The sequence below is a fragment of the Streptomyces sp. NPDC001401 genome, assembly GCF_042895385.1.
In the GTDB taxonomy this organism is placed as follows: Bacteria; Actinomycetota; Actinomycetes; order Streptomycetales; family Streptomycetaceae; genus Streptomyces.
In genome coordinates, this window is the sequence record NZ_JBIAWI010000001.1 from 1,349,275 (window position 1) to 1,406,779 (window position 57,505).

The 57,505-nt window shown below is 70.1% G+C and carries 48 protein-coding genes (2 of these 48 running past the window's edge); 27 read left to right on the top strand and 21 right to left on the bottom strand.

From position 1 onward, the window contains the following. The 5 genes in view from ACFY10_RS06200 to ACFY10_RS06220 are tightly spaced (at most 55 nt apart) and all read right to left on the bottom strand, a layout consistent with a single transcriptional unit that may run on beyond the window. Nucleotides 1-110: the 5' portion of an MOSC domain-containing protein gene (locus ACFY10_RS06200; protein WP_390663845.1), read on the bottom strand. It extends 706 nt beyond the left edge of the window; 110 of the gene's 816 nt are visible here — the first part of the coding sequence; it begins with the start codon at nt 108-110; the stop codon falls past the left edge of the window. Then, nucleotides 107-658, bottom strand: a complete 552-nt coding sequence (locus tag ACFY10_RS06205) for a hypothetical protein (protein WP_390663846.1) — start codon at nt 656-658, stop codon at nt 107-109. Before ACFY10_RS06205 ends, ACFY10_RS06200 begins: the two co-directional genes overlap by 4 nt. A gap of 55 nt (nt 659-713) precedes the next feature. Further along, a complete protein-coding gene (locus ACFY10_RS06210; protein ID WP_390664146.1) occupies nt 714-1,511 on the bottom strand; it encodes a sugar phosphate isomerase/epimerase family protein in 798 nt (265 codons plus the stop codon). A 38-nt stretch (nt 1,512-1,549) separates the two neighbouring features. Next, a complete protein-coding gene (locus ACFY10_RS06215; protein WP_390663847.1) occupies nt 1,550-2,701 on the bottom strand; it encodes a dihydrodipicolinate synthase family protein in 1,152 nt (383 codons plus the stop codon). Beyond that, the gene (locus ACFY10_RS06220; protein ID WP_390663848.1) at nt 2,698-3,855 is read right to left on the bottom strand and encodes a Gfo/Idh/MocA family protein; all 1,158 of its coding nucleotides are present in this window, start codon (nt 3,853-3,855) and stop codon (nt 2,698-2,700) included. Before ACFY10_RS06220 ends, ACFY10_RS06215 begins: the two co-directional genes overlap by 4 nt. 315 nt (nt 3,856-4,170) lie before the next feature. Between ACFY10_RS06220 and ACFY10_RS06225 the strand changes: the two genes are divergently transcribed. The 6 genes from ACFY10_RS06225 to ACFY10_RS06250 all read left to right on the top strand — a co-directional run bounded on the left by ACFY10_RS06225 (nt 4,171) and on the right by ACFY10_RS06250 (nt 10,167). Next, nucleotides 4,171-5,217, top strand: a complete 1,047-nt coding sequence (locus ACFY10_RS06225; RefSeq protein ID WP_390663849.1) for a LacI family DNA-binding transcriptional regulator — start codon at nt 4,171-4,173, stop codon at nt 5,215-5,217. Nucleotides 5,218-5,298: 81 nt separating this feature from the next. Beyond that, nucleotides 5,299-6,087 (top strand): DUF4253 domain-containing protein, encoded by a 789-nt coding sequence (locus ACFY10_RS06230; RefSeq protein ID WP_390663850.1) that lies wholly within the window; start codon nt 5,299-5,301, stop codon nt 6,085-6,087. 183 nt (nt 6,088-6,270) lie between these two features. Beyond that, on the top strand, nt 6,271-6,867 hold the full coding sequence (locus ACFY10_RS06235; RefSeq protein ID WP_390663851.1) for a dihydrofolate reductase family protein: 597 nt from the start codon (nt 6,271-6,273) through the stop codon (nt 6,865-6,867). A 121-nt stretch (nt 6,868-6,988) separates the two neighbouring features. Then, nucleotides 6,989-7,921 (top strand): GNAT family N-acetyltransferase, encoded by a 933-nt coding sequence (locus ACFY10_RS06240; protein WP_390663852.1) that lies wholly within the window; start codon nt 6,989-6,991, stop codon nt 7,919-7,921. A gap of 11 nt (nt 7,922-7,932) precedes the next feature. Further along, nucleotides 7,933-8,733, top strand: coding sequence for a sugar phosphate isomerase/epimerase family protein (locus ACFY10_RS06245; protein ID WP_390663853.1), 801 nt, complete (start codon nt 7,933-7,935; stop codon nt 8,731-8,733). A gap of 186 nt (nt 8,734-8,919) precedes the next feature. Next, a complete protein-coding gene (locus ACFY10_RS06250; protein WP_390663854.1) occupies nt 8,920-10,167 on the top strand; it encodes an MFS transporter in 1,248 nt (415 codons plus the stop codon). Here the strand turns inward: ACFY10_RS06250 and ACFY10_RS06255 are convergent. The 3 genes from ACFY10_RS06255 to aroA all read right to left on the bottom strand — a co-directional run bounded on the left by ACFY10_RS06255 (nt 10,148) and on the right by aroA (nt 12,732). Then, nucleotides 10,148-10,732 carry an RBBP9/YdeN family alpha/beta hydrolase gene (locus tag ACFY10_RS06255; RefSeq protein WP_390663855.1) on the bottom strand — a complete coding sequence of 195 codons (585 nt, stop codon included), beginning with the start codon at nt 10,730-10,732 and terminating at the stop codon, nt 10,148-10,150. The two genes, ACFY10_RS06250 and ACFY10_RS06255, sit on opposite strands and share 20 nt — an antisense overlap. Before the next feature lie 97 nt (nt 10,733-10,829). Next, nucleotides 10,830-11,474 carry a GNAT family N-acetyltransferase gene (locus tag ACFY10_RS06260; protein ID WP_390663856.1) on the bottom strand — a complete coding sequence of 215 codons (645 nt, stop codon included), beginning with the start codon at nt 11,472-11,474 and terminating at the stop codon, nt 10,830-10,832. Nucleotides 11,475-11,487: 13 nt separating this feature from the next. Beyond that, the gene (aroA, locus tag ACFY10_RS06265) at nt 11,488-12,732 is read right to left on the bottom strand and encodes a 3-phosphoshikimate 1-carboxyvinyltransferase (RefSeq protein WP_390663857.1); all 1,245 of its coding nucleotides are present in this window, start codon (nt 12,730-12,732) and stop codon (nt 11,488-11,490) included. 596 nt (nt 12,733-13,328) lie between these two features. Between aroA and ACFY10_RS06270 the strand changes: the two genes are divergently transcribed. Continuing rightward, nucleotides 13,329-15,125, top strand: coding sequence for a glycoside hydrolase family 3 protein (locus tag ACFY10_RS06270; RefSeq protein ID WP_390663858.1), 1,797 nt, complete (start codon nt 13,329-13,331; stop codon nt 15,123-15,125). Between the two features lie 154 nt (nt 15,126-15,279). After that, a complete protein-coding gene (locus ACFY10_RS06275; protein ID WP_390663859.1) occupies nt 15,280-15,915 on the top strand; it encodes a hypothetical protein in 636 nt (211 codons plus the stop codon). A 33-nt stretch (nt 15,916-15,948) separates the two neighbouring features. Here the strand turns inward: ACFY10_RS06275 and ACFY10_RS06280 are convergent, their stop codons facing one another. The 5 genes from ACFY10_RS06280 to ACFY10_RS06300 form a co-directional block, all read right to left on the bottom strand. Then, nucleotides 15,949-17,361, bottom strand: coding sequence for a S28 family serine protease (locus ACFY10_RS06280; RefSeq protein ID WP_390663860.1), 1,413 nt, complete (start codon nt 17,359-17,361; stop codon nt 15,949-15,951). 98 nt (nt 17,362-17,459) lie between these two features. Further along, on the bottom strand, nt 17,460-17,855 hold the full coding sequence (locus ACFY10_RS06285; RefSeq protein ID WP_390663861.1) for a hypothetical protein: 396 nt from the start codon (nt 17,853-17,855) through the stop codon (nt 17,460-17,462). A gap of 363 nt (nt 17,856-18,218) precedes the next feature. After that, nucleotides 18,219-21,932 (bottom strand): ABC transporter ATP-binding protein, encoded by a 3,714-nt coding sequence (locus ACFY10_RS06290; protein WP_390663862.1) that lies wholly within the window; start codon nt 21,930-21,932, stop codon nt 18,219-18,221. A 95-nt stretch (nt 21,933-22,027) separates the two neighbouring features. Then, complete coding sequence (locus ACFY10_RS06295; RefSeq protein ID WP_390663863.1) at nt 22,028-23,050, bottom strand: esterase-like activity of phytase family protein; 1,023 nt, start codon at nt 23,048-23,050, stop codon at nt 22,028-22,030. Between the two features lie 48 nt (nt 23,051-23,098). After that, complete coding sequence (locus ACFY10_RS06300) at nt 23,099-23,953, bottom strand: serine hydrolase (RefSeq protein ID WP_390663864.1); 855 nt, start codon at nt 23,951-23,953, stop codon at nt 23,099-23,101. A gap of 216 nt (nt 23,954-24,169) precedes the next feature. Here ACFY10_RS06300 and ACFY10_RS06305 point away from each other — a divergent pair, with 216 nt between their 5' ends. The 4 genes from ACFY10_RS06305 (at nt 24,170) to ACFY10_RS06320 (ending at nt 28,485) form a co-directional block, all read left to right on the top strand. After that, a complete protein-coding gene (locus tag ACFY10_RS06305) occupies nt 24,170-24,799 on the top strand; it encodes a DUF3887 domain-containing protein (RefSeq protein WP_390663865.1) in 630 nt (209 codons plus the stop codon). 11 nt (nt 24,800-24,810) lie between these two features. Beyond that, the gene (locus ACFY10_RS06310) at nt 24,811-25,026 is read left to right on the top strand and encodes a hypothetical protein (protein ID WP_390663866.1); all 216 of its coding nucleotides are present in this window, start codon (nt 24,811-24,813) and stop codon (nt 25,024-25,026) included. A 112-nt stretch (nt 25,027-25,138) separates the two neighbouring features. After that, nucleotides 25,139-27,490: a glycosyltransferase family 39 protein gene (locus tag ACFY10_RS06315; RefSeq protein ID WP_390663867.1), complete on the top strand. Its 2,352-nt coding sequence runs from the start codon at nt 25,139-25,141 to the stop codon at nt 27,488-27,490. Between the two features lie 191 nt (nt 27,491-27,681). Continuing rightward, nucleotides 27,682-28,485 carry an endonuclease I family protein gene (locus ACFY10_RS06320; RefSeq protein ID WP_390663868.1) on the top strand — a complete coding sequence of 268 codons (804 nt, stop codon included), beginning with the start codon at nt 27,682-27,684 and terminating at the stop codon, nt 28,483-28,485. An 80-nt stretch (nt 28,486-28,565) separates the two neighbouring features. Here the strand turns inward: ACFY10_RS06320 and ACFY10_RS06325 are convergent, their stop codons facing one another. The 3 genes from ACFY10_RS06325 to ACFY10_RS06335 are packed head-to-tail and all read right to left on the bottom strand — an operon-like array spanning nt 28,566 to nt 32,697. Next, the gene (locus ACFY10_RS06325) at nt 28,566-30,251 is read right to left on the bottom strand and encodes a thiamine pyrophosphate-binding protein (protein ID WP_390663869.1); all 1,686 of its coding nucleotides are present in this window, start codon (nt 30,249-30,251) and stop codon (nt 28,566-28,568) included. Next, nucleotides 30,248-31,216 carry an agmatinase gene (speB, locus tag ACFY10_RS06330; protein WP_390663870.1) on the bottom strand — a complete coding sequence of 323 codons (969 nt, stop codon included), beginning with the start codon at nt 31,214-31,216 and terminating at the stop codon, nt 30,248-30,250. Before speB ends, ACFY10_RS06325 begins: the two co-directional genes overlap by 4 nt. Nucleotides 31,217-31,251: 35 nt before the next feature. Next, nucleotides 31,252-32,697: a sodium:solute symporter gene (locus tag ACFY10_RS06335; RefSeq protein WP_390663871.1), complete on the bottom strand. Its 1,446-nt coding sequence runs from the start codon at nt 32,695-32,697 to the stop codon at nt 31,252-31,254. Between the two features lie 122 nt (nt 32,698-32,819). Between ACFY10_RS06335 and ACFY10_RS06340 the strand changes: the two genes are divergently transcribed. Together ACFY10_RS06340 and ACFY10_RS06345 are read left to right on the top strand one after the other, a co-directional pair. After that, nucleotides 32,820-34,304, top strand: a complete 1,485-nt coding sequence (locus tag ACFY10_RS06340; RefSeq protein ID WP_390663872.1) for a PucR family transcriptional regulator ligand-binding domain-containing protein — start codon at nt 32,820-32,822, stop codon at nt 34,302-34,304. A 92-nt stretch (nt 34,305-34,396) separates the two neighbouring features. After that, entirely contained in the window at nt 34,397-35,188 is a 792-nt protein-coding gene (locus ACFY10_RS06345) for a phosphatase (RefSeq protein WP_390663873.1), read from the top strand. A gap of 7 nt (nt 35,189-35,195) precedes the next feature. On the opposite strand, the gene ACFY10_RS06350 is transcribed toward ACFY10_RS06345, so the two are convergent. From ACFY10_RS06350 to ACFY10_RS06360, 3 genes are all read right to left on the bottom strand, one after another. Next, nucleotides 35,196-36,062 carry an acyl-CoA thioesterase gene (locus tag ACFY10_RS06350; protein ID WP_390663874.1) on the bottom strand — a complete coding sequence of 289 codons (867 nt, stop codon included), beginning with the start codon at nt 36,060-36,062 and terminating at the stop codon, nt 35,196-35,198. Between the two features lie 46 nt (nt 36,063-36,108). Beyond that, complete coding sequence (locus tag ACFY10_RS06355) at nt 36,109-37,266, bottom strand: acyl-CoA dehydrogenase family protein (protein WP_381131784.1); 1,158 nt, start codon at nt 37,264-37,266, stop codon at nt 36,109-36,111. A 108-nt stretch (nt 37,267-37,374) separates the two neighbouring features. Further along, a complete protein-coding gene (locus ACFY10_RS06360) occupies nt 37,375-37,971 on the bottom strand; it encodes a TetR/AcrR family transcriptional regulator (RefSeq protein WP_390663875.1) in 597 nt (198 codons plus the stop codon). A 95-nt stretch (nt 37,972-38,066) separates the two neighbouring features. On the opposite strand from ACFY10_RS06360, the gene ACFY10_RS06365 reads away from it, so the two are divergent. From ACFY10_RS06365 to ACFY10_RS06410, 10 genes are all read left to right on the top strand, one after another. Further along, entirely contained in the window at nt 38,067-39,683 is a 1,617-nt protein-coding gene (locus ACFY10_RS06365; RefSeq protein WP_390663876.1) for a carboxyl transferase domain-containing protein, read from the top strand. Between the two features lie 11 nt (nt 39,684-39,694). Next, nucleotides 39,695-41,635, top strand: coding sequence for an acetyl/propionyl/methylcrotonyl-CoA carboxylase subunit alpha (locus tag ACFY10_RS06370; protein ID WP_390663877.1), 1,941 nt, complete (start codon nt 39,695-39,697; stop codon nt 41,633-41,635). After that, nucleotides 41,632-42,555 (top strand): hydroxymethylglutaryl-CoA lyase, encoded by a 924-nt coding sequence (locus ACFY10_RS06375; protein WP_390663878.1) that lies wholly within the window; start codon nt 41,632-41,634, stop codon nt 42,553-42,555. Before ACFY10_RS06370 ends, ACFY10_RS06375 begins: the two co-directional genes overlap by 4 nt. A gap of 8 nt (nt 42,556-42,563) precedes the next feature. Continuing rightward, on the top strand, nt 42,564-43,724 hold the full coding sequence (locus ACFY10_RS06380) for an acyl-CoA dehydrogenase family protein (protein WP_390663879.1): 1,161 nt from the start codon (nt 42,564-42,566) through the stop codon (nt 43,722-43,724). A gap of 119 nt (nt 43,725-43,843) precedes the next feature. Continuing rightward, nucleotides 43,844-44,890 carry an ABC transporter substrate-binding protein gene (locus tag ACFY10_RS06385; protein ID WP_390663880.1) on the top strand — a complete coding sequence of 349 codons (1,047 nt, stop codon included), beginning with the start codon at nt 43,844-43,846 and terminating at the stop codon, nt 44,888-44,890. Nucleotides 44,891-45,040: 150 nt separating this feature from the next. After that, nucleotides 45,041-45,883 (top strand): siderophore-interacting protein, encoded by an 843-nt coding sequence (locus ACFY10_RS06390; RefSeq protein WP_390663881.1) that lies wholly within the window; start codon nt 45,041-45,043, stop codon nt 45,881-45,883. Nucleotides 45,884-46,003: 120 nt separating this feature from the next. Beyond that, nucleotides 46,004-47,446: a lysine decarboxylase DesA gene (desA, locus tag ACFY10_RS06395; protein ID WP_390663882.1), complete on the top strand. Its 1,443-nt coding sequence runs from the start codon at nt 46,004-46,006 to the stop codon at nt 47,444-47,446. Continuing rightward, on the top strand, nt 47,430-48,707 hold the full coding sequence (locus ACFY10_RS06400; RefSeq protein ID WP_390663883.1) for a lysine N(6)-hydroxylase/L-ornithine N(5)-oxygenase family protein: 1,278 nt from the start codon (nt 47,430-47,432) through the stop codon (nt 48,705-48,707). The genes desA and ACFY10_RS06400 overlap by 17 nt, the downstream gene beginning before the upstream one ends. Continuing rightward, the gene (locus tag ACFY10_RS06405) at nt 48,704-49,240 is read left to right on the top strand and encodes a GNAT family N-acetyltransferase (protein ID WP_390663884.1); all 537 of its coding nucleotides are present in this window, start codon (nt 48,704-48,706) and stop codon (nt 49,238-49,240) included. Before ACFY10_RS06400 ends, ACFY10_RS06405 begins: the two co-directional genes overlap by 4 nt. Beyond that, nucleotides 49,237-51,006 carry an IucA/IucC family protein gene (locus ACFY10_RS06410; RefSeq protein WP_390663885.1) on the top strand — a complete coding sequence of 590 codons (1,770 nt, stop codon included), beginning with the start codon at nt 49,237-49,239 and terminating at the stop codon, nt 51,004-51,006. Before ACFY10_RS06405 ends, ACFY10_RS06410 begins: the two co-directional genes overlap by 4 nt. A 61-nt stretch (nt 51,007-51,067) precedes the next feature. Here the strand turns inward: ACFY10_RS06410 and ACFY10_RS06415 are convergent, their stop codons facing one another. Continuing rightward, nucleotides 51,068-52,666, bottom strand: coding sequence for a beta-N-acetylhexosaminidase (locus ACFY10_RS06415; protein WP_390663886.1), 1,599 nt, complete (start codon nt 52,664-52,666; stop codon nt 51,068-51,070). A gap of 82 nt (nt 52,667-52,748) precedes the next feature. Here ACFY10_RS06415 and ACFY10_RS06420 point away from each other — a divergent pair, with 82 nt between their 5' ends. After that, nucleotides 52,749-53,639 (top strand): DUF4429 domain-containing protein, encoded by an 891-nt coding sequence (locus ACFY10_RS06420; protein ID WP_390663887.1) that lies wholly within the window; start codon nt 52,749-52,751, stop codon nt 53,637-53,639. Between the two features lie 78 nt (nt 53,640-53,717). Here the strand turns inward: ACFY10_RS06420 and ACFY10_RS06425 are convergent, their stop codons facing one another. Continuing rightward, complete coding sequence (locus ACFY10_RS06425) at nt 53,718-55,283, bottom strand: purple acid phosphatase family protein (RefSeq protein WP_390663888.1); 1,566 nt, start codon at nt 55,281-55,283, stop codon at nt 53,718-53,720. 165 nt (nt 55,284-55,448) lie between these two features. Here ACFY10_RS06425 and ACFY10_RS06430 point away from each other — a divergent pair, with 165 nt between their 5' ends. Both ACFY10_RS06430 and glmS read left to right on the top strand, forming a co-directional pair. Next, nucleotides 55,449-55,706, top strand: coding sequence for a hypothetical protein (locus ACFY10_RS06430; RefSeq protein WP_099929091.1), 258 nt, complete (start codon nt 55,449-55,451; stop codon nt 55,704-55,706). Nucleotides 55,707-55,718: 12 nt separating this feature from the next. Next, on the top strand, nt 55,719-57,505 hold the 5' portion of the coding sequence (glmS, locus tag ACFY10_RS06435) for a glutamine--fructose-6-phosphate transaminase (isomerizing) (RefSeq protein ID WP_390663889.1). 31 nt of this gene lie beyond the right edge of the window; the window shows 1,787 of its 1,818 coding nt (coding positions 1-1,787); the start codon lies at nt 55,719-55,721; the stop codon falls past the right edge of the window.

Sequence of the window (57,505 nt, forward strand, 5' to 3'; positions counted from 1 at the left end):
CGCCGGTCGCCGCTCAGGCCGCGGTCCGTGACCTCGACGGCCTCGAGCGGCTCGCCGAGCATCGACTTCACCGGGTAGCGGTACAGCTCGGCGACCGTGGCCCGTCTCAACTCTGGCCCGCCCCGGGACTCGGAGGACCGGCCGCCTCCACCGCCTCCGCGGCAGCCCGCCGCAGCGCCCCGGTCGTCGCCCAGCCGCCGAACGTCGCCAGACAGTCGACCACGCGGGCCGTCCAGTCGGCGTCGCCGAGCCGGTGCACCTCGCCGTCCTCGACCAGCTGCGTCATCACGGCCTGCAGGGTCAGGACGTCCTTCGTCCGGTACCAGCGGGGATGGCGGTCGAAGAACAGCTGCTGGTCCTCGTACGGGTGGCGCACCGTCATGTGCAGATAGCCGCCGCCGCGCCCCTTGAAGGGACCGGGCAGGCCGCCCAGAACGCCCATCTGGGTGTAGACGTCGCGGTTCGGGTAGCGGCCGCCCAGGGTGATGCGGAAGCCCAGCATGATCCTGGACCAGGGAACGATCTCCACCCGGGAGTCCCGCGCAACGGCGTGCAGTCCGTCCGTCCGGAACTCCACCCACGCGCGGCCCGGCCGCCGGGCGTCCCCCAACGCCCAACGGCTGTCGACCCGTTCCAGTGGTCCCAGGCTCTCGCTCACGAGATCACATTCTGCACGAACCTCTGTGCGGTTCCAGCGAATTGTTCCCGTGCTGTCAGGCGGCGTGCTCCACGAACCGGGCGGCTGTCTCCGCCAGCACCTCCCGCCCGTCCCGCGCCCACAGGCCGTCGTTGAAGAGCTCGACCTCGATGGGTCCGGTGTAGCCGGCCGCCTCCACGTACCCCTTCCACTCCCGCATGTCGATCGAGCCGTCCCCGATCTGCCCGCGGCCGTTGAGCACGCCCTCCGGCAACGGCGTGGTCCAGTCGGCGAGTTGGAAGGTGTGGATACGGCCGCCCGCGCCCGCCCGGGCGATCTGCGCGGGCGCGTTGTCGTCCCACCAGATGTGGTACGTGTCGACGGTGACGCCGACCTGGTGGGCGGGGAAGCGTTCCGCGAGGTCCAGGGCCTGGGTGAGCGTCGAGACCACGCAGCGGTCGGCGGCGTACATCGGGTGGAGCGGCTCGATGGCCAGGCGGACGCCGTGCTGCTCGGCGTACGGGCCCAGCTCGCCCAGCGCGTCCGCGATCCGCTCACGTGCGCCGTGCAGGTCCTTGGAGCCGGCGGGCAGGCCGCCGGAGACCAGGACCAGGGTGTCGGTGCCGAGCGTCGCCGCCTCGTCGATCGCACGCCGGTTGTCGTCCAGGGCCTTGGCGCGCTCCCCCGGGTCGATGGCCGTGAAGAAGCCGCCGCGGCACAGGGTCGTGACCGTCAGGCCCGCGTCACGGATCAGTTTGGCGGTCGCGTCGAGGCCGTACGACTGGACGGGTTCGCGCCAGAGGCCGATGTTGCCGATGCCCAACTCGCGGCAGGCGTCGACCAGTTCGGGCATCGACAGCTGCTTCACGGTCATCTGGTTGATGGAGAAGCGGGAGAGGTCTCCGAGAGCGCTCACTGGGCCACTCCGTACAGCGACAGCAGGTTCTTCATGCGCTCCAGAGCCAGCTTCGGGTCCGGGAACAGGCCCAGGCCGTCGGCGAGTTCGTAGGCGCGGGCGAAGTGCGGGAGGGAGCGGGCCGACTGGAGGCCGCCGACCATCGTGAAGTGCGACTGGTGGCCCGCGAGCCAGGCGAGGAAGACGACGCCCGTCTTGTAGAAGCGGGTCGGGGTCTGGAAGAGGTGGCGGGACAACTCGACCGTGGGGTCGAGGAGTTCGCGGAAGCCGGTCACGTTCCCCGTATCCAGCACCCGTACCGCCTGGGCCGCCAGCGGGCCCAGCGGGTCGAAGATGCCGAGCAGGGCGTGGCTGAAGCCCTGCTCGTCGCCGGCGATCAGCTCGGGGTAGTTGAAGTCGTCGCCCGTGTAGCAGCGGACCCCGTCAGGGAGCCGGCGGCGGAGGTCGATCTCCCGCTGGGCGTCCAGCAGCGACACCTTGATGCCGTCCACCTTGTCGGGGTGGGCGGCGATGACGTCGAGGAAGGTGTCCGTGGCCGCGTCGAGGTCGCTCGACCCCCAGTAGCCCTTCAGCGCCGGGTCGAACATCGGGCCCAGCCAGTGCAGGACCACCGGCTCGGACGCCTGGCGGAGTAGGTGGCCGTAGACCTCCAGGTAGTCCTCGGGGCCGGACGCCGCCGCGGCCAGCGCGCGGGACGCCATGAGGATCGCCTGCGCGCCGGACTCCTCCACGAGGGCGAGCTGCTCCTCGTAGGCCGCCCGGACCTCCACGAGAGACCCGGCGGTGATCTGGTCGGTGCCGACGCCGCAGGCGATCCGGCCGCCGACCGACTTCGCCTCGGCCGCGCTGCGGCGGATCAGCTCGGCCGCGCCCGCCCAGTCCAGGCCCATGCCGCGCTGGGCGGTGTCCATCGCCTCCGCGACACCGAGGCCGTGGGACCACAGGTGGCGGCGGAAGGCGAGGGTGGCGTCCCAGTCGACGGCGGCGGGCGAGTCGGGCGACACGTCCGCGTACGGGTCGGCGACGACGTGGGCCGCCGAGAAGACCGTACGAGAGGTGAAGGGGGTGCCGGGGGTCACCACCAGGGGCTCGGGGCGGGGCTCGTATGCCCTCAACCCGCCCTTGAAGTCGGGGAGTTGGATGGTCACAGCGCAATCTCCGGTACGTCGATGCGGACGCCCTCCGCCGAGGACTTCAGGCCCAGCTCGGCGAGCTGGACGCCGCGGGCGCCGGCGAGGAGGTCCCAGTGGTAGGGGGCGTCGGCGTAGACGTGCCTGAGGAACAGCTCCCACTGGGCCTTGAAGCCGTTGTCGAAGTCGTCGTTGTCCGGGATCTCCTGCCACTGGTCGCGGAAGGAGTAGGTGGCCGGGATGTCGGGGTTCCAGACCGGCTTGGGGGTCATGCTGCGGTGCTGGACGCGGCAGTTGCGCAGGCCCGCGACCGCCGAGCCCTCCGTGCCGTCGACCTGGAACTCCACCAGCTCGTCGCGGTTGACGCGGACGGCCCAGCTGGAGTTGATCTGGGCGATGGCGCCGCCGTCGAGCTCGAAGATGCCGTAGGCGGCGTCGTCGGCCGTCGCGTCGTACGGCTTGTCGTTCTCGTCCCAGCGCTGCGGGATGTGGGTGGTGGCGATGGCCTGGACGGACCTCACGCGGCCGAACAGCTCGTGGAGCACGTACTCCCAGTGCGGGAACATGTCGACGACGATGCCGCCGCCGTCCTCGGCGCGGTAGTTCCAGGAGGGGCGCTGGGCGGTCTGCCAGTCGCCCTCGAAGACCCAGTAGCCGAACTCGCCGCGGATGGAGAGGATGCGGCCGAAGAAGCCGCCGTCGATGAGGCGCTTGAGCTTCAGCAGGCCCGGGAGGAAGAGCTTGTCCTGGACGACGCCGTGCTTGATGCCCTTCTCATGTGCGAGACGCGCCAGCTCCAGGGCCCCCTCCAGACCGGTCGCGGTCGGCTTCTCGGTGTAGATGTGCTTGCCCGCCGCGATCGCCTTCTTGATCGCTTCCTCGCGGGCCGAGGTCACCTGGGCGTCGAAGTAGATGTCGACACTCGGGTCGGCGAGGACCGCGTCGACGTCGGTCGAGATGCTCTCGGGGTCCAGACCGTGCTGCTCGGCGAGTGCCCTCAGGGCGTGCTCGCGGCGGCCGACCAGGATCGGCTCCGGCCACAGCACGGTGCCGTCGCCGAGGTCGAGGCCGCCCTGTTCGCGGATGGCCAGGATGGAGCGGACCAGGTGCTGGCGGTAGCCCATGCGCCCGGTCACGCCGTTCATGGCGATACGCACCGTCTTGCGTGTCACGTCATTCCCTTCGCAGGCGTCGTACACAGCCTTGTACGCGGGTGGTGTGCGCCGCGTCGGCCCTACTGATGAGCGTCACAGCAAGCGCTTTCTATACAAGGAGAAGCTAGCCTCTGAGCAGCGTCCGGACAAGACCGTGACCGCTTCGAGTTGTTCGAGGGGACGAACAGTGGGGGGTTCTGGCCGTAAGGTCTGCTCGACGTGCTCGGAACCGGGGGCCTGGGGCGGCCTGTCTACGAGGACGTACGACGAGGTACGGACGTACGACGAGGTACGAGAGATGCGCGACGAAATGCGCGACCGGAGGACGACGAGATGACGGTGACCCTGGCGGACGTGGCGGCCCGCGCGCAGGTCTCGCCCGCGACGGTGTCGCGCGTGCTGAACGGGAACTATCCCGTGGCCGCCTCCACCCGTGAGCGGGTGTTGAAGGCGGTCGACGAGCTGGACTACGTGCTGAACGGGCCGGCGAGCGCGCTGGCGGCGGCGACTTCCGATCTGGTCGGAATTCTCGTCAACGACATCGCCGACCCTTTCTTCGGGATCATGGCGAGCGCGATCCAGTCGGAGATCGGGGGGCCGGGCGGCCGGGCCGGCGGTGAGCGGCTGGCCGTCGTCTGCAACACGGGGGGTTCGCCGGAGCGTGAGCTGACGTACCTGACCCTGCTGCAGCGGCAGCGGGCGGCTGCGGTGGTGCTGACCGGCGGCGCGATGGAGAACGAGCCGCACGCGGCGGCGGTCGCGGCGAAGCTGCGGAAGCTGACGGACGCGGGGACGCGAGTGGTGCTGTGCGGGCGGCCGCCGTCGCCGGACACGGGGGCGATCGCGCTGGCCTTCGACAACCGCGGGGGCGGGCAGCGGCTGACCGAGCACCTGATCGGCCTTGGACACCGGCGGCTGGGCTACATCGCGGGGCCGGAGGAGCGGACGACGACGCGGCACCGCCTTGAGGGGCATCGGGCGGCGCTGGCCGCGGCGGGGATCGAGGAGGATCCCCGGTGGACGGTGTGGGGGCGCTACGACCGGACGTCCGGGTACGAGGCGACGCTGGAGCTGTTGCGGCGGGATCCCTCTCTCACGGCGGTCGTCGCGGCGAACGACTCCGTCGCGCTGGGTGCGTGTGCGGCGCTGCGGGAGTCCGGGCTGCGGATTCCGGAGGACGTCTCGGTCGCCGGCTTCGACGACCTGCCGTTCAGCGTCGATGCGGTGCCTGCACTTACGACGGTGCGGTTGCCGCTCGCGGAGGCGGGGGCCCGGGCGGGGCGGATCGCCATGGGGCGGGAGGAGCCGCCGCCGGGAGGTATTGCGACGGTTCGGGGGGAGCTGATGGTGCGGGGGTCGTCGGGGGTGCCGCGCGGCTGAGGTACGGCTGCCCGGCCGGGCGGGGAGTGCGGAGCACCCTGCCCGGCCCCGAATGTCAGTGGCAGTGTCTATCGTCCGGCCATGGTCTTTCCCTTGCCCGGTGGGCTGTCGAGTGGGCGGTTCGAGCGTCGTGGGGCCGCTGATGTGTGGGTGTCCGAGGAACTGCCCGACGACATCGTGGAGTTGTGGCCCCGGCTGATGCAGTCGGCCGCGGTGACGGGCGTGCACCCGTATCTCTGCTGGCCCGACGAGCCTTTCTCTCCCGAGGACTTGGGCGCGGTGGACGCCGTACGCCTGGAGTCCGTTCTCGCGGCGGACTTCGCCGAGTACCGGCGGCGACGGCTGCCGTTCTGGAGCGCGCCTGCTCAGGACGACAACGATCTGCCCGAGGGCATCGCGCCCTGGCCGCACGATCCCGGTCCGCCGTTCGAGAGCTGGCCCGGGTTGGCTGCCGGCGTGGAGAGCGGAACCGGCGGTCCGGGGCCGGAGGAGGCCGCGGCGCGGGTCGTCGAGGAGCTTCTGACCACCCATCCGTTCGCGCACGCGTGCCGCCTCGCTCTCGTCCCCGCCCCCCGCAGCGCCGACGTACCGGCCCTGATGGGGTGGTCCGCCGAGGCGCCGATACCCCTGCTCATCGCCCTGTTGCGCAGCTGGGAGGAGCGGTTCGGCGCCCGGGTCGTGGGAGCCTTCGGCAGCGAGTTGTTCGCCTCGGTCGCCCGGCCACCGCTCGAGCTTCCGCATGCCGAACGGCTCGCGCTGGAGCATGTCCTGTCCACCGCCGACAACATCGTCGACGACCCGCCCACGCCCTTTCCCGAGTACGCCGCCGAACTGGTCGGGCGGACCGAGTGGCGGTTCTGGTGGGACTGACGAGACTGGACCGAGGCGCCTCCACGGCCTCGGGCCGGTGGACGCGGGAACGGGCGACGACTCGCGGGCCGTCCCCCGCCTACGCTCGACCCCACCGATGATTTCCGCGCTGCGCCCTGGTCTTCATTGCCGTAATCGCCGTAATCGCCATGATCATCCGAGCGAACGACAGGAGAGAGTTCCATGCGCATCGTCATCAGCGAGTTCATCAGCCTCGACGGGGTCGTGCAGGCGCCCGGCGGCCCCGAGGAGGACACCGACGGCGGCTTCGCGCACGGCGGCTGGTCGCACCCGTACTTCGACCCGGAGGTGGTCGGCGGCGCCTTCGCCGCCGGGCTGGAGAGGGCCGAGGCTCTGCTGTACGGGCGGCGGACCTATCTGACCATGGCGGGGGCCTGGCCCGAGCGGGCCGGGGATCCGTTCGCCGACCGGCTCAACGCGCTGAAGAAGTACGTCGTGACCGACACCCTCAGCGACGACGAGCTGACCTGGAACAACACCGAGCGGATCGCGGGGAGCGAGGCCGTCGAGCGGATTCGGGCGCTGCGCGCCGCCCCCGGCGGCGACCTGGCGATGATGGGCAGCCCCACGCTCGTCCGGACGCTGATCAAGGAAGGGCTGGTCGACGAGCTGCAGCTCATCCAGATGCCGGTCATCCTCGGCGGCGGCAAGTCGATCTTCCCCGATGACGGGGCCAAGCGGCCGTTCGAGCTGGTCTCCACGGCGCAGGGCAAGACCGGTGTGCAGGTGAACGTCTACCGGCCGGCCACCGAGGGATAGCCGAAGGGATAGCCGAGGGGTAGTCGCGCGGGTGCGGGTGTCCTAGGCTCGGACCGACGGTATCTCTGACTGAGTCAACTATCGGGACAACCATCGAGTCAGCCACCGGGGGTCGACGATCATGACCGTCCAGGACATCCGCACCTTCAACCGCTTCTACACGAACGTCATCGGCGCCCTCGACTACAGCCGCCAGCTGTACGCCCCGTACACCCTGACCGAGTCCCGCGTCCTGTACGAACTCGCGCACTCCCCGCGTACGGACGCGGCCGACCTGCGGGCCGAACTCTCCCTGGACGCCGGGTACTTGAGCCGGATCCTGAACAAGTTCGAGGACGACGGGCTGATCGAGCGCACGCCGTCCGCCCGTGATCCCCGGCGCCGTCGCGTCTCGCTCACGCCGCGCGGCCGCGAGACCGCCGCCCTGCTCGCCGAGCGGGCGAACGAATCCGTCGGCGCGCTGCTGTCCACCGTGCCCTCCGCCGACCGGCCGCGCCTGGCCGAGGCGATGCGAGCCGTCCGCGAGATCCTCTCCGACGGCCGCCCGCCCCGCCGCGAGGACGTCGTCCTGCGCGAGCCCGGCCCGGGCGACCTGGGCTGGATCGTGCAGCGCAACGCCGCGCTGTATGCCGCCGAGTACGGGTGGAACGCGGACTACGAGGGACTGGTGGCGCGGATCGTCGCCGACTTCGCAGTGGATCACGATCCGCATCTGGAGCGGGTGTGGATCGCCGAGATCGACGGGCGGCCGGTGGGGTGTGTGATGTGCGTACGGGACGAGGCGCCCGCCACGGCCCGGCTGCGGCTGCTGCTGGTCGAGCCGGACGCACGCGGGCTCGGCATCGGCGACCGGCTCACCAAGGCCGTCATCGACTTCGCGCGCGGTGTCGGCTACCGCGAGCTCGTCCTGTGGACCAACGACGTCCTGGCCGCCGCCCGCCGCATCTACCAGCGCCACGGCTTCGTCCTCGTCGCCGAGAAACCGCACCGTTCTTTCGGAAAGGACCTGAACGGCCAGGACTGGCGGCTGGACCTGCACAGCACACAAGAGTGACAGTAGGGACCATGAGACTGGCCTTCTCCACCCTCGGCGTTCCCGGTCTGCCCATCCCGGACGTGGTCCGGCTCGCGGCGACCCACGGCTACCACGGTGTCGAACTGCGCGCGCACCCGGAGGAGCCGGTCCACCCCGGCATCGACCTCGCCGGGCGGGCCGACGTGGCCGCCGAGTTCAAGGCGGGCGGCATCGAGATCCTGGGCCTCGCGGGGTACGCCCGCGTGGCGGCGCCGGGGGACGACGGCCCGGTGATCGAGGAGATCCGCAGCCTCCTCGGCCTCGCCCACGACCTCGGCGCCCCGTACGTCCGGGTCTTCCCCGGCGGCGGCCACGAGCAGAGCACCGAGCGCGCCGACGCGACGGCCGCGCGACGGCTCGGCACGGCCGCGGAGCACGCCGCCGACCTCGGCGTACGCATCCTGCTGGAGACCCACGACTCGCACCGCAGGGCCGCCGACGCGATCCGCATCCTCGGCCGGGTCGGGCACCGCCATGTCGGCGCCCTCTGGGACGTCATGCACACATGGCTGGGCGGCGAGCAGCCCTCCGAGTCGTACGCGGCTCTCTCCCCGTACCTCGGCTACGTCCAGGTCAAGGACATCGCCTCGGCCGACGACACGACCCCGCTGCCGCTCGGCGCCGGAGTGCTGCCGCTCACCGACTGCGTGGAGGTCCTCTCCCGGCACGGCTGGGACGGCTGGCTGTGCTGGGAGTACGAGAAGCGCTGGTACGAGGAGGCCGCGCCGCTGCCGGAGCTGCTGGGGGCGGGGCGGGAGCATCTGGGGCGGCTGCTCAACGAGTGCGCGTAGCGCTCCGCGGGGTGCGCCGCGATGGGCCGTGGGCGTCTGCGGCGCCGTCGTGGCTGGTCGCGCAGTTCCCCGCGCCCCTTTAGGGGCGTTGCACCACCGTCGGTAAATCGGTCGCCGGGCGCGGGGGCCGCCGTATAGCGTCCCCGCCATGCCCGCGCAGACCGCTCCGTATCCCGTCATGCCCTCATGAGCTCCGGCCTCGGGCGTGCGCTCGTCGACGTCCGGCCGCTGCGCGCCTCGCCGCTGTTCCGGCGGCTGCTGATCGGGCGGACCGTGTCGCTGCTCGGCACGTTCATGACCGTGGTGGCCGTCATGTACCAGGTCTGGGACATGACGCACAGCACGGTGTGGACCGGTGCGGTGGGGCTGGCGGGTGCGCTGCCGACCGTCGTCGTGGGGCTGTTCGCCGGGGCGTGGGTGGACCGCGGGGATCGGCGCCGGATCTTCCTGTTCAACACCGTTGCCCAGGCGGTCTGTTCGCTGCTGCTCGCGGTCCAGGGGTTCACCGGTCATGTGCCGGTGGCCGTGGTGCTGGTGCTGATCGCGGCGCAGTCGGGCTTCGGTGCGGTGGGCGGTCCGGCAGCGGGAGTGTTCGTGCCGCGGCTGCTGCCCAAGGAGCAGGTGCCGGCCGGTCTTGCGCTGAACATGATGTCGTTCACGACGATGATGCTCGTCGGTCCGGCCCTGGGCGGTCTGCTGATCGGCTGGGCGGGCATCGGCTTCTGCTACCTGGCGGACGCCCTCACCTTCGTACTCGCCTTCTACGGCGCTTTCGGGCTGCCCGCGCTGCCACCCGAGGGCGAGCCGTCGCGGGCCGGGCTGCACGGCGTCCTGGACGGGCTGCGCTTTCTGTACGGGCACCCGGTGGTGCGCGGTGCCCTGGTCACCGACCTGGCGGCCACCGTCCTGTCGATGCCCGTCAGCCTGTTCCCGCTGGTCAACGCGGAGCGCTTCGGCGGCAATCCGCGCACGCTCGGCCTGTTCCTGTCCGCGATCTCCGTCGGCGGCATCGTGTCCTCGGTGTTCTCCGGGGCGGTGACGCGGCTCGGCCGCCCCGGTCTGGTGATGCTGTGCGGCGCCGGGACGTGGGGTGTCGCGCTGGCCGCGTTCGGCCTGATGAGCAGCCCCTGGGCGGGACTTGCCTGTCTGGTCGTCGCCGGTGCCGCCGACAACGCCTCCGTGGTCGCGCGCAGCACGATCGTGCAGACCCGCACCCCCGACTCCCTGCTGGGCCGGGTGACGTCGGCCGAGCAGATCGTCGGCCAGGCCGGGCCCAACATCGGCAATCTGCGCGGCGGTCTGGTCGCCGGCTGGACCTCGGGCGCGACGGCCCTCGTCACCGGGGGTGTGCTGTGTCTGCTGGCGGTGCTGTCCGTGAGCGCGAGCACGCCGGAACTGCGGACGGGGACGGCTCTCACTCCGGACGAGGCGTGAGCCTCACCGACCCGTCCAGGCACCAGTCCAGTACGGCGGGCCAGGAGCCGTAGCCGGCGTCGAGGTCGAGGTGCGCGGCGCCGGGGAGGATGTCGGTGGGGATGTCGAGGGGGTCGCCGTACTGGTCCCGCCCCCCTTCGGGGCAGTACGGGTCGTCGTCGCCGGCGACGAGACGGGTGGGCGAGGGGAGGGCGAAGTCGAGGGCGGGCGGGGCGAATCCGGCCACCTCGGGATGGCTTGCGAGGACGGAGGCGGACGGCGGGGCGACCAGCAGCGCCCGGTCCACGGCGCCCATCTTCACGAGCCCGCGCGACACGGCGTGCAGCCAGAGCAGGACGGAGGCGCTGTGGGCGATGACAACGCGCTCGGGGCCGGGGAGCTCGTCCAGGTGACGGGCGAGCTCGGTGAGCCAGACCTCCAGGCTCGGGTCGTCGGGGTCGGGCAGCTGGGGGTAGGTGACGTGGTGGCCGAGTCCGGTGAGACGGTCGGCGAGCCAGTGCTGCCAGTGAGCCTTGGGGCGGTGGTTCTGCCAGCCGTGCAGGATGAGGAAGTGCTTCGCGGTCATGGGTCGACGGTCTACGACCACCATGCCCCCGGTCCAGCCAGTCTTGCACGGTGGACCAGGAACAGGTGAGCAAGACCTTCGTGGTTGCGCCGGCCGGCTACCCGCCGGCCGCCACGAACCCCGCCACCCGCTCCTCCAGCCGCTCCCGGCACTCCGGCCACTCCGCCGCCGTGATGGAGAAGATCGCGGAGTCGCGCAACCGGCCCTCCTCCCCCGGCGCCCAGGACCGCGACCAGTTCCTGAGTACGCCCTCGAAGCGTGCCCCGGCGCTCTGAATCGCCGCCCTGGAACGGCTGTTGCGCGCGTCCGTCTTCAGGTCGATCCTCTGCACGCCCCACACCTCGAAGGCGTGCCGGAAGAGCAGCAGCTTGGCCTCGGCGTTGATGCCCGTGCCCTGCGCGGACGCACCGAGCCAGGTGAACCCGACCTCCACGGCGTCGAGCCGGTCGTCGGCGAGCCAGGCGCGCGGCTCCCAGTACGACGTCGTGCCCACCGCCCGCCCGGTCTCGACCGACACCTGCGCGTACGGCGCGAGCCGTCCCGTCGCCGCGCGGGCGAGCTGCGCGTCGATGTAGCCGCCCACCTCGTCGGCCCTCGGCACCCAGGTGAACTCGTATGTGCCGCGCTCCTCCTCCACGGCCACCGCCAGGTCGGCGGCATGCCGGTGCTCCAACGGCTCCAGGCGCACCAACTTGCCTTCCAGCAACGGCCCTTCGAGCCTGAAACCGCCGTCACCGGCCATCCCGGTCCACCCCCTACCCCGGCAACTGCCCCCGCAGCTGCGCGAACGCCTCATGGAAACCCGGGAAAGTCTTCCGTACGCAGCCGGGGTCGTCGAACGAAATACCCGGCACCCGCAGCCCGGCCACCGCGAAGGACATCACGATGCGGTGGTCGCCGTACGACTTGATCTCCGCACCGGCCCCGGACGGCACACCCGGGTGGATCTCGATCCAGTCCGGCCCCGTCGACACATCCGCCCCCAGCCGCCGAAGGTTCTCCGCGCAGGCCTCCAGCCGGTCGCACTCCTTCACGCGCGTGTTCGCCACGTCCTCGATCCGCACCGGCCCCGACGCGAACGGTGCGATCGCCGCCAGCGTCGGCATCGTGTCCGAGATGTCCCGCATATTGACGGTGAGGCCGCGCAGTTGTCCCGTGCCCCGGACCGTCGTGCCGTCCGGGCGCACCGACACCTCGGCGCCCATCCTCCGCAGTACGTCGACGAAGCCGAGGTCGCCCTGCAGCGCTCCTTCGCCCAGCCCCGGCACGGTCACCTCGGCGCCCGGTGTCACCGCGGCCGCCGCGAAGAAGTAGCTCGCCGTCGAAGCGTCCGGCTCGACGGCGTAGGTCGTGGCCCGGTAGCCGCCGGGCGGGACGACGAACACGTCGCCCTCCCGGGCCACCTCCACCCCGAACGCCCGCATCATCGCGATGGTGATCTCCACGTAGGGGACGGAGACCAGGTCCGTGACCCGGATACGGAGACCCTTGCGGGTCAGGGGCCCGAGCAGCAGCAAAGCTGTCAGGTACTGCGACGACTGCCCCGCGTCCAGGACCACCTCCCCGCCCTCGACACCCGCCGCCCGCACCGTCAGCGGGTGGTGCCCCTCAGCCTCCTCGTGCCGCAGGTCGACCCCCAGGTCACGCAGGGCGCGGGTCAGGGGCAGGAGGGGACGGCGGCGCATCTGGGGCGACGCGTCGAAGCGGTACGTCCCGTGTCCCGCCGCCGCCAGCGTCGGCAGGAAACGTGCCGTCGTGGCACCGTCCCGGCAGTACACGTCCGCCTCGCTCACCGCAGGGCCCTGCGGACGGCCGTCCACCTGCCATGCGTCCCGGGTACGGCCGACGCGATACCCGAGCCGCACCAGCCCCTCGGCGAAGCCCTCGGTGTCGTCCGAGCGGAGGGGGCGTACGAGGGTGGTGACTCCGTCGGCCGCCGCCGCCAGGAAGAGCGCGCGGGCGGTGATGGACTTGGAACCGGGGATGGTGACTACGGGCATGCCCTCATGATCGGCCGAGCGCGGGCTCGATCGCCGCCGCGTCCACGGGATGGACCACTTCCCGTCGCCCCCGCGTCACCGACACCGGCCCGACGCCGCCCGCCGGTCGCGCCCGTACGACGCCGGTACGCCCTGTGGCGCAAAGGAGCCGCATCTCGTCCGGCGATCGCAGGGACCGTACGCACTCTGCAGGAGCAGTGACCGAACAACACGTCCCACCCGTCCCGTTGAACCCTCGGGCACCAACTTCCGGGAATCGCGGGGAACGCGGGAACCCGCCCCGAATACGGTTCGTCCAACCCGCAAGCTGCCGGATGAGTCTCCGCTGTGCGGTGTCGGCCCTCGCTGCTGGCTGCGATCGCTGACCTACCCTCTCCGCCGTACTGCGGCCGGCAGCACGCCGCCATCGGCGCGCCCCCCTCCAACAGCGCCGATGGCGGCCCCTTTCTGGTTACTGTGCACTCCCTTGACTGGCAGAAACTTCCCGGTTATTGGTGACTTCTCGGAAGTTTCCTTCAGCCGATCCCCAGTGATCTCCAGTGATCTCCAGCGGATCACTCCTGATCTCCAAACGGATCACTCCGGAAGGAGCGCACGTGCCCTCCAGACGTACCGTCCTCGCCGCCACCGCAGGCGTCACCGCAGCTCTGGCCATCGGCACCACCGCAAGCGCAGTCACCACCCCCGGCGACAAGAAGCTCCGCTCCCTCATCTCCCGTATGACCTTGGAGGAGAAGGTCGGCCAGCTCTTCGTCATGCGCGTGTACGGCCACTCGGCCACCGCCCCCGACCAGGCCGACATCGACGCCAACCTCAAGGAGATCGGCGTCCGCACGGCCGCCGAGCTGATCGCCAAGTACCGCGTCGGCGGCATCATCTACTTCACCTGGGCACACAACACCCGGGACCCCCACCAGATCGCCGACCTCTCCAACGGCATCCAGCGCGCCTCCCTCACCGGGCCCCGCGGCCTGCCCGTCCTCATCACCACCGACCAGGAACACGGCATCGTCTGCCGCGTCGGCAAGCCCGCCACCCTATTCCCGGGCGCGATGGCCATGGGCGCCGGCGGCTCCCGCGACGACGCCCACGCCCTCGGCCGTATCTCCGGCGCCGAGCTGCGCGCGATGGGCATCAACCAGGACTACTCCCCCGACGCCGACGTAAACATCAACCCCGCCAACCCGGTCATCGGCGTACGTTCCTTCGGCGCCGACCCGGACGCGGTGGCCGGTCTGGTCGCCGCCGAGGTCGCCGGGTATCAGAGGTCGTCGGTCGCCGCGACCGCCAAGCACTTCCCCGGGCACGGGGACACCGCCGTCGACAGCCACTACGGCTTCCCGGTCATCACCCACAGCCGGGAACTGTGGGAGCAGCTGGACGCCGTGCCGTTCCGGGCGGCCGTCAAGGCGGGCATCGACTCGATCATGACCGCGCACATCCAGTTCCCGGCCCTCGACGACTCCGGCGACCCGGCCACCCTCTCCCACCCGATCCTCACCGGCATCCTGCGTGAGCAGTTGAACTACGACGGAGTGGTGGTGACGGACTCCCTGGGCATGCAGGGCGTACGGACCAAATACGGCGACGACCGCGTCCCCGTGCTCGCGCTGAAGGCCGGCGTCGACCAGCTCCTCAACCCGCCCGACCTCGCCACAGCCTGGAACGCCGTCCTCAAAGCCGTACAGGACGGGGAGCTGACCGAGGCGCGGCTGGACGAGTCGATCCTGCGCATCCTGAAGCTCAAGGCCAGGCTGCGGCTCTTCGACGACCCCTACGCCGGCCGGAGCGGCGTCGACCGCACCGTGGGCACGGACGCGCATCTGGCCGCCGCCGACCGCATCGCCGAGCGCACGACGACGCTGCTGGTCAACAAGGCGGGCCTGCTGCCGCTGTCCCGCCGTACGTACAGGAAACTCCTCGTCGTCGGCGCCGACCCGGCCTCCCCGTCCGGTACGACGGGACCGCCCACCGGCGTCCTCGCGACCGCCCTCGCCGAACTCGGCTTCACCGCCACCGCCCTGTCCACGGGCACGGCCCCCTCCGCGGCCACCATCGCCACGGCGGTCGCGGCGGCACAGGACGCGGACGCGGTGGTCGTGGGCACCTACAACCTCACCTCGGGCAGCTCGCAGCGCACGCTGGTCGAGCAGCTGGTGGCGACCGGGAGGCCGGTGGTGGCGATCGCGATCCGCAATCCCTACGACGTGGCTCAACTCCCTTCCGCGACCGCCCACTTGGCGTCGTACTCGTGGACCGACGTGGAGCTGAGAGCGGCCGCGCGGGTGATCGCGGGGAAGGCGGCACCGCGCGGGAAGCTGCCGGTGCCGGTGCAGCGGGCGGACGATCCGGCGACGGTGCTGTATCCCATCGGGTACGGACTCTCGTACTAGAACCCCTGCATCCGGCAGCCGGTGCACAGGGCGTAGGGCGCATACGTCACGCACCCGGCGTGCGACCCCAAACTGGCCCAAAGCCTCCCGCGCGTCTGGCGTGCGCCCGCTGCGGCGGGTCACGCTGGCTGAGGGGGCACCAGGGGGGATTGCGATGCGTGCGAGAAGTTCCGTGGGGGTGGTCTGTGCACTGCTGGTACTGGTCGCTGCCCTGCTGACCGGTTGCCAGGTCCTGAAGTCCGGGGCGGACAAGAGCGAGGGGCCCGCCACGACGCCGAAGGCGACCACGACCCAGCCCTCGGGCTACGGGGCCGTGTTCCTCGCCGTGGACGAGTGCAGTTCGTTCGGGTCGACGAGCTTCACCGAGGTGCCGTGTCCCAGCGAGCGGGCGGCGGCCCGGGTCGTGGCGCGCTACGACGGCAAGGTTGGCGACGGTCCGCTGTGCCCGGCGACCACGGACTTCGTCCTGCACATCAGCCGGCAGAGCCCGTCCTCCGACGAGGACGGCGACGGCTCGATCCCGCAGGGCTACGCCTGTATGCGCAATCTGGAGCCACCGCACCCCGGCGACCCGGGCGGCGGGGGCGGCCCCCGCACCATCGTCGGCGACTGCGTCTACGGCTCCGGGAACGGGCAGGTCCGCGAGACGGCATGCGACGGCAGCGGCAAGAGGAAACCGCAGTACAAGGTGGTGAAGGCGGTCGCCAGGCGCGCCCTGTGCCCCTCGGCGACGGCGCTGTATGTGCAACTGGACGGCCAGGAGCCGGTGGGCTGCGCCCGTCGCGTGTGAACAACGGCCGGGCGCAGCAGGAGAGTTGCAGCCCTACGGCCGCAGAGCCGGCTCTCGCTCCACGTCCCGGACGTCCAGCTTCCGGTCGAACTCGGCCAGCGGCTTCGCCTGGGCCGTGGACGGGGCGGGGACACCGGCCCAGTCCAGGATGCGGGCGGTGGCCAGCGCCTTCTGCTCGGCGACCAGACCGGCGACGTTCGCGCCGTGGTTCAGCCCCGGTGCCGTGAAGACGTACGAGTCCTTCGTGCCCTTGCCGACACGGAAGCGCTCGGCACCCCACGGGTCGTTCTGGCCGTAGACGAAGAGCATGTGGTGCGCGTTGTGCCGCACCCAGGAGTCGACGTCGCGCATCGCGTACGGCAGGAACTTCATCGGGATGTCACGCGGGACCAGGCTCCGCGGCGACTCGTAGCCGTACCGGATGTACTTCTTCTCGATGTACGGGAAGTGGATGTCCGGCGCGCCCAGCTGCGTGCCCGCCTGGTAGTAGTACGGCGTGTACGGCTCCAGGCCCTGGTCCGTGTAGAAGGAGAAGCCGGAGATGGTGTCCACGGAGTCCCAGATCGCCTGGTCGGTCGCGGTCTTCGCGTCCGCCGGGATCGTGGCGCAGTCGCGCAGCAGGCTGTACTGCCAGAAGCCCCAGACGTAGTCGAGGACGACGGCCTCGTACGCCCGGTCCAGGCTGCCGATGGTCTTGAAGGTGTAGCCGTTGTCGGCCGCGTAGGCCGCGTACTTCTTCTCCAGCGGCTCCCGGCGCACCAGCGCCTCGCGCTGCACGGCGTTCAGCCTGTCGCGGCACTCCTTGGTGCCGACCTGCGTGAAGAAGCGGTCGTAGGCGGAGTCCTCGTCGTTGACCACGTCGTTCGGCGCGACGTACGCGACGACCCCGTCCATGTCCTTGGGGTAGAAGCGCTCGTAGTAGGTGGCGGTCATGCCGCCCTTCGAGCCGCCCGTCGAGATCCACTTCTTGGTGTAGACGGACTTCAGCGCCTTGAAGATCCGGTGCTGGTCAGTGGCCGCCTGCCAGATGTCCAGCTTGCTCCAGTCGGCCGGGGCGGGCCGGGAGGGAGTGAAGAAGCGGTACTCCATGGAGACCTGGTTGCCGTCCACGATCTGGGTCGGCTCGCGGCGACTGGGGGTCGTGGAGACGTTGTAGCCGCCGGTGTAGAAGACCGTCGGGCGGCTGACGTCCTTGTGCAGCACGGTGATTCGCTGCTGGAAGGTGCCCTTGGACGGGTCGCGGTGGTCGACCGGCTGGGTGTAGTTCAGGACGAAGAAGCGGTAGCCGGTGTACGGCTTCTCCTCGATCAGGCTCATCCCCGGTATGGAGAGCAGCCGATCCTTGATGTCGGTGGCCTCCGGCTCGGCGGCGGTGGCCGCCCCCGCCGTGCTCAACGTGCCTATGAGCACCGTGAGCGCCAGCAGCCATCTGAGCGCCTTGCGCATGCACCCTCCCCTGTGAGTCAGATGTGCGAGCGGAAGCTATCGGAGCAACTCCGGTACGCACCAGGGGAGATGGGGAAATACCTCTGTGATTGGCGGGATCAGTAGCGCTTCCAGCCACCGGAGTCGTACGACCCCCGGCCCACCGAGCCCTTGATCCACACCGTGCGGTGTCCGACGTACGAGCGCACGGGTCCGGCGTGCTGCGTGAACTGCCCCTTGTCGACGACGGGCTCGAAGCCGCGCGCCTGCAGGCTGACCATCATCGGGCGCTTGCCGCCACCGCTCTTGGGGACGGTGACGGCACAGAGGTAGCTGCCGCTCTTGTAGAGCTTCACGGAGCCGGTGGAGAAGGAGAACGTCCTGATCTTGCGGCCCGAGCAGGACGAGGAGGTGGCGGCCTGCGCCTCCCCCGGCGCCGCGAGCGCGAGCAGCCCGGAAGCGGTCAGCACGGCAAGGAGCGCACCGAACCGCCGCCGTATCGCACCACTGTCCACTGTGATCCCTCCCGTACCCCGGCGATGAGCGTACGGGTGTACGGACGCGCGACGTATGTCGGATGGTTGCACGGGCGTCAGCGAGACGCGCCCACCGGCTCCTCCGGCTCGGCCTGCCCGATGAACGTCCGCCACAACCCGGCGTACCGGCCGTCCCGCGCAAGCAGCTCCTCGTGCGTGCCGTCCTCGACGACCCGGCCGTGGGCTGAACCTCCCGATGTCGCCCTCGCACCGCTCGGCCCTGGCGGGCCTCTCAGCCACGCCGCGGTAGCGGCATATCGGCACGGCGGACGACCGGCCGGACTCCGTCCGGCGCCCGGTGCGGCCGGCGCCGCCACGGCAAGAGCGGATCAGGCTCGCCGGTCAGGCCACCACAGGCTCGTCGGACCCCACGAACGTCCGCCACAACCCAGCGTATCTGCCGCCCAATTGCAGCAGCTCCTCGTGCGTGCCGTCCTCGACGACCCGGCCGTGGTCCATCACCACGACGCGGTCCGCTCGGGCTGCGGTGGTCAGGCGGTGGGCCACCACGAGAGTCGTACGGCGGCCTGCGAGGCGGTCGGTCGCCTGGTTGACCTGGGCCTCCGTGGCCAGGTCAAGGGCGGCCGTCGCCTCGTCGAGGAGGAGGATGTCGGGATCGACGAGTTCCGCGCGGGCCAGGGCGATCAGCTGGCGCTGGCCGGCCGAGAGGTTGCGGCCGCGTTCGGCGACCTCGTGGAGGTAGCCGCCGTCGAGCGTGGCGATCATCTCGTGGGCGCCGACCGCGCGGGCGGCCGCCTCGACCTCGGCGTCGGTGGCGTCCGGGCGGCCGTAGGCGATGGCGTCGCGGACGGTGCCCTGGAAGAGGTACGCCTCCTGCGGGACGACGCCGAGACGGTGCCGGTAGGAGGTGATGTCGAGGCTGCGCAGGTCCTGGCCGTCGACCGTGACCCGGCCGCCCGTGGGGTCGTAGAAGCGCGCCACGAGCTTGACGAGGGTCGACTTGCCGGCGCCGGTCTCGCCGACGAAGGCCACCGTCTGGCCCGCCGGGATGCTCAACTCGATACCGCCGAGCGCCGCGTCGTTCTCATCGGCCGCCCCGTACGCGAAGTGCACGTCCTCGAACGCGACCTCGCCCCGCAGGGAGAGCACCTCGAGCGGTTCGTCGGCGGCCTTGGTGGAGGTCGGCTCCTGGAGCAGTTCCTGGATGCGGCCGAGGGAGACGGTGGCCTGCTGGTAGCCGTCGAAGACCTGGGAGAGCTGCTGGACCGGGGCGAAGAACAGGTCGATGTACAACAAGTACGCAACCAGCGCGCCGGTCGTGAGCGTGGCGTCGGCGACCCTGCCCGCACCCGCGATCAGTACGGCCGCGGCGGCGACGGACGACAGGAGCTGCACGAAGGGGAAGTAGACCGAGATCAGCCACTGGCCCCGGATACGGGCCTGGCGGTAGCTGTCGCTGCGCTCCGCGAACCGCCGGCCGCCGTCGCCCTCGCGCCGGAAGGCCTGCACGATCCGCAGCCCGGACACCGACTCCTGCAGATCGGCGTTGACCAGCGACACACGCTCACGGGCGAGTTCGTACGCCTTCACGCTCGCCCGGCGGAAGAAGAACGTGGCGACGACGAGCGGCGGCAGGGTGGCGAAGACGACGAGCGCCAGCTGCACGTCGATCACCAGCAGGGCGACCATGATGCCGAAGAAGGTGACGACGGAGACGAAGGCGGTGACGAGACCCGTCTGCAGGAAGGTGGAGAGGGCGTCGACGTCGGTCGTCATCCGCGTCATGATCCGGCCGGTCAGCTCCCGCTCGTAGTAGTCGAGTCCGAGCCGCTGCAGCTGGGCGAAGATCTTCAGACGCAGGGAGTACAGGACCCGCTCGCCGGTGCGCCCGGTCATCCGGGTCTCGCCCCGCTGGGCCGCCCACTGCACGACTACGGCGAGCAGGGCCACCAGCGAGGCCGACCAGACCGCGCCGAGCGCGAGCTTGCTGACGCCCTGGTCGATGCCGTGCCTGATCATGATCGGGAGCAGCAGGCTCATGCCCGCGTCCACGGCGACGAGCGCCAGGCTGACCAGCAGCGGGAGCCCGAAGCCGCGCAGCAGCCGCTTCAGGCCGTACGACTCCTCCGGCCGCACCGCCCGTGCCTCGTCGATGTCCGGGGTGTCGGTCGCCGGGGGCAGCGCGTCGACCTGGCCGAGGAGTTCGGGGGTGGCCGGCATCCCGGCCAGCGCGGTGTCCTTGGGCTCACGGTCGCCGGTCCACAGGCGGGGCGTCACGCCGCGCTCGGCGTCGAACTCGGCATCCAGCTCGTCCCGTACCGAGGTGTCCTCGGCCGGTACGGCGGGCTGGGTGTGGCCGGGTGAGACGCCGCCGAGCTCGTCGGGGTCGGTGAGGAGACGGCGGTAGAGGGCGGATCGTTCCTGCAGCTCCTCGTGGGTGCCGATGTCGGCGAGGCGGCCGGCGTCGAGGACGGCGATGCGGTCGGCGAGGTTGAGGGTGGAGCGGCGGTGCGCGATGAGCAGGGTCGTGCGGCCCTCCATGACCTGCTTCAGCGCCTCGTGGATCTCGTGCTCGACCTGGGCGTCCACGGCGGACGTGGCGTCGTCGAGAACGAGGAGCCGGGGGTCGGTGAGGATCGCGCGGGCGAGGGCGACGCGCTGGCGCTGGCCTCCGGAGAGGGTCAGGCCGTGCTCGCCGACCTTGGTGTCGTAGCCGTCCGGGAGCTCTGCGATGAAACGGTCCGCCTGGGCGGCGCGGGCGGCTTTGCGGATCTCTTCCTCGGTCGCGTCGGGACGGCCGTAGGCGATGTTGCTCCGGACCGTGTCCGAGAAGAGGAAGGAGTCCTCGGGGACCAGGCCGATCGCGGCCCGCAGCGAGTCGTGGGTGAGCTCGCGGACGTCGTGGCCGCCGATGAGGACGGCGCCGTGGGTGACGTCGTAGAAACGCGGGAGGAGGAGGGAGACCGTGGACTTGCCCGAGCCGGAGGAGCCGACCACGGCGAGGGTCTCACCGGGGCGGATCTCAAAGCTGAGTCCGTCGAGAACGGGGCGCTCATGGTCGTACCCGAAGGACACGTCGTCGAACTCGACGGTGGCCGGCGCGTCGGCGGGAAGGGTCTTGGTGCCGTCGGTCATGGACGGCTCGGTGTCGATGAGCTCCAGGACACGCTCGGTGCCCGCCCGCGCCTGCTGCCCGACCGTGAGCACCATGGCGAGCATGCGGACCGGGCCGACCAGCTGGGCGAGGTAGGTGGAGAAGGCGACGAAGGTGCCGAGCGTGATGTGCCCGCGGACGGCCAGCCAGCCGCCGAGGGCGAGCATGGCGACCTGGCCGAGGGCGGGGACGGCCTGAAGGGCCGGGGTGTACGTGCTGTTCAGCCGGATCGTGCGGAGCCGGCCCGCGAAGAGGCGACGGCCCACTTCGCGCAGCTTGCCCGTCTCCTGGTCCTCCTGCCCGAAGCCCTTCACCACGCGTACGCCGCTGACGGCGCCGTCGACCACGCCCGCGACGGCGGCGGCCTGAGCCTGGGCGTACCAGGTGGCGGGATGGAGCCTGGAACGGCTGCGCTTGGCGATCCACCACAGGGCGGGGGCCACGGCGAGGGCGACCAGGGTCAGCGGCAGCGACAGCCAGGCCATGATCACGAGGGAGATGAGAAAGAGGAGAACATTCCCGATGGTCATCGGGAGCATGAACAGCAGGCCCTGGATCAGCTGGAGGTCGCTGGTGGCGCGGCCGACGACCTGTCCGGTGGACAGCTCGTCCTGGCGGCGCCCGTCGAGCCGGGTGATCGTCTGGAACATCTCGGTCCGCAGGTCGTGCTGGACGTCCAGGGCGAGACGGCCGCCGTAGTAGCGGCGTACGTAGGTGAGGACGTAGACGAGGACGGCGGCGCCCAGCAGCGCACCGGCCCAGGGGGCCATACCGCGGCTGTGGTCGCCGATGACGTCGTCGATGATCACCTTGGTGACCAGCGGAACCAGCGCCATGACGGCCATGCCGCCGAGAGAGGAGCCGAGGGCGAGGAGGACGTCCTTGGGGTAGCGCCAGGCGTATGCCGCCAGCCGTCGTGCCCATCCCCGTTGCGGTTCCACGCCGGTGCCCTCCGTCTGACGTCCTGATCTACCGGAAGGCACCAACGCATACGGGCTGCGATTTCATCCCGCTGCAACAAAACGCAGGGGGAGGGTCACACACGTACCCGCAAGTAATAGAACCGCGTCGTCTGCACCGCGTTCTGGTTGTCGTCGCTGACCAGGAGGACCTTCAGACGGCCCCGGGCGTCGTGGCCCGTGATCGTCATGCCCTCGATGTTGTCGAGGAGCGGGTTGGGCTGGGGCTGCTTGGCTGTGGCGCCGAGGGACGGGCAGTCGGCGATGTCGGTGAGCAGCGTCTTCTTTATCAGGCGTACGCCGGTCTGGCCCGTGAGGTTCTCGATGCCGCTGGTGTCCGTCGCGTGGCGCGGGTCGGCCAGGTAGAGGCGGACCGTGTTGCCGACGCCGGAGGTGAAGCCGCGCTCCAGGACGAGCAGGCGGCCGTCGGGGGTGGCCTGGACCTCGGGGACGCCGAGGCCGGAGTCGATGGGGTAGGCGTACTGGGCGGCGAGACGGAAGTGGTCGTCCTTGGTCCGGGTCCAGGTCTGGAAGCGGACGATGTTCTTGGAGTCGCCGGAGATCGCGTTCTCCATCGACGCCAGCAGGGTGTGGCCGCCGGGGAGGAGGGTCAGGCCCTCGAAGGTCTGGTTGGCGGTGGCGCGTCCGGCGGGGGCGACGAGGAGCGAGGACGGGACCGGGAGGCGGTCCAGGATCCTGCCGTCCACGCTGTAGCGGCGGATCGACGGCTCGGTCTCCGAAGTGATCAGACGGGTGCCGTCGCGGTCGATGACGAGGCCCTCGCTGTCGAGCGCGGCGCCCTTCTCGTCGGCGAGCTGGACGACGGACTTCGGCTGGAGGGTCTTCGCGTCCAGGCCGAAGAGGGAGGAACGGTCCTCCAGGGCGGCCGGCGACCCGTCCCGGTCCACGGCGAGCGCGGAGAAGTTGCCGACGAAGGTCCCGTCGTACGTCGTCTTGTCGAGCGCGTCGGAGAAACGGTCGATGGAGACGGACGGCGAACAGGCCTTGTTCTCATGGGCGTTGGCGGGCCCGGCGGCGGTCAGGCTGGTGGCCGCCGCCAGGGCCGCGGTGACGGTCGCGAGTACGGTTCTCAGGCGCATGGGCGCCACCGTAGGACGGGTGGGTGACGGGCGGGAGACCGCCAGGGGTCAACTCGCGGCAAGGTCCCTGTGAATCGCCTTGGCCACGCCCTGGATGGTCGTGATGCCGTAGTTCATGGTGCTGTTGCCCCAGGTGAGCACCGTGATCATGTAGTCGTGGCCGCCGCCGTTGAAGGTGCCGAGGCTGTGCACCCGCCAGCCGTGCGTGGAGCGCTGCAGCCAGCCGTTCTTGACGTGGACCGAGACCCCGGAGGGCGCTCCGTAGGGCGTGCCCCAGCGCTGCGAGGAGATGACCTGGCTCATCAACTTCAGGATGTACGCACGGGAGTTGTCGCTCAGGACCGTGTTCTGCGCGGTGATCAGTTTGAGCAGCTTCTGCTCGTCGGTGACGTTGATCTGGGTCAGGCCCCAGTAGCCGTTCGCGCCCGGCACGGTCTTCGTCATGCCGGCCGCGGTGAGGAAGCCCTTGATCTTGGTCAGGCCCAGCTGCTTCCAGAGCTTGCTGGTCGCGGTGTTGTCCGACTTGGTGATCATGGCCTTTGCAAGGGAGGCCTCGGTGTCGGTCAGGTAGCGGTTGTGCCTCTTCGCGTCCCAGAGGAGCGTGGCGAGGACGGTGACCTTCACGGCGCTGGCGGAGTCGTAGGAGGACGAAGCCCGCAGCGAGCAAGTGGTGTTCGTGGAGCGGTCGTAGAGACCGACCGCGATGGTGCCCGCGCGGTTCGCGACGGCGGCGGTGATGTCCTTCTGGAGCTTGGTGGCCAGAGCGGACTGCGAGGACGTACAGCTGACGGTCGGTGTCGTGGCGGCCGCGGCGGGCGAGGCGGCGGCCACGCAGGGTATGAGAACTCCGGCGGCGAGCCCGGCGCCGAGCACACGAACCGGTCTGAACGTACGGCGAGTCATGGAGGATCCCCCGTCTTTCTGGGCGTCGTTGAGCGCACTCAGGCGCTCTCGCCTCTCCTGACTCGCAACAACGGCCGAAAGTTGCACACGCGTTCAGAACGAACGGATCACGTCTGCGCATGAGGAGCCGCGATTGATCCGAATAGGACCGAGTTGTCGGGGCACAGCTGTAAAGGATTACTTGACATCGAGAACGTGTAAAGGCAGCCTTTACACGTGACCGATTCCCCCCAGACCCTCACCGCCCTGAGCGGCCTGCTGGCCGAGCGGACCTCGGTCCTGGCCGAGGCGGTCGGCAGCCCGCTGACCGCGCCTGCCTACCTCGACCTGGTCCGGCACGCCCAAGGCGTGGACGACCTGGCGGAACAGGTGCTCAAGCTGTGCGTGCAGCAGTGTCGGGACGCCGGCCACACCTGGCAGGAGGTCGGGGACCTGCTCGGAGTCACCCGCCAAGCCGCCTTCCAACGGTTCGGCAAGCCCATCGATCCCCGCACGGGAGAACCCATGGACAAGACAGTGCGCATGTCCGACGCCGCGGAACGCGCGCGCACGATCGTCACGGCCGTCCTCGAGGGACGCATGGACGAAGCCAGGCAGTCCTTCAACACACAGGTCCTGGAGGCTTTCACCGACGAAGTCCGGGGCAACGGGCTGGCCACGGTCACCGGCCTCGTCGGCGAGTTCGAGGGCTTCGGCGAGGGCGAGCCGTTCGTCCGACGCATCGGCGATCACACGGTCGTCGACATCCCCCTGCAGTACGAGGCCGGCGACATGAAGGCCCGGGTCGCGTTCGACACGGACGAGAAGGTCGCCGGAATCTTCATCCTCGCCCCCGAAACCCCGTAGGACGCCGCCCCGTGTTGGCCGACTCCCTCAGCTCACCGCCGCCCACCCCGTGGGTCGCGATCGTGCCGCTGATCGCGATCATCCCCGCCGTCCTCTGCATGATCGACATCTCACGGCACCCACGCACACGACAGTTCCCGCCGCAGGTCTGGCTCGCCATCTGCGCCTTCGGGAACATCTTCGGCCTCCTCGCCTACCTCGGACTCGGCCGAAGCGAAGACCGCTGACCGTGGCAACGCGGGCCGGCGACGGCCTCCTTTGCACGGCCCTTTGCCAATTCACAGGCAAGAGCCAGGTTCGCCACAGCGCGCACTCACCCGGTGTTTGCACGATGCCCGCGTGACATCTGCCACCGATCCACACCCCCACACCGAAACCGTGTCAGCCGACTGGCCGCCGCCGGCCCCACCCGCGGCGCCCCCGGACAAGGCACCGCGCTGGTCGCTGCCCGCCCTGATCGCGATCCTGGTCCTGGCGGCGGTCCTCTACGGCTGGAACCTGTCCGGCAACAGCCTCAACAGCTTCTACAGCGCGGCCATCTACAGCGGCACGAAGAGCTGGAAGGCGTGGTTCTTCGGCTCGCTCGACGCGGGCAACTTCATCACCGTCGACAAGCCGCCGTTCGCGCTCATGATCATGGGCCTGTCCTGCCGGGTCTTCGGCTTCGGCACCTGGCAGATGATGCTGCCCGAGATCGGGGCCGCGCTCGGCACGATCTGGATCCTGCACACCTCCGTGAAGCGGGTGTTCGGGCATGTGGCGGCCGCCATCGCGGCGCTGGTCCTCGCGCTGACGCCGATCACGGTCGCCATCAACCGCGACAACAACCCCGACACGATCCTGGTGTTGCTGATGGTCGCCGGTGCGGCCCTCGCGCTCCGGTCCGTGCGCAACGACAGGCTGCTGCCGCTGATCGGCTCCGCTGTCTGCTTCGGGCTCGCCTTCAACGCCAAGATGCTGCAGGGGTACATCGCCCTGCCGGCCGTCTTCGCCGTCTACGTGTACGCGTCGAAGCTGGGCTGGAAGAAGAAGGTCGTCAACCTGGCCCTGGCGGCCGTGGCGTTGGCGGTCTCCAGCTTCTGGTGGGCGACGGCGGTCTCCCTCGTCCCCGCCGACGACCGCCCGTACATCGGCGGTTCCACGGACGGCTCCGCCTGGAACCTGATCATGGGCTACAACGGCCTGGGCCGGGTCCTCGGCGGCGAGGGCAACGGCGGGGGCGGCGGGGGCGGGGGCGGCACCTTCGCCGGTACGGCGGGCATCGGCCGTATGTTCAACGACATCCTCGGCGGCCAGATCTCCTGGCTGATCCCCTTCGCGTTCATCGCCCTCGTCGCCGGCCTGGTGCGGTGCGGCCGCGCCCCGCGCACCGACGCCACGCGCGCCGCGCTCGTGATGTGGGGCGGCTGGCTCGTCCTCCACTACCTGACCTTCGCCATGGCCGAGGGCACGATGCACCCGTACTACACGACCGCGCTCGCCCCCGGCATCGCGGCACTGACCGGTGCGGGAGGCGTCATGCTGTGGCGCGCCTTCCGCAGCGGTGACGCACGCTGGTCCTGGGTCCTTCCGGCCGGTCTGGCCGTCACCGGCATCTGGGCGATCGTGCTGCTGCGCCGGGCGACCGGCTGGAACACGTGGCTGTGGCCGGTCGTCGGTGTGCTGATGGTCCTTGCGATCGTGGGCCTGTTCGTCTTCCGTTCCGCGGGCTCCGGTACGCGGGTCCGGCTGCTCGGCGTCTCTGTCGTCGCGGCGATCGTGGCGGCCCTCGCGGGTCCGACGGCATACGCGGCATCACCGGCCTTCGGTTCCTCCGGCGGCGGCATGATGGGCGGCACCAACCCGACTGCGGGCCCGTCCACCGGCGGCGGCATGGGCGGTCCCGGCGGCGGCCGGGGCGGCTTCGGCGGCGGCAACGGCGGTCCGGGCGGCGGCGAGATGCCGGGCGGTACGCAGCAGGGCGGCCAGGCGAACGGCGAAATGCCGGGCAGCGGCCAGGGTCAGATGACACCGGGCGGCGGCAACGGCGAACTCCCCCAGGGCGGAGGTGCTCCCAGCGGCGCACCCAACGGACAAGGCGGCCAACAGGGCGGCACGAACGGCGAGTTCCCCGGCGGCGGCAACGGGCAGACGATACCGGGCGGCGCCGAGAACGGCAGCGGTACGGCTCCCGGCGGGGACGGCACCAGCGGTCGCGGCGGCTTCGGCGGCGGTGGCATGGGAGGCGGCATGGGCGGCGCCGGCAGCCAGCTCATCTCCTACCTGGAGAAGCACCAGGACGGCGCCAAGTGGCTGCTCGCGGTGTCCAACTCGCAGAGCGCAGGCCAGCTGATCCTCAGCAGCGGCAAGCCCGTCATCTCCATGTGGGGCTTCACCAGCTCCGACAAGGCGATGACCCTTGCCAAGCTCAAGGAACTGGTGAAGAAGGGCGAGCTGCACTACATCCAGCTCGGCGGCGGTATGGGCGGTGGCATGGGCGGCAACAACAGCCTCAACCAGGAGATCACCACCTGGGTGCAGAAGCACGGCACGGCGGTGAAGGAGAGCGCGTACAGCAAGAACGCGACCTCGGAGTCGTCCTCGTCGTCCCCGTCGTCTTCGTCCTCCTCGTCCTCCTCGTCCTCCTCGTCCTCCTCGTCGCAGAGCAGCACCTCGACGATCTACCGCCTGGACCCGTCGGACGTCAGCTGACCGACACACCCCAAAACGGCCCCCGCCCACACGGTCGGGGGCCGTTTTGGTATGTCAACTCGCGTAGACACGGGGCGAATTGCCGGTTCCGGTCATCTGATTGACACGTTCAATTTATTTACAGGCCCGCATGTCCATGCCACGCTCCCCTCTGCCGCCTCCATTCAACCCGCGTAGATGGGAACCCCCACATGCTGGCGACACGCACCCGCCGCTGGAAGTCGGTGGCCTGGGCCACCGCGGCCGTCCTGGTCGGCCTCACCGCCCCGGCCCTGACCGCGGCTCCGGCCTCCGCCACGACGACCGACTACGACTCGACGTACTACAAGAACGCGATCGGCAAGACGGGCGCGAGCCTCAAGTCGTCCCTCCACACGATCATCAGCAGCCAGTCCAAGATCTCGTACTCCGCGGTCTGGGACGCGCTGAAGGTCACCGACCAGGATCCGAACAACAGCAACAACGTGATCCTGCTGTACAGCGGCGTCTCCCGCGCCAAGTCCCTCAACGGCGGTGACACGGGCGACTGGAACCGCGAGCACGTATGGGCCAAGTCCCACGGCGACTTCGGCACCGCGACCGGCCCCGGCACGGACCTCCACCACCTGCGCCCGGCGGACGTCACGGTCAACAGCATCCGCGGCGACAAGGACTTCGACAACGGCGGCAGCAGCGTCAGCAACGGCGGCGGCAGCCTCACCGACTCCGACTCCTTCGAGCCGCGCGACGCGGACAAGGGCGACGTGGCCCGCATGATCCTCTACATGGCGGTGCGCTACGACGGCGGCGACGGCTTCGCCGACCTGGAGCCCAACGAGAAGGTCGACAACGGCAGCGCCCCCTACATCGGCAAGCTCTCGGTCCTCAAGCAGTGGAACGACGAGGACCCGCCGAGCGCCTTCGAGGAGAACCGCAACCAGGTCATCTACGACGACTACCAGCACAACCGCAACCCGTTCATCGACCACCCGGAGTGGGTGGACTCGATCTGGTAGACCGGGCTGCATGACCTGTTGAACGGGTGAACTCCCCGCGCCCCAGGGGAGTTCACCCGTTCACGTGCGGGCCCGAGCCCTCAGCCCAGATGCGTAGCCGCAAACATCCGCAGCACCGCCGGCAGCACGACCACCGACGGGCCGGGCGCCGCCAGCGCCTTCGCCAGGTCCGCCTCCAGGGCCTCCGGCGACGTCCGCACCCCCGGCACCCCGAACGACTCCGCCAGTGCCACGTAGTCCGGCCGGGACAACTCCGTCGCCGTCGCCTCGCCGAACGCGTCCGTCATGTACTCGCGCAGGATGCCGTAGCCGCCGTCGTCGACGATCAGCCAGGTGACGTTCAGGTCGTACTGCTTCGCCGTCGCCAGCTCCGCGATCGAGTAGAGCGCCCCACCGTCGCCGGACACCGCCAGCACCGGGCGGGTCGGGTCCGCCGCCGCCGCGCCCAGGGCCGCCGGGAAGCCGTAGCCGAGGCCACCGGCGCCCTGGGCGGAGTGCAGGAGGTTGGGGCCCTTGGCGTCGAAGGCCGACCAGGCCCAGTAAGCCAGGATGGTCATGTCCCAGAAGGACGGGGAGTCGGCGGGGAGGGCCCCGCGGACGGACGCCAACACGTTCTGTTCCAGGGGGAGTTCCTGGGCGGCGATGCGCTCGGCGACCTTCGCCAGCACCTCCCGTACCCGCTCCGGGGCAGCGGGATCCGTGCGCTCCTCCACCGTCTCCAGCAGCGCCTGCAACGCCAGTCGCGCGTCCGCGTGGATGCCCAAGGCAGGGTGGTTGGACTCCAGCTTGCCTAGGTCGGCCTCGACCTGGATGACCCTGCCCCGCGGCTTGAACGTGTGGTAGTTCGAAGACAGTTCACCGAGTCCCGAGCCCACCACCAACAGCACGTCCGCGTCCTCCAGGAAGTCCGTGGTGTGCCGGTCCTCGATCCAGGACTGGAGCGAGAGCGGGTGCTTCCAGGGGAAGGCCCCCTTGCCACCGGGAGTCGTGACGACCGGTGCCTGCAGCCGCTCCGCCAGCTGCTTCAGCTTGCCCGACGCGTCCGCCCGTACCACTCCCCCGCCGGCGATGATCGCCGGACGTGCGGCCTTCGACAGCAAGTCGGCTGCTACGGCCGTGAGTTCGGGGCGCGGAGGCAGCTCCTCGGGAAACGCGTCGCCACCCGTCACCACCGGGATCGAGGTCTCAGCCAGCAGCACGTCCTGCGGGATCTCCACCCACACCGGCCCGTGCGGCGCCGTCAGGGCCGACTTCCACGCCTCCGCGATCGCCGACGGGATCTGGGACTGCGTACGGACCGTGTGAACCGACTTCACCACGCCCCTGAACGAGGCTGCCTGGTCCGGGAGTTCGTGCAGATAGCCGTGACGGCCGCCGCCCAGGCCCGCCGTCGGGATCTGGCTGCTGATCGCCAGTACGGGGGCGGAGGCCGCCCGCGCCTCCTGCAGTGCGGCGAGTGACGTCAGCGCGCCCGGGCCGGTCGACAGGAGTAGCGGGGCCGCCTCTCCGGTGATCCTGCCGTACGCGTCCGCCGCGAACCCCGCGTTGTTCTCCACCCGCAGGCCGATGTACCGCAGGTCGGACCGGCGCAATGCGTCGAACATGCCCAGCGCGTGCTGGCCGGGCAGGCCGAACACCGTCGTCGCGCCGAGTCCGGCGAGCGTCTCCACGACCAGGTCTCCGCCGTTGCGGCCGGGAGGAGGGTTCAGAGCAGCGGAAATCTGCGCCTGAGTCGGGCGGAGTTCCAGGTCGTGGTCGTGGGTCACTTCGCGCGGGCCTCGGCAATCTGGCGGGACATGATCGTGGTCAGTTCGTACGCCGTGTGGGACGCGGCCACCGACGTGATCTCCGCGTGATCGTACGCGGGCGCCACCTCGACGACGTCCGCCGAGACCAGGTTGCAGGACGCCAGGCCCCGCAGGATCTCCAGCAGCTCCCGCGAGGTCATGCCGCCCGCCTCGGGCGTTCCCGTGCCGGGCGCGTGCGCCGGGTCCAGGCAGTCGATGTCGATCGAGATGTACAGCGGGCGGTCGCCGATGCGCTGGCGCAGCTGGTCGGCCACCTCGTCGGCGCCCCGGCGGTAGATGTCCGCCGAGGTGACGATCCCGAAGCCCATCTTCTCGTCGTCGGTGAGGTCCTGCTTGCCGTAGAGCGGGCCGCGGGTGCCGACGTGGGACAGGGCCGAGGTGTCGAGGATCCCCTCCTCCACCGCCCGCCGGAACGGCGTCCCGTGCGTGTACTCCGCGCCGAAGTACGTGTCCCAGGTGTCGAGGTGCGCGTCGAAGTGCAGCAGCGCCACCGGGCCGTGCTTCTTCGCGACCGACCTCAGCAGCGGCAGCGCGATGGTGTGGTCGCCGCCGAGCGTCATCAGGCGCGCGCCCGTGCCCAGCAGGTCGTCCGCCGCCGCCTCGACGGTCTCCACGGCCTCGTTGATGTTGAACGGGTTCACCGCGATGTCGCCGCCGTCCGCCACCTGCGCCAGCGCGAACGGGGACGCGTCCTGCGCCGGGTTGTACGGCCGCAGCAGCCGGGACGCCTCACGGATCGCGTTGCCGCCGAAGCGGGCGCCCGGCCGGTACGAGACGCCCGAGTCGAACGGCACGCCCACGACCGCGACGTCGGCACGCCCGACCTCGTCGAGGCGGGGCAGCCGGGCGAAGGTCGCGGGTCCGGCGTACCGCGGGATACGGGAGGAGTCGACGGGGCCGCGGGGCGTCTCGTTGCTGGTCATGGTCGTATGCCTTCTTTCTGTCTTTACCGTTCGGTCTACCGGGATGCCGGAACCGGCTCGGGAACCTCGCGCCCGGCGAGTCGCTCCCGCCACGCCATGAGTACGGCGGTGTCGGTCGCCGGGGTCGCCAGGGATACGGCGACGTAGGCGACCAGAGATGACAGGAGGCCGTAGTAGACGGGCTCATTGGCCAGGATGCCGTAACCCGCCATGAGGCCGATGACGGCGAGACCACCGACGACCACGGAGGCCAGCGCGCCCTGGGCCGTGCCGCGCCGCCACAGCAGCCCGCCGAGGATGGGCACGAGGAGGCCGCCGACGAGGAGGTTGTAGGCGACGGTGAGGGCCTCGACGACGTTGTTGAGGGCGATCGCCGTGCAGATCACCCCGACACCCATGATGAGGATGAAGGCGCGATTGCCGCGCACTTCGTCATGGTCACCGGATACGGTCCGCCCCCGCAGCCGCGACCAGATGTCGTTGTTGGCCACGGTCGCGCAGGCGATCAGCGCGCCGGACGACGTCGACATCACGGCGGCGAGGGCCGCCGCGAGCACCAACCCCCTTACGCCGACCGGGAGTTCGTCCTTGACGATGGTCGCGAAGGCGTCGTCCGGGCTGCCGAGCTTCGGGTACAGCACCTTGGCCGCCGTACCGATGACGGCGCCGGCGAGGGCGTACGCGAGACAGTAGGTGCCCGCGACCGTGCCGCCCCACTTGGCCGTCCTGTCGCTGCGGGCCGTGAAGACGCGCTGCCAGATGTCCTGCCCGATGAGCATGCCGAACGTATAGATCAGGACATAGGTGAAGATCGTCTCGCCGCCGATGCCCAGCGGGTCGAAGTACGCGGTGGGCAGCTTGGCCTTCATCTCGGAGAAGCCGCCGGCCTTGACGACCGCGATGGGCAGGAGCAGGAGCAGCACGCCGATCGTCTTCACCACGAACTGCACCATGTCCGTGAGCGTGATCGACCACATGCCGCCGAGCGTCGAGTACGCGACGACGATCGAGCCGCCGAGGACGATCGCGACGGCGCGGTTCATGTCGAAGAGGACGTCGAAGATGGTGGCGTACGCGATGGTCGACGTCACCGCGAGCATCAGCGTGTACGCCCACATGACGACACCCGAGATCACGCCTGCCCGGCCGCCGTACCTGAGATCCAGCATCTCGGAGACGGTGTAGACCTTCAGACGGGCGATGCGGGCGGAGAAGAAGACGGACAGGGCCAGCAGCCCGAGGCCGATGGTGAAGACCATCCAGGCGCCGGAGAGGCCGTACTGGTAGCCCAGCCCGACACCGCCGATGGTGGACGCGCCGCCGAGGACGATCGCGGCCATGGTGCCGGAGTACATGGCGGGCCCGAGGCGGCGCCCTGCGACCAGGAACTCGCTCTTCGACCTGGCGCGGCGCATGCCCCACCAGCCCATGGCCAGCATGCCGGCCAGATAGATGACGATCACTGTGTAGTCGACGGCCACAGGGCCCTCCTTCGCTCGGTCTCGCCGGCGGGTGATGAGCACTGACACTAGGTGGCTGGAAAGCGACTGCGAAGTGTACGTTTCATCCATTCGAGCCGTACGAGGTGGAGGGAACGCACACCATGCCGGATCCCCTTGCTCCCTCTGTTCCTCCCTCCACTCCCCCTACTCCACCCGTGCCCCTCGCGTCGCTCCTGGCCCGTGAGGACCTGGCCCTGCGGCAGATCGCGGGGCCGGCCGACCCCGACATCGTGATCCACTGGGCGCACACCTCGGAGATGGCCGACCCGTACCCGTATCTGCTGGGGGGCGAGCTGCTGCTGACGGCGGGCGTCCACATCCCGGAGGCGGCGGGCTCGGGCACCTACTTCGACGACTACGTGTCGAGGATCGTCGCGGCGGGCGGCGCGGCCCTCGGCTTCGGGCTGGCTCCCGTGCACGACACGGTGCCGCGCGCCCTGGTTGCGGCGTGCGACGCGTACGAGCTCCCGCTTGTCGAGGTACCTCCGCAGACCACGTTCTCCGGTGTGGCCCGCGCCGTCTGGCAGCTGATGGCCCAGGCCCGCCTCGCCGAGCTCCGCCGTGTGACGGAGGCCCAGCAGAGCCTCGCGGCGGCGGCCTCCCGCCCGGACCCGGTGCCGTCGGTGCTGCGGCAGCTGGCCCAGCGGGTGGGCGGCTGGGCGGTGCTGTACGGGCCGGAGGGCGCGGAAGTCGCGTCGGCGGGGCGGGGGCCGGCCGCCGCGGTGCGGGAAGCGCTGGCGGGGCTCGCGGAGGTCGTACGTCCCTCGGGTCCGGGCACGCCCACCTCCGCCACCGACAGCACCGCCGGCACCCACCTCGCCGCCTACGCCCTCGGCGCCGGTCAGGGCTTCGCACTCGGGGTCGCCGCGCCGCAGCGCGAACCCGGCGACCACACCATCGCCTCCGTCGCCGCCGTGCTGCTCTCCCTCCTCACCGGCGAGCACCAGAGCGGCACGGGGGCGGCGCGGTCGTCGGCGCTGGTACGGCTGCTGCTGGGGGCGCCGCCGGCCGAGGTGGCCGCCCTCCTCGGGTCCGGGCCGTGGCTCGTGGTGCATGCCCGGCCGGATGCGCAGGCGCCCGACCCGGTGGCCGCCTCGGCGCTGGGCGCGGCCCTCGGGTCGCCGCTGGTCGACCTGGCGGACGACGTCGTACGGGTCCTGGTGCCCGCCGACCGCGAACCGGCCGCGCAGCCGGGCTGGGCGCTGGGCGTCAGCGCCGCGGTCGCCCCGCCCGCGTGGCCGTCCGCCGACACGCAGGCCGCCCGCGCGCTGGCCCGCGCCCGTGCCACCCGCGCGGCCCTGGTGCGGCACGGCGACCGCGCCGGACTCGCCGACCTGCTGCCGCCGGACGAGGCCGCGACGCACGCCCGCACGCTCCTCGCCCCGATCGCGAGTACCCCCGCGCTGACCGAGACGCTGCGCACCTGGCTGTCCCTGCACGGCAGTTGGGACCGTACGGCCGTCGCCCTGTCCGTCCACCGCAACACGGTCCGCCAGCGCATCACCCGCTGCGCCGCGCTCCTCGACACGGACCTGGACGACCCGGACGTACGCATGGAGCTGTGGTTCGCGCTGCGGCGGCAATAGGTACGGAGGCCCATGAGGATGAGTACGTGACTCGCGTCCCAGCGCGCCGGACGCCAGGGATTCGCACAGTCACCTGCCTCACAATGGGTTTCATGCCGATACCCCGGACACCCAGCCGCGCCGAGCTCGTCGAACACCTCGTGAAGACCCGCATCGCGGGCGACGTCGCCACCCCGCGCGAGAACAACCTCTCCCACTACCGCCAGCTCGCGAACGGCGTCCGCAACTTCTGGCTCGGCCTGGAACTCGGCGACCGGTGGACCGACGAGCAGGACGTGCTCGCGGTGATGGCGGAGCGGGTGGGTGTGAACGACGATCCCGAGTACCGGTACGGCCAGGACACCATCGACCCCGAGCTGACGGTCGACGGTCTGGAGCGCATGGCGGCCCGGCTGCGCAAGGCCGCCGACGGGCAGCAGCGGGTGCTGTTCGCGACCGGCCACCCGGGCGGCCTGCTCGACGTGCACCGCGCCACGGCCGCCGCCCTGCGCACCGCCGGCTGCGAGATCGTCGTGATCCCGGAGGGGCTGCAGACGGACGAGGGGTACGTCTGGCAACTCGCGGACGTGGCAGTCCTCGAGCACGGCGCCACCCTGTGGCACACCCACTCCGGCGAGCCGATGAAGGCCATCCTCACGGCACTCGAGAACGAGGGCCGCCCCCTCCCCGACCTGGTCGTCGCCGACCACGGCTGGGCGGGCTACGCCGGCCAGCACGGCATCGACTCGGTCGGCTACGCAGACTCCAACGACCCGGCACTCTTCCTCGCCGAGGCGGAGGGGACCGTACAGGTGACGGTCCCGCTCGACGACCATGTGCCGAGCCCGCGTTACTACGACCCGATGACGGCGTATCTGCTGGAGGCGGCGGGCCTGTTGGCGTGACTTTCCGTCAGCGCGGAACCCGGACCAGGCCTTCCTGGATCACCGAGATCGCGAGCTGACCGTCCTGCGTGTAGATGCGGGCCTGGCCGAGCCCGCGGCCGCCGTGGGTCGTCGGCGACTCCTGGTCGTAGAGCAGCCATTCGTCGGCGCGGAAGGGCCGGTGGAACCACATGGCGTGGTCGAGGGAGGCTCCGACCACGTCGCCGACGGCCCAGCCGCCCCGGCCGTGTGCGAGGAGGACCGAGTCGAGGAGGGTCATGTCGGAGACGTAGGTGGCGAGGACGACGTGGAGGAGGGGGTCGTCGGCGAGCTTGCCGTTGGTGCGGAACCACACCTGGGAGTGCGGCTCGCGCGGTTCGCCGAACTTCCCGTACGGCGGCTCCTCGACGTATCGCAGATCGACGGCCTCGCGCGCCTCCAGGAACTTCTCCACGACCTCGGGGGCGATGTGGTCGTAGCCGCGCAGCCGCTCCTGGGAGGTGGGCAGCGTGGCCGGGTCGGGCGCGGGTGGCATCGGGGTCTGGTGGTCGAGGCCGTCCTCGTACACCTGGAAGGACGCCGACAGGGCGAAGATCGGCCTGCCGTGCTGGACCGCGATCGCCCGGCGGGTGGTGAAGGAGCGGCCGTCACGGATGCGTTCGACCGTGTACACGATGGGCGCGCCCGGGTCCCCGGGGCGCAGGAAGTACGCGTGCAGGGAGTGGGCGTGCCGGTCCGCGGGCACCGTACGCCCGGCGGCGACCAGCGCCTGGGCCGCCACCTGTCCGCCGAAGACGCGCGGGACGACGGCGGACCGGGACTGGCCGCGGAAGATGTTCTCCTCGATCTGCTCGAGGTCGAGCAGATCGAGGAGACCCTGTAGTGCCTGGCTCATGGCAGACAGTTGTACCCGCCAGTCTTTTTCTTGGGTTTCGCCGGTCTTACAGACCCATGTCCTTGGCGATGATCGTCTTCATGATCTCGCTGGTGCCGCCGTAGATGCGGTTGACGCGGTTGTCCGCGTACAGGCGGGCGATCGGGTACTCGTTCATGAAGCCGTAGCCGCCGTGCAGCTGGAGGCAGCGGTCGATGACGCGGTGCGCGACCTCGGTGCAGAACAGCTTGGCGCTGGCGGCCTCGGCGGGCGTCAGCTCACCGGCGTCGAGGGCTTCGAGCGCACGGTCGGCGACCGCTTCCGCCGCGTCGACCTCGGCCTGGCAGGCGGCCAGCTCGAACTTGGTGTTCTGGAAGGACGCGACGGGCTTGCCGAAGACGGTGCGCTCCTGGACGTACTCCTTGGCGAACCGGACGGCGGCCTTGGCCTGCGCGTAGGCGCCGAAGGCGATGCCCCAGCGCTCGGAGGCGAGGTTGTGGCCGAGGTAGTAGAAGCCCTTGTTCTCCTCGCCGAGCAGGTCCTCGACGGGCACCTTGACGTCGACGAAGGCGAGCTCGGCGGTGTCGGAGGTCTTCAGGCCCAGCTTGTCGAGCTTGCGGCCGATGGAGTAGCCCTCGGACTTGGTGTCCACGGCGAAGAGGGAGATGCCGTGGCGGCGGTCCTCGGCGCTGGGCGCGGCGGTGCGGGCGCAGACGATCACGCGGTCGGCGTGCACGCCACCGGTGATGAAGGTCTTGGAGCCGTTGAGGACGTAGTGCGTGCCGTCCTCGGAGAGCTTGGCGGTGGTCTTCATGCCCGCGAGGTCGGAGCCGGTGCCCGGCTCGGTCATCGCGAGGGCCCACATCTCCTCGGCGGAGACGAACTTCGGCAGGAACCGCTTCTTCTGCTCGTCGGTGGCGAGCATCTTGATGTACGGCAGGCCGAGCAGCACGTGCACACCGGAGCCGCCGAACTGGACGCCCGCGCGGGCCGTCTCCTCGTACATCACGGCTTCGAACTTGTACGAGTCGATGCCGGCGCCGCCGAACTCCTCGTCCACGCGGATGCCGAAGATGCCGAGCTCGGCGAGCTTGTAGTAGAAGTCGCGCGGCGCCTGGCCGGCGGCGAACCACTCGTCGTAGACCGGGACGACCTCGGCCTCGATGAAGGCGCGCAGGGTCTCCCGGAACGCCTCGTGGTCCTCGTTGAACACCGTACGGCGCACCGCCGCCACCTCCACCTGACTCAAAGGGTCCATGTCTAAGCGCTTGCTCAGAACATCAAGGTACCGGCGGGTAAGGAGAGGCGTCCAGAGGTGATCCCGTAACGCTCGTCACTCCGCCCCGGCCGCCGCGAAGGCCCCCCTGGCCATCCGGTGCAGCAGCTCCGCCGTCGCCCCGCGCCCCGGCAGCGAGCCGGGGCGGCCCAGGTGCGGGGTGGAGTTCAGAAGGCCGAAGACGGAGTGCACGGCCGAGCGGGCGGCGGGTTCCGCCAGGCCGGGGTAGACCTCGCGCAGGATCTCCACCCACAGCTCGACGTACTGCCGCTGCAGCTGCCGTACGAGCTTGCGGTCGCTGTCCCGGAGGCGGTCCAGCTCACGGTCGTGCAGGGTGATCAGGGGGCGGTCGTCGAGCGCGAAGTCGATGTGCCCTTCGATGAGCGAGTCGAGGACCGCCTCCGCCGAACCCCCGTCCGCCTCCGCCAGCCGCCGCTTGGCACCGGTCAGCAGCTGGCCGCTGATCCCCACCAGCAGCTCGGCGAGCATCGCGTCCTTGCCGGCGAAGTGGCGGTAGAGGCCCGGGCCGCTGATGCCGACCGCGGCACCTATCTCGTCGACTCCGACCCCGTGGAAACCGCGCTCGGCGAACAGCCGCGCGGCCTCCTTCAGGATCTGCTCGCGGCGGGTGGGGGCGTCGGTTCTGGTGGCCATGGAAGCAATTCTAGACAGGGAGGTTAGCGGTCGTTAACCTGAAGGAAATGGTTAACGCTCATTAACAGTCGACCACTGGGTGAGGGGACCGCAGGATGCAAGAGGCACCGGAGCTGACGAGCGCGGCAGATCCCGCGTCGGAGGCCTGGCGGGCCAATGAGGCGGCGCACCGGGCGCTCGTCGAGGAGCTGCGCGGCAAGCTGGCCGCCGCGCGGCTCGGCGGCGGCGAGAAGGCGCGGGCCCGCCATGCGGCACGCGGGAAGCTGCTGCCCAGGGACCGGGTGGACGCCCTGCTCGACCCCGGGTCGCCCTTCCTGGAGCTGGCGCCCCTCGCCGCCGATGGGATGTACGACGGGGCGGCCCCGGCCGCCGGAGTCATCGCCGGGATCGGGCGGGTCGGCGGGCGCGAGTGCGTGGTCGTCGCCAACGACGCCACCGTCAAGGGCGGCACGTACTACCCGATGACGGTGAAGAAGCACCTGCGCGCCCAGGAGGTGGCCCTGGAGAACCGTCTGCCGTGCATCTACCTGGTCGACTCCGGGGGCGCCTTCCTGCCCATGCAGGACGAGGTCTTCCCGGACCGGGAGCACTTCGGGCGGATCTTCTACAACCAGGCGCGCATGTCCGGGGCGGGGATTCCGCAGATCGCCGCGGTCCTCGGGTCGTGCACGGCGGGTGGGGCGTACGTCCCGGCCATGAGCGACGAGGCGGTCATCGTCCGCAACCAGGGGACCATCTTCCTGGGCGGCCCGCCCTTGGTGAAGGCCGCCACCGGAGAGGTCGTGACCGCCGAGGAGCTCGGCGGCGGCGAGGTGCACTCCAGGGTCTCCGGCGTGACCGACCACCTCGCGGAGGACGACGCGCACGCGCTCAGGATCGTGCGGAACATCGCCGCGACGCTTCCCGCGCGCGGGGCGCTGCCCTGGGAGGTCACGTCCGCTGCGGAGCCCAAGGTCGATCCCTACGGCCTGTACGGCGCCGTCCCCGTCGACTCCCGCACCCCCTATGACGTCCGCGAGATCATCGCGCGCGTGGTCGACGGCTCCCGTTTCGCGGAGTTCAAGGCCGAGTTCGGGCAGACCCTGGTCACCGGGTTCGCGCGGATCCACGGACACCCGGTCGGGATCGTCGCCAACAACGGCATCCTGTTCTCCGAGTCCGCCCAGAAGGGCGCCCACTTCATCGAGCTGTGCGACCAGCGCGGGATCCCGCTGGTGTTCCTGCAGAACATCTCGGGGTTCATGGTCGGCAAGGACTACGAGGCGGGCGGCATCGCCAAGCACGGCGCCAAGATGGTGACGGCCGTGGCCTGCACACGCGTGCCGAAGCTGACCGTCGTCGTCGGCGGGTCCTACGGCGCGGGCAACTACTCGATGTGCGGCCGGGCGTACTCCCCCCGCTTCCTGTGGATGTGGCCCGGCGCCAAGATCTCCGTCATGGGCGGCGAGCAGGCCGCCTCCGTCCTCGCGACCGTCAAGCGGGACCAGCTGGAGGCGCGCGGCGAGTCCTGGCCCGCGGACGAGGAAGAGGCCTTCAAGGCACCGATCCGGCAGCAGTACGAGCGCCAGGGCAACGCCTACTACGCCACCGCCCGCCTCTGGGACGACGGCGTGATCGACCCGCTGGAGACCAGGCAGGTGCTCGGGCTCGCCCTGACCGCCTGTGCCAACGCGCCGCTGGGTGAGCCCCAGTTCGGCGTCTTCCGGATGTGAGGAGGGGACTTATGTTCGACACAGTGCTCGTGGCCAACCGGGGCGAGATCGCGGTCCGCGTGATCCGTACGCTCCGCTCGCTGGGCGTGCGCTCGGTGGCCGTCTTCTCCGACGCGGACGCCGACGCACGGCACGTCCGGGAGGCCGACACGGCGGTACGGATCGGTCCGGCGCCCGCGGCCGAGAGCTATCTGTCCGTGGAGCGCCTGCTGGAGGCCGCCGCCCGCACCGGCGCGCAGGCCGTGCACCCCGGATACGGCTTCCTCGCGGAGAACGCCGCCTTCGCGCGCGCGTGCGCCGAGGCGGGGCTGGTCTTCATCGGGCCGCCCGCTGAGGCCATCTCGCTCATGGGCGACAAGATCCGCGCCAAGGAGACGGTGAAAGCGGCCGGGGTGCCGGTCGTGCCCGGGTCCAGCGGTAGCGGGCTCTCCGACGGCCAACTCTCGGATGCCGCCCGGGAGATCGGGATGCCGGTGCTGCTGAAGCCGTCGGCGGGCGGTGGCGGCAAGGGCATGCGGCTCGTGCGGGATGCAGAAAGGCTGGCCGACGAGATCGCCGCCGCCCGCCGCGAGGCCCGCGCCTCCTTCGGCGACGACACGCTGCTCGTCGAGCGGTGGGTGGACCGGCCCCGGCACATCGAGATCCAGGTCCTGGCGGACGGCCACGGGAACGTGGTGCACCTGGGCGAGCGCGAGTGCTCGCTGCAACGCCGGCACCAGAAGATCATCGAGGAGGCGCCCAGCGTGCTTCTCGACGAGAAGACCAGGGCCGCGATGGGCGAGGCGGCGGTGCAGGCGGCCCGTTCCTGCGGGTATCGGGGTGCGGGCACGGTGGAGTTCATCGTGCCGGGCGGGGACCCGTCGTCGTACTACTTCATGGAGATGAACACCCGGCTCCAGGTGGAGCACCCCGTCACCGAGCTGGTCACCGGGCTGGACCTGGTCGAGTGGCAGCTGCGGGTGGCGGCGGGTGAGCAACTGCCGTACAAGCAGGGCGACATCAGGCTGACCGGGCATGCGATCGAGGCTCGGGTATGTGCCGAGGACCCTTCGCGCGGGTTCCTCCCGTCGGGCGGCACGGTGCTGCGCCTGCGCGAGCCCCAGGGTGACGGCATCCGCACCGACTCCGGACTCAGCGAGGGCACGGAGGTCGGCAGCCTGTACGACCCGATGCTGTCCAAGGTGATCGCCTACGGGCCGGACCGGGAGACGGCGCTGCGGAAACTGCGGGCCGCCCTCGCGGAGACGGTGACGCTGGGCGTGCAGACCAACGCCGGGTTCCTGCGGCGGCTGCTGGCCCATCCGGCCGTTGTCGCCGGCGAGTTGGACACGGGGCTGGTCGAGCGGGAGGTGGACGGACTCGTCTCCGCCGACGTACCGGAAGAGGTGTACGAGGCGGCGGCGGCCGTGCGGCTGGAGGCGCTGAAGCCGCGCGCGGAGGGCTGGACCGACCCGTTCTCCGTGCCGAGCGGCTGGCGGCTCGGCGGGGCGGCGAAGCCCGTCGGCTTCCACCTCCGGGTGCAGGACCCCGTGCATTACGTGCCGCACGGCAGCCACACCCTCACCGACGACACCGTCTCCGTCACCCTCGACGGCGTCCGCCACACCTTCCACCGCGCCGCCGACTGGCTCGGCCGGGACGGCGACGCCTGGCACGTGCGCGACCACGACCCGGTCGCCGCGTCCCTCACGGGTGCACGGCACGCGGGCGCCGACTCGCTCACCGCGCCCATGCCCGGCACGGTCACGGTCGTGAAGGTCGCCGTCGGCGACGAGGTGAGTGCAGGTCAGAGTCTGCTGGTCGTGGAGGCGATGAAGATGGAGCACGTCATCTCCGCCCCGCACGCCGGCACGGTCGCCGAACTGGACGTCACACCGGGCACGACGGTCGCCATGGACCAGGTGCTGGCCGTCATTGCCCCGGTGGAGAACCCTGCGGAGGAGGAGAAATGACGCTCCCCATGGTCGTACCGGCTTCCGGTCTGCCCGCCCGCGTCCGCATCCACGAGGTCGGCGCCCGCGACGGCCTTCAGAACGAGAAGACGATCGTCCCGACCCAGACCAAGGCGGAGTTCATCCGCCGCCTGGCCGACGCCGGCCTGACGACGATCGAGGCGACGAGCTTCGTACACCCGAAGTGGGTGCCCCAACTGGCCGATGCGGAACAGCTGTTCCCCATGGTCGACGGGCTGCCGGTCGACCTCCCGGCCCTCGTGCCGAACGAACGCGGCCTGGACCGCGCCCTGGCGCTCGGGGCCCGTCGCGTCGCCGTCTTCGCCAGCGCCACCGAGTCCTTCGCCAAGGCCAACCTCAACCGCACGGTCGACGAGGCGCTGGCCATGTTCGAACCGGTGGTCGCCCGCGCCAAGTCCCAGCAGGTCCATGTCCGCGGCTATCTCTCCATGTGCTTCGGCGACCCGTGGGAGGGAGCGGTCCCGGTCCCCCAGGTGGTCCGGGTCTGCAGGGCCCTGCTGGACATGGGCTGCGACGAACTGAGCCTGGGCGACACGATCGGGGTCGCGACGCCGGGTCACGTACAAGCCCTGCTGACCGAACTGGACGTCCCCGTCGAGAAGTTGGGCGTCCACTTCCACGACACCTACGGCCAGGCCCTCGCCAACACCCTGGCCGCCCTCCAGCACGGCGTCACCACCGTCGACGCCTCCGCCGGCGGACTCGGCGGCTGCCCGTACGCCAAGTCCGCCACCGGCAATCTCGCCACCGAAGACCTCGTGTGGATGCTTCAGGGTCTCGGCATCGACACCGGAGTCGACCTCGGCCGCCTCGTCGCCACCAGCGTGTGGATGGCCGAACAACTGGGCCGACCCAGCCCGTCCCGCACCGTCCGCGCCCTCTCCCACCAGGAGCAGTGATCACAGCCATGGACTACCGACTCTCCCCCGAGCTGGAGGAACTCCGACGCACCGTCGAGGAGTTCGCGCACGACGTCGTGGCGCCCAAGATCGGCGAGTTCTACGAGCACCACGAGTTCCCGTACGAGATCGTCCGCGAGATGGGCCGCATGGGCCTGTTCGGGCTGCCGTTCCCCGAGGAGTACGGCGGCATGGGCGGCGACTATCTGGCGCTGGGTGTGGCTCTGGAGGAGCTGGCCCGCGTGGACTCGTCGGTCGCCATCACGCTCGAAGCGGGCGTCTCCCTGGGCGCGATGCCGATCCACCTCTTCGGCACCGACGCCCAGAAGCAGGAGTGGCTGCCCCGGCTGTGCTCCGGCGAGATCCTGGGTGCCTTCGGCCTCACCGAGCCGGACGGCGGCAGCGACGCCGGAGCCACCCGTACGACGGCCCGCCTCGACGAGTCGACCAACGAATGGGTGATCAACGGCACCAAGTGCTTCATCACCAACTCGGGCACGGACATCACGGGGTTGGTGACGGTGACGGCGGTCACCGGCCGCAAGCCGGACGGCAAGCCGCTGATCTCGTCGATCATCGTCCCGTCCGGCACGCCGGGCTTCACGGTCGCGGCGCCGTACTCGAAGGTCGGCTGGAACGCCTCGGACACCCGCGAGCTGTCCTTCTCCGACGTGCGCGTCCCGGCGGCCAACCTGCTGGGTGAGAAGGGCCGGGGTTACGCCCAGTTCCTGCGCATCCTCGACGAGGGCCGTATCGCCATCGCGGCTCTCGCGACCGGACTCGCTCAGGGCTGTGTGGACGAGTCGGTGAAGTACGCGAAGGAACGCCACGCCTTCGGCCGGCCCATCGGTGCCAACCAAGCCATCCAGTTCAAGATCGCCGACATGGAGATGAAGGCCCACACGGCCCGTCTGGCATGGCGCGACGCGGCCGCCCGCCTGGTGTCCGGCGCCCCCTTCAAGAAGGAGGCCGCGCTCGCCAAGCTCCACTCCTCCACCATCGCCGTCGACAACGCCCGCGACGCCACCCAGATCCACGGCGGCTACGGCTTCATGAACGAGTACCCGGTGGCCCGTATGTGGCGCGACTCCAAGATCCTGGAGATCGGCGAGGGCACCAGCGAGGTCCAACGGATGCTGATCGCAAGGGAGTTGGGACTGGTGGGCTGACAGGCTGCGCACAGGTTCGGGCCCGGAACGCCCGCCCCTCTGGACATCGACTGAGGTTAGGCTAACCTACCTTCGAACCTGTCCGGCGGGCGTTTCGCCCCGTTCGAAAGCGGCCACGCATGTCCAACGCCAGAGCCACCCACCTCACCCGACGCGGCATCCTCGCCGCGGGCGGCGCCCTCGGCCTCGGGGCCGTGCTCGCGGCCTGCGGGGACGACGACGCGAAAAGCGGGGGCTCCGGCGACGGTACGACCGCCGCCAAGTCCGGCCCCTGGTCCTTCAAGGACGACCGCGGCACGACGGTGAAGCTCGACAAGGTGCCCGCGAACATCGTCGCGTTCACCGGTGTCGCCGCCGCGCTCCACGACTACGGCATCGGCGTCACGGGCGTCTTCGGCCCCACCAAGACCACCGACGGGAAGCCCGACGTCCAGGCCGGCGACATGGACATCAGCAAGGTCACGATCCTCGGCAACGTCTGGGACCAGTTCAACGTCGAGAAGTACGCGGCCCTCGCGCCCGACGTACTCATCACCACGATGTTCGACGACGCCGGCACGCTCTGGTACGTCCCCGAGGCCTCCAAGGACAAGATCGCCAAGCTGGCTCCCAGCGTCGGCATCTCCGTCTACGACCGCCAGTTGACCGCGCCGCTGCAGCGCATGTGGGCGCTGGCCGAGTCGCTCGGCGCGGACATGAAGGCGGCCAAGGTCACCGAGGCGAAGAAGAAGTTCGAGGCGGCCGCCGCCCGGCTGCGCAAGGCCGCCAAGGCCAAGCCCGACATCAAGGTGATGGCCGGTTCCGCGAGCGACGCGCTCTTCTACGTGTCCGGCACGAACCTCTCGATCGACCTGGAGTACTTCAAGGCGCTCGGCGTGAACTTCGTGGAGCCCCCGGAGAAGGCCAAGGCCAAGGGCGGCGGCTGGTTCGAGTCGCTGAGCTGGGAGAACGTCGACAAGTACGCGGCGGACATCATCATGATGGACGACCGCTCCTCGACCATCCAGCCGGCCGACATCACCAAGGCCACCTGGAAGAAGCTGCCCGCGGTCAAGGCCGGGCAGGTCATCTCCCGCTCCCCCGAACCGATCCTGTCCTACGACAAGTGCGTGCCGCTGCTCGCAAGTTTGGCCGAGGCGCTCGAGAAGGCGAAGAAGGTCAGCTAGGCGCTCCTCCGGAAGAGCCGGTTCAGCGCCGCAGGCCCACCGCACCGTGATGAGCTGCGGGTCCATCGTGGCTGGTCGCGCCCACGCGGCGGAGCCGCATATCGATGCAGCCCCGCGCCCCTTTGGGGCGCCTCACCACAGGGAGCACATATGACCACCGCCGTAGCCGCCCCGTTCCGTTTCTTCTCCCTTCAGGTCGTACGGACGAGGCGGCTCGGCCCGTCTCTGGTCCGCGTGACCTTCGTGGGGGAGGACCTGCAGTACTTCTTCTCCGACGGACGCGACCAGTCCCTTTCGTTGTTCCTGCCGCAGCCCGGTCAGAGCGAGCCCGCCGTTCCGTACGAGCTCGATGACGGCTGGTGGCAGGCCTGGCGTGAACTCCCCGACGACGTACGGGCGGTGATGCGGTCGTACACGCTCCGGGCGCTGCGCCGCGGCCCCGACGAGCCGTACGAAATAGACATCGACTTCGTCCTGCACACCCCGGCCGGCCCCGCCTCGCGGTGGGCCTCGAAGGCCGCCGCCGGTGATCGCGTCGTGCTGCTCGGGCCCGCGATCGCGGACAACCGGGCGATCCGGTTCCGGCCGCCCGCGGACACCGATCTGACGCTGATCTGGGGGGACGAGACCGCCGTTCCGGCCGTCTCGGCGATCCTCGAGTCGCTGCCGGCCGGCACCCGTGCCCGGGTCTGGCTGGAGGTGCACGACGCCGGGGACATCCAGGACCTGACGACCGAGGCCGACGCCGAGATCACCTGGCTGGTCCGGGAGGCAAGCGACGTCGAGGGGTCCCCCATGGCCCTCGACGCCTTGCGCACGGCCCAACTCCCGCCCGCAGAGCACCCGTACGCCTGGATCGCGGGCGAGAGCGGATGCGTGAAGCAGCTGCGGCGGCACCTCGTCGGGGAGCGCGGTATCGACCGGCGGCGGGTCACCTTCGTCGGCTACTGGCGACGGGGCCTGAGCGAGGAGCAGCTGCGCGAACAGGAGTGACGGCGGTCACGGGAGGGGCGGGATCAAACCCAAGTGACTTAGGTTAGGCTTACCTAAGTTAACCGGCCGCTTCGTCCCTCGCCCCCGCCCGCACGGACCGTCCCCACCGGAGGACCCTCAATGCGCTCGCACCTGCTCAATGACCTGACCGCGGAGCACTACCGCCGCTCCGTGACCGAAGGAGTCGAGCGGGTGGCGGCCAAACTCGCCACCACCGACCGTCCGTTCACCGGTGTCACCGTCGACGCCCTCACTCCCCGGATCGACGCCATCGACCTCGACCGGCCGCTGGGCGACACCGGCGAGGCCCTGGACGAGCTGGAGGACGTCTACCTCCGCGACGCGATCTACTTCCACCACCCGCGCTACCTCGCCCATCTCAACTGCCCGGTCGTCATCCCGGCGGTGCTCGGCGAGGCCGTCCTGTCCGCCGTCAACTCCTCCCTGGACACCTGGGACCAGTCGGCCGGCGGCACCCTGATCGAGCGCAAGCTCATCGACTGGACGACCGCCCGCATCGGGCTGGGCCCGGCCGCCGACGGCGTGTTCACCTCCGGCGGTACACAGTCCAACCTGCAGGCGCTGCTGCTGGCGAGGGAGGAGGCGAAGACCGACACCATCGCGAAACTGCGCATCTTCGCCTCCGAGGTCAGTCACTTCAGCGTCAAGAAGTCCGCGAAACTGCTGGGCCTCGGCCAGGACTCCGTGGTCTCCGTCCCCGTCGACCACGACAAGCGGATGCAGACCGTCGCCCTCGCCCGTGAGCTGGAGCGCTGCAAGAAGGACGGCCTGGTCCCCATGGCCGTCGTCGCCACCGCCGGCACCACCGACTTCGGCTCCATCGACCCGCTGCCCGAGATCGCCGAGCTCTGCGCCCAGTACGGCACCTGGATGCACGTGGACGCCGCATACGGCTGCGGGCTGCTCGCCTCGCTCAAGTACCGGGACCGTATCGACGGCATCGAGCGCGCCGACTCGGTCACCGTCGACTACCACAAGTCCTTCTTCCAGCCGGTGAGTTCGTCCGCCGTACTGGTGCGGGACGCCTCGACCCTGCGCCACGCGACCTACCACGCGGAGTACCTCAACCCGCGCCGAATGGTCACCGAGCGCATCCCCAACCAGGTCGACAAGTCCCTGCAGACCACCCGCCGCTTCGACGCCCTCAAGCTGTGGATGACGCTGCGGGTGATGGGCGCCGACGGGATCGGCGGACTCTTCGACGAGGTCTGCGACCTGGCGGCCGACGGCTGGAAGCTCCTCGCCGCCGACCCGCGCTTCGACGTCGTCGTGGAGCCCACCCTCTCCACCCTCGTCTTCCGCTACATCCCGGCCGCCGTCACCGACCCGGCCGAGATCGACCGCGCCAACCTGTACGCCCGCAAGGCCCTGTTCGCCTCCGGTGACGCGGTGGTCGCGGGCACCAAGGTGGGCGGCCGCCATTACCTGAAGTTCACCCTGCTCAACCCCGAGACGACGACCGAAGACATCGCCGCCGTCCTCGACCTGATAGCCGGCCACGCCGAGCAGTACCTGGGAGAGTCCCTTGACCGCGCGTCCTGAAAACCCGACCAGAACCCATGACTTCGTGGGGATCGGGCTCGGCCCGTTCAACCTCGGGCTGGCCTGTCTGACGGAGCCGATCGACGAGCTAGACGGCGTCTTCCTGGAGTCGAAGCCGGACTTCGAGTGGCACGCGGGCATGTTCCTGGACGGTGCGCACCTCCAGACCCCGTTCATGTCGGACCTCGTCACCCTCGCCGACCCGACCTCGCCGTACTCCTTCCTCAACTACCTGAAGGAGAAGGGCCGGCTGTACTCGTTCTACATCCGCGAGAACTTCTATCCCCTCCGCGTCGAGTACGACGACTACTGCCGCTGGGCCGCGAACAACCTGAGCAGCGTCCGCTTCAACACGACGGTGACGGAAGTCCAGTACGAGGAAGGGCTCTACGCCGTGAAGACGGCGGCCGGTGACACCTACCGCGCCCGGCACCTCGTCCTCGGCACCGGCACCTCGCCGCACTACCCGGAGGCTGTGCGCGGCCTGGACGGCGACTTCTTCCACAACTCCCGCTATGTGCAGAACAAGGCGGAGCTGCAGCAGAAGGAGTCGATCACGATCGTCGGCTCCGGCCAGTCCGCCGCCGAGATCTACTACGACCTGCTCAGCGAGATCGACGTACACGGCTACCGGCTGAACTGGGTCACCCGCTCCCCGCGCTTCTTCCCGCTCGAATACACCAAGCTCACGCTGGAGATGACCTCCCCGGAGTACATCGACTACTACCGGGAGCTGCCGGAGGCCACCCGCTACCGGCTCACGGCCGAGCAGAAGGGCCTGTTCAAGGGCATCGACGGCGACCTGATCAACGAGATCTTCGACCTGCTCTACCAGAAGAACCTCGGCGGCCCCGTGCCCACGCGCCTGCTCACCAACTCCTCGCTGAACAGCGCGCGTTACGAAGACGGGACGTACACCCTCGCCTTCCGCCAGGAGGAGCAGGAGAAGGACTTCGAGCTCGAGTCGCAGGGCCTGGTCCTGGCCACCGGCTACAAGTACGCCGAGCCGGAGTTCCTGAAGCCCGTACGCGACCGGCTGCTCTACGACTCGCACGGCAACTTCGACGTCGCCCGCAACTACGCGATCGACGTGACCGGCCGGGGCGTCTTCCTGCAGAACGCCGGTGTCCACACCCACAGCATCACCAGCCCCGACCTGGGCATGGGCGCGTACCGCAACAGCTGCATCATCCGCGAGTTGCTCGGCACCGAGTACTACCCGGTCGAGAAGACCATCGCGTTCCAGGAGTTCACCGCATGAGCCCTACGACCTTCACCTTCCGCCCCCTCGACCCGCTGACCGACGCCGAACTCCTGCACACCTGGGTCACCCACCCCAAGGCCGCCTTCTGGATGATGCAGGACGCGAAACTGGAGGACGTCGAGCGCGCCTACATGGAGATCGCGGCCGACGAACACCAGCACGCACTGCTCGGACTGCGGGACGGCGAGCCGGCCTTCCTGATGGAGTACTACGACCCCGTCCACCGCGAACTGGTGGGCCTCTACGAGCCGCAGCCGGGCGACATCGGCATGCACTTCCTGACCCCCGCCACCGACACCCCCGTCCACGGCTTCACCAAGTCCGTCATCACCGCGGTGATGGCCCGCCTCTTCGAGGACCGTGCGGTGGAACGCGTCGTCGTCGAGCCGGACGTCTCCAACAAGGCCGTCCACGCCCTGAACGAAGCGGTCGGATTCGTCGCCGAGCACGAGATCCAGAAGCCGGAGAAGAAGGCGTTGCTGAGCTTCTGCACCCGCGAGCAGTTCGAGAAGGCGGTGGCGCTGGTATGACCCTCGCCGACGCCGTCGCCCACCTCTCCCCCGAACGCTGGGAGAAGGCCAACCGCCTCCTGATCCGCAAGGCCCTCGCCGAGTTCGCCCATGAGCGGCTGATCACCCCGGAGCGGAACGGCGATCAGTACGTCGTCCGCAGCGACGACGGCCTGACCCGCTACCGCTTCACCGCCACCCGCCGCGCCCTCGACCACTGGCAGGTCGACGCCGACTCGATCACCCGCCACCGCGACGGCACCGAACTCCCCCTCGCGGCCCTGGACTTCTTCATCGAGCTGAAGACTGCGCTGGGCCTGAGCGACGAGATCCTCCCCGTCTATCTGGAGGAGATCTCCTCCACCCTCTCCGGCACCTGCTACAAGCTCACCAAGCCGCAGATCCCGGTCGCCGAGCTGGCACGATCCGGCTTCCAGGCCATCGAGACCGGCATGACCGAGGGCCACCCCTGCTTCGTCGCCAACAACGGACGGCTCGGCTTCGGCATCCACGAGTACCTGTCGTACGCCCCCGAGACCGCGAGCCCGGTCCGTCTGGTGTGGCTGGCCGCGCACAAGTCGCGCGCCGCCTTCACGGCGGGTGTCGGGATCGAGTACGAGTCCTTCGTACGGGAGGAGCTGGGCGAGCAGACCGTCGAGCGATTCCACGGCATCCTGCGCGAGCGGGACCTGGACCCCGCCGACCACCTCCTCATCCCCGTCCACCCCTGGCAGTGGTGGAACAAGCTCACCGTCACCTTCGCCGCCGAGGTCGCGCGGGGGCACCTGGTGTGCCTGGGCGAGGGCGACGACGAGTACCTGGCCCAGCAGTCCATCCGGACCTTCTTCAACAGCTCGCACCCCGAGAAGCACTATGTGAAGACGGCCCTGTCCGTCCTCAACATGGGCTTCATGCGCGGACTGTCGGCCGCCTACATGGAGGCAACCCCGGCCATCAACGACTGGCTAGCCCAACTGATCGAGGGCGACCCGGTGTTGAAGTCCACCGGCCTCACGATCATCCGCGAGCGGGCGGCCGTCGGCTACCGGCACCTGGAGTACGAGAAGGCCACGGACCGCTACTCCCCGTACCGCAAGATGCTCGCGGCCCTGTGGCGCGAGAGCCCCGTCTCCTCCCTCCAGGAGGGCGAGTCCCTGGCCACCATGGCCTCCCTCGTCCATGTCGACCACGAGGGCGCGTCCTTCGCGGGCGCGCTGATCGAGCAGTCGGGCCTGACGCCGGTCGAGTGGCTGCGGCACTATCTGCGGGCGTACTTCACCCCGCTCCTGCACAGCTTCTACGCCTACGACCTGGTCTACATGCCGCACGGCGAGAACGTGATCCTGGCCCTCAAGGACGGGGTCGTCCAGCGCGCGATCTACAAGGACATCGCCGAGGAGATCGCCGTGATGGACCCGGACGCGGTGCTGCCGCCGACGGTCGAGCGGCTGCGTGTGCAGGTGCCGGAGGACAAGAAGCTCCTGTCGATCTTCACGGACGTCTTCGACTGCTTCTTCCGCTTCCTCGCCGCGAACCTCGCCGCCGAGGGGATCCTGGCGGAGGACGACTTCTGGCGCACGGTCGCGGAGGTCACCCGCGCATATCAGGAGTCGGTGCCCGAACTCGCCGACAAGTTCGAGCAGTACGACATCTTCGCCCCGGAGTTCGCGCTGTCCTGCCTCAACCGGCTCCAGCTGCGCAACAACCGCCAGATGGTCGACCTGGCCGACCCGGCGGGCGCCCTCCAGCTGATCGGAACCCTCAAAAATCCCGTCGCGGGGTTCTGATCAAGGCGGACGGGCACCCCGGAGTACGGTCCTCCGGGGTGCCCGTTCGGCACGTTTCAGCCTACTTCGCGGGCCACGGCACCTGCGGCGACCGGTAGTAGCCGATCCCCAGCGCGTCCCACCGCGGCCCCTGCGCCGCGAGCCGCACTTTGTAGGCGTCCCAGTCGTGCGTGGACGCGGGCGACCAGCCGAGCTCGGCCGCCCCCGCCAGCCTCGGGAACACCATGTAGTCGATGTCGGCGTTCGTCACGATCGTCTCGGTCCACAGCGGCGCCTCGACGCCCCTGATCGCCGAACTCGGCGCACCGGCAAGGTAGTTGCCAGGGTCCCAGTCGTACGATCGCCGCACCTCCACCAGGCCCGCCCAGTCCTGCCCGAGCGGGGTGTCCTCGGTGTACTTCATGTCGAGGTAGAGCCGGTCGGCGGGCGAGAGGATCAGTCCGGTCCCGTTCTGCGCGGCCTTGGCGACCTGCGCCTTCTCCGCGGCGTCGGTGTCGTCCAGCCCCCAGTACTGGGCGATCGCCCCCTTGGCGGGGTGGGCACCGGTCAGCTGGTGCCAGGCGATCACCGTCTTGCCGTACTTGGCGACGATCGGCTGCACCCGGTCCATGAACTTCACATAGTCCTCGTGGCTGGTGGAGTGCGCCTCGTCGCCGCCGATGTGGAGGTAGCGGCCCGGCGTGATCGCGGCCAGCTCGCGGATGACGTCGTCCACGAAGTCGTACGTGATGTCCTTGCCGACGCACAGCGAGCTGAAGCCGACGTCGGTGCCGGTGTAGAGCGGGGGTGCCACGCCGTCGCAGTTCAGATCGGCGTACGAGGCGAGGGCCGCGTTGGTGTGGCCGGGCATGTCGATCTCGGGGACGACCTCCAGGTAGCGGGAGGCGGCGTACCGGACGATCTCCTGGTAGTCGGCCTTGGTGTAGAAGCCGCCCTGGCCGCCGCCCACCTGGGTCGAGCCGCCGTAGGTCGCCAGCCGCGGCCAGGAGTCGATGGCGATGCGCCAGCCCTGGTCGTCGCTGAGGTGCAGATGCAGCTTGTTGACCTTGTAGAGGGCCAACTCGTCGATGTAGCGCTTGACCTGGGCCACGGTGAAGAAGTGGCGGGAGACGTCGAGCATGGCGCCTCGGTAGGCGTAGCGCGGGCTGTCCGTGATCGTGCCGCCCGCGACTATCCACGGCCCGGGCTGTACGGAGTCCTTCTCGACGGCCGCCGGGAGCAGCTGGCGCAGGGTCTGCACGCCGTGGAAGAGGCCGGCGGGCGCTGCGGCGGTGATGGTGACGCCCTTGCCGCCGCTGTCGAGGCGGTAGCCCTCGGCGCCGAACGAGCCCTTCGCCAGCCGGAGTCGGATGCCTCCCCCGCCCTGCGTGGTGACGGGCAGCCGGTAGCCGGTGGAGGGCCGCAGGATGTCCGCGAGGTACTCGCCGACCCGCCGGGCCGGGCCGGAGTCGGGGACGCGGATGGCCGTGTCACGGGTGATGCGGTACGCGGATCCGCCCGGGGTGACCGACGCGGGTGCCGGAACCACCCGGTCGAGCGGGGACGCCTCGGCCCGAGGTGCCGCTGCCGCGCCGGCGGTGAAGGCGCCCGCCGCCGCGACGAGCAGCAGGGACCCCAGGACCCGGGCCATACGGGGAGTCGTTCTGTGGTGCCGTCTCACATGCGCTCCCTTCGACAGTGATCAACACTGACCAGGATTGGTAGAGACCACTCTCTCGCAGATCCGGTGAAACAATCCCCCCATGGCGGAAATCATCCAGAAGGACGGCACGTGGGCCTTCGACGGCGATGCCCTTCGGCTGACGCCGGGCCGGGACAGAAACGTCAGCCTGCTCCGCCGGACCCTGGGTGAACTCGTCGTCCCGCTGGGCGCGTTGGCGGGGATCTCGTTCGAGCAGGGCAAGAAGTCGGGGCGGCTGAGGCTACGGCTGCGCGACGGCGCCGACCCGCTGCTGCACGCCTCCGGCGGCCGCCTCACCGAGCCCAACGACCCCTACCAGCTGCTCGTCGAGTCCGACCGGTACGGCGTGGCCGAATACTTCACGGACGAGGTCCGCAACGCCTTGCTTCTGGACGAGGTTCCGTGCGACCCGGCGACGGAGTATCTGCTGCCGGGCCCCTCCGTCCCGCTCTCCGTCTCCGCCGGGGACGGCACCGCGAGCTTCGACGGCGAGCACATCCGCCTGGAGTGGAACTGGAAGACGGAGGACGCCAAGGCCGCCGCCGGCACCCGCACGCTGGCCGTCACCGACCTCGCCGCCGTGGAGTGGCAGCCTGCGGCCGGCCTGGAGAACGGGCATCTGCGCTTCACCGTACGAGGCGCGGCCACCAAGGCGCCGCCCAAGTACGACCCCAACTCCGTGGAGCTGTGGGGCTTCAAGAAGGACCCGCTGATGGCGCTGGTCGCGGCGGCCGTGCAGGCACGGCTGCCGCATCCCTCGGCGGCGGCCGTGACCGACGTACCGCCTCTGGAGCATCACGCCCCCAAACAGCTCGCCCCCGCCGACGGGCGCGAGGACGACCACGACGCGCTGCTGCGACGGCTGCGCGAACTCGGCGAGCTGCACCGCACGGGCGTCCTGACGGACGAGGAGTTCGCAATGGCCAAACAGGCGGTCCTCAAGCGCATGTAGCGCATGTGAGGACCGCCTGCGACGCGTACACCCTGCCTTCGGGGCGTACGTCCGCGGCCGGAGGCCGCCGATGGATGCCTACTTGGCCCTGCGCGCCACCGTGAAGTGGTCGATGCGGTCACCGGTCTCGGCGATGCCCGACACCTTCAGCTTGGCGTAGTGCCCCTTCGACGCGGGCACGACGTCCACGCGCAGGAAGGAGTAGTTGAGGTAGCGCACCCGGGACCAGGCGACAGTCTCGTTGACCTTGCCGTCCTTGGTGTTGATGAACGAGGCGACGGAGTCGACCTCGTGCTCGTGCCCCTCGTAGGAGTCCGGCGCGGTGAACGCGTACAGGCTGCGGCCCGCCGCACCCGCCGTCACGTAGACGACGCCCTCGGTCTCGGGGTAGGCGGTCTCGCCGATCGGCAGCTTCTTGGTGACCTGGTTGCCCTTGATGACGTCGGTGCGCTCGTACTGGTGGTTGTGGCCGTTGATGACCAGGTCCACCGTGTACTTCTCGAACAGCGGCACCCACTCCTGCCGCACGCCCCCCTCCGAGGCGTGCGCCGTGGAGGTGCAGTAGGCGCAGTGGTGGAAGAACACGACGATGAAGTCGATGTCCTTCGAGGCCCGGAACTTCTTCAGCTGCGCCTCGAACCAGGTGGTCTGGGTGCCGCCGGAGATGCCGAGGTTGGCGGGGATCTCGTACGACACGTCGTTCGGGTCGAGCGAGATGATCGCCGTGTTGCCGTGGACGAAGGAGTAGACGCCCGGGAGGTTCGCCTTGTCCGGCCCGTTGTCGGGGAGCGTGAAGCGGGCCTCGTCGCCGCCGTAGCCGTTGGGCGAGTACCAGGCCTCCATGTCGTGGTTGCCGTAACTCACCATCCACGGCACGGACTTGGCGACCGACTCGGTCTGGTACAGGAACTGGTCCCACACCCGCGAGTCGAAGCCGGTGTCGGCGGTCTTGCCCGCGCCGGCCGGGTCCGCGTAGGCGATGTCGCCGGCGTGCAGATGGAAGGACGGGTTCTGGCCGAGGATCAGGCTGTCGTTGGCCAGACCGTGGTAGCTGACGCCCTGGTCGCCGAAGGCCGTGAAGGTGAACGGCTTCTTGTGCGAGGGCGCGGTGGTGAAGGTGCCCAGGGTGCCGAGGAGGTGCGGCTCGGCCGGGTCGAAGCCCTCGTGGCCGACGCCGTAGTAGTACGTCTTGCCGGGGCGCAGGTGGGTGAGCTTGGCGTGGATGTAGTACTGCGTGTGGTCGGCGCTGGTGCCGACACCGGCCGGGGTGTAGAGGCTGCGGACCTCGGCCTCGATCTTGCGCGAGAGATCCCAGGGGTGGGCGCCGATGCGGATGAAGGGCTTCTTCACCGCAACCGGCACCTGCCAGGAGACGGTCATCTCGGTGCTCGCGTCGTTGCCGAAGGCGAGGTGGCGGCCGAACGGGGCGACGAGCGAGCCGTCGACCGTCTCGGTGGCGGGGGCGGTGCGCTGCGTGGGAACGGCGGCCTGGGCCACCGCACCCGGCACGAACGCGCCACCGGTGACGGCGCCGATCGTCACGGCACCGCCTCTCATCAGGTTGCGCCGCGAGAATCTCGCGCGCAGGTACTCGTGCTGCTCGGCCATGCTCATGCGCTCGGCCAGCTGCTCCGGTACTCCCATACGAGGTATGTCCATGGCGTCTGAAACTCGCCGACATGAGCAACGGGGCACAAGACTCAGGATGGACAGCTTGCGAACAGAGGTTCACAAGAGCATCAACAGTCACTTGCCCGATATCGGGCAGGATTCTTGCGAAACGGTCTCCGGTACCTCAGGATCTACCGGGTGCACGACGAACTTGTTGATCACCTGACGCGGTCCACGCCCCTCAGCAGGGGCGAGGCGCTGCGGGTGATCCAGGACGTGCTCGCCTACTTCGACGAGACGACCGTGGAGTTCGTCCGTCGCCGCCACCGCGAGCTGCAGGCCCAGGGCCTGGTGAACGCGGAGATCTTCGAACGGATCGAGGCGGACCTGAAATACCGGGCGGTCGCGCCGCCGGAGCTTACGCTCAGGCAGCTGCGTCGCATCGTCTACGGCTAGGAAGACGTATATATGTGCGGAATCGTCGGATACATCGGGAAGCGTGACGTGGCCCCCCTCCTGCTGGAGGGTCTGCAGCGCCTGGAATACCGCGGCTACGACTCGGCGGGCATCGTCGTCACCTCCCCGAAGACCGCAGGCCTGAAGATGGTCAAGGCCAAGGGCCGGGTCCGCGACCTGGAGGCCAAGGTCCCGGCGCGCTTCAAGGGCACGACCGGCATCGCCCACACCCGCTGGGCCACCCACGGCGCCCCCTCCGACGTGAACGCCCACCCGCACCTGGACGCCGAGGGCAAGGTCGCCGTCGTCCACAACGGAATCATCGACAACGCCTCCGACCTGCGCCGCAAGCTGGAGGCGGACGGCGTCGAGTTCCTCTCCGAGACCGACACCGAGGTGCTCGTCCACCTCATCGCCCGCTCCCAGGCCGAGACCCTGGAGGAGAAGGTCCGCGACACCCTCCGGGTGATCGAGGGCACGTACGGCATCGCCGTGATGCATGCGCAGTTCCCCGACCGGATCGTGGTGGCTCGAAACGGCTCCCCGGTGGTCCTCGGCATCGGCGAGAAGGAGATGTTCGTCGCCTCGGACATCGCCGCACTCGTCGCCCACACGCGGCAGATAGTGACTCTCGACGACGGCGAGATGGCCACCCTCAAGGCCGACGACTTCCGGACGTACACCACCGAGGGCACCCGTACGACGGCCGAGCCGACCACCGTGGAGTGGGAGGCGGCCTCGTACGACATGGGCGGCCACGACACGTACATGCACAAGGAGATCCACGAGCAGGCCGACGCCGTGGACCGCGTGCTGCGCGGCCGCATCGACGACCGCTTCTCCACCGTGCACCTCGGCGGCCTCAACCTGGACGCCCGCGAGGCGCGCCAGATCCGCCGCGTGAAGATCCTCGGCTGCGGCACCTCGTACCACGCGGGCATGATCGGCGCCCAGATGATCGAGGAGCTCGCCCGCATCCCCGCGGACGCCGAGCCGGCCTCGGAGTTCCGTTACCGCAACGCGGTCGTCGACCCCGACACCCTGTACGTGGCGGTCTCCCAGTCGGGTGAGACCTACGACGTCCTGGCCGCCGTCCAGGAGCTGAAGCGCAAGGGCGCGCGGGTCTTCGGCATCGTGAACGTGGTCGGTTCGGCGATCGCCCGCGAGGCGGACGCCGGGATCTACGTCCACGCGGGCCCCGAGGTCTGCGTCGTCTCGACGAAGTGCTTCACCAACACCACGGTCGCCTTCGCGCTGTTGGCGCTGCACCTGGGCCGCACCCGCGACCTCTCGGTCCGCGACGGCAAGCGGATCATCGAGGGCCTGCGCAGGCTCCCCGCCCAGATCACCGAGATCCTGGCGCAGGAGGAGGAGATCAAGAAGCTGGCCGAGCAGTACGCCGACGCCCGCTCGATGCTCTTCATCGGCCGCGTCCGGGGCTACCCGGTGGCCCGCGAGGCCTCCCTCAAGCTGAAGGAGGTCTCGTACATCCACGCCGAGGCCTACCCGGCCTCCGAGCTCAAGCACGGCCCCCTGGCCCTCATCGAGCCGGCCCTCCCCACGGTCGCGATCGTCCCCGACGACGACCTCCTGGAGAAGAACCGCGCCGCCATGGAGGAGATCAAGGCCCGCAGCGGCCGCATCCTGGCTGTCGCCCACCAGCACCAGGAAAAGGCCGACCAGACAATCGTCATCCCGAAGAACGAGGACGAACTGGACCCCATCCTGATGGGCATCCCCCTCCAACTCCTCGCGTACCACACGGCATTGACGCTGGGCCGGGACATCGACAAGCCCAG

What these genes read in the sequence shown, in the direction of transcription:
- ACFY10_RS06210 (WP_390664146.1), bottom strand. Translation starts at nt 1,511, where the DNA reads ATGACCGTGAAGCAGCTGTCGATGCCCGAACTGGTCGACGCCTGCCGC.
- ACFY10_RS06225 (WP_390663849.1), top strand. Translation starts at nt 4,171, where the DNA reads ATGACGGTGACCCTGGCGGACGTGGCGGCCCGCGCGCAGGTCTCGCCC.
- ACFY10_RS06230 (WP_390663850.1), top strand. Translation starts at nt 5,299, where the DNA reads ATGGTCTTTCCCTTGCCCGGTGGGCTGTCGAGTGGGCGGTTCGAGCGT.
- ACFY10_RS06235 (WP_390663851.1), top strand. Translation starts at nt 6,271, where the DNA reads ATGCGCATCGTCATCAGCGAGTTCATCAGCCTCGACGGGGTCGTGCAG.
- ACFY10_RS06240 (WP_390663852.1), top strand. Translation starts at nt 6,989, where the DNA reads ATGACCGTCCAGGACATCCGCACCTTCAACCGCTTCTACACGAACGTC.
- ACFY10_RS06245 (WP_390663853.1), top strand. Translation starts at nt 7,933, where the DNA reads ATGAGACTGGCCTTCTCCACCCTCGGCGTTCCCGGTCTGCCCATCCCG.
- ACFY10_RS06250 (WP_390663854.1), top strand. Translation starts at nt 8,920, where the DNA reads ATGAGCTCCGGCCTCGGGCGTGCGCTCGTCGACGTCCGGCCGCTGCGC.
- ACFY10_RS06255 (WP_390663855.1), bottom strand. Translation starts at nt 10,732, where the DNA reads ATGACCGCGAAGCACTTCCTCATCCTGCACGGCTGGCAGAACCACCGC.
- ACFY10_RS06260 (WP_390663856.1), bottom strand. Translation starts at nt 11,474, where the DNA reads ATGGCCGGTGACGGCGGTTTCAGGCTCGAAGGGCCGTTGCTGGAAGGC.
- aroA (WP_390663857.1), bottom strand. Translation starts at nt 12,732, where the DNA reads ATGCCCGTAGTCACCATCCCCGGTTCCAAGTCCATCACCGCCCGCGCG.
- ACFY10_RS06275 (WP_390663859.1), top strand. Translation starts at nt 15,280, where the DNA reads ATGCGTGCGAGAAGTTCCGTGGGGGTGGTCTGTGCACTGCTGGTACTG.
- ACFY10_RS06280 (WP_390663860.1), bottom strand. Translation starts at nt 17,361, where the DNA reads ATGCGCAAGGCGCTCAGATGGCTGCTGGCGCTCACGGTGCTCATAGGC.
- ACFY10_RS06295 (WP_390663863.1), bottom strand. Translation starts at nt 23,050, where the DNA reads ATGCGCCTGAGAACCGTACTCGCGACCGTCACCGCGGCCCTGGCGGCG.
- ACFY10_RS06300 (WP_390663864.1), bottom strand. Translation starts at nt 23,953, where the DNA reads ATGACTCGCCGTACGTTCAGACCGGTTCGTGTGCTCGGCGCCGGGCTC.
- ACFY10_RS06320 (WP_390663868.1), top strand. Translation starts at nt 27,682, where the DNA reads ATGCTGGCGACACGCACCCGCCGCTGGAAGTCGGTGGCCTGGGCCACC.
- speB (WP_390663870.1), bottom strand. Translation starts at nt 31,216, where the DNA reads ATGACCAGCAACGAGACGCCCCGCGGCCCCGTCGACTCCTCCCGTATC.
- ACFY10_RS06340 (WP_390663872.1), top strand. Translation starts at nt 32,820, where the DNA reads ATGCCGGATCCCCTTGCTCCCTCTGTTCCTCCCTCCACTCCCCCTACT.
- ACFY10_RS06345 (WP_390663873.1), top strand. Translation starts at nt 34,397, where the DNA reads ATGCCGATACCCCGGACACCCAGCCGCGCCGAGCTCGTCGAACACCTC.
- ACFY10_RS06350 (WP_390663874.1), bottom strand. Translation starts at nt 36,062, where the DNA reads ATGAGCCAGGCACTACAGGGTCTCCTCGATCTGCTCGACCTCGAGCAG.
- ACFY10_RS06360 (WP_390663875.1), bottom strand. Translation starts at nt 37,971, where the DNA reads ATGGCCACCAGAACCGACGCCCCCACCCGCCGCGAGCAGATCCTGAAG.
- ACFY10_RS06365 (WP_390663876.1), top strand. Translation starts at nt 38,067, where the DNA reads ATGCAAGAGGCACCGGAGCTGACGAGCGCGGCAGATCCCGCGTCGGAG.
- ACFY10_RS06370 (WP_390663877.1), top strand. Translation starts at nt 39,695, where the DNA reads ATGTTCGACACAGTGCTCGTGGCCAACCGGGGCGAGATCGCGGTCCGC.
- ACFY10_RS06375 (WP_390663878.1), top strand. Translation starts at nt 41,632, where the DNA reads ATGACGCTCCCCATGGTCGTACCGGCTTCCGGTCTGCCCGCCCGCGTC.
- ACFY10_RS06380 (WP_390663879.1), top strand. Translation starts at nt 42,564, where the DNA reads ATGGACTACCGACTCTCCCCCGAGCTGGAGGAACTCCGACGCACCGTC.
- ACFY10_RS06385 (WP_390663880.1), top strand. Translation starts at nt 43,844, where the DNA reads ATGTCCAACGCCAGAGCCACCCACCTCACCCGACGCGGCATCCTCGCC.
- ACFY10_RS06390 (WP_390663881.1), top strand. Translation starts at nt 45,041, where the DNA reads ATGACCACCGCCGTAGCCGCCCCGTTCCGTTTCTTCTCCCTTCAGGTC.
- desA (WP_390663882.1), top strand. Translation starts at nt 46,004, where the DNA reads ATGCGCTCGCACCTGCTCAATGACCTGACCGCGGAGCACTACCGCCGC.
- ACFY10_RS06405 (WP_390663884.1), top strand. Translation starts at nt 48,704, where the DNA reads ATGAGCCCTACGACCTTCACCTTCCGCCCCCTCGACCCGCTGACCGAC.
- ACFY10_RS06410 (WP_390663885.1), top strand. Translation starts at nt 49,237, where the DNA reads ATGACCCTCGCCGACGCCGTCGCCCACCTCTCCCCCGAACGCTGGGAG.
- ACFY10_RS06420 (WP_390663887.1), top strand. Translation starts at nt 52,749, where the DNA reads ATGGCGGAAATCATCCAGAAGGACGGCACGTGGGCCTTCGACGGCGAT.
- ACFY10_RS06425 (WP_390663888.1), bottom strand. Translation starts at nt 55,283, where the DNA reads ATGGGAGTACCGGAGCAGCTGGCCGAGCGCATGAGCATGGCCGAGCAG.